48 protein-coding genes and 1 tRNA gene (2 of these 49 running past the window's edge) are annotated in these 56,656 nt (G+C 68.9%); 29 read left to right on the plus strand and 20 right to left on the minus strand.

All coding sequences use genetic code 11. The annotated features are described in order from the left end of the window. Nucleotides 1-886, minus strand: partial view of a DUF1365 family protein gene (locus tag AncyloWKF20_RS16255; protein ID WP_279315033.1) — the 5' portion only. It extends 20 nt beyond the left edge of the window; only the first 886 of its 906 coding nucleotides appear in the window; its start codon is at nt 884-886; the stop codon falls past the left edge of the window. Further along, nucleotides 883-2,187, minus strand: a complete 1,305-nt coding sequence (locus tag AncyloWKF20_RS16260; RefSeq protein ID WP_279318001.1) for an FAD-dependent oxidoreductase — start codon at nt 2,185-2,187, stop codon at nt 883-885. Before AncyloWKF20_RS16260 ends, AncyloWKF20_RS16255 begins: the two co-directional genes overlap by 4 nt. 276 nt (nt 2,188-2,463) lie before the next feature. Here AncyloWKF20_RS16260 and AncyloWKF20_RS16265 point away from each other — a divergent pair, with 276 nt between their 5' ends. From AncyloWKF20_RS16265 to AncyloWKF20_RS16275, 3 genes are read left to right on the plus strand one after another with little or no spacing between them, the layout of a single operon-like run. Continuing rightward, a complete protein-coding gene (locus tag AncyloWKF20_RS16265) occupies nt 2,464-3,015 on the plus strand; it encodes a sigma-70 family RNA polymerase sigma factor (protein WP_279315034.1) in 552 nt (183 codons plus the stop codon). Continuing rightward, nucleotides 3,012-3,668, plus strand: coding sequence for a ChrR family anti-sigma-E factor (locus AncyloWKF20_RS16270; protein ID WP_279315035.1), 657 nt, complete (start codon nt 3,012-3,014; stop codon nt 3,666-3,668). Before AncyloWKF20_RS16265 ends, AncyloWKF20_RS16270 begins: the two co-directional genes overlap by 4 nt. 16 nt (nt 3,669-3,684) lie before the next feature. Continuing rightward, nucleotides 3,685-4,506 carry a DUF1295 domain-containing protein gene (locus AncyloWKF20_RS16275; protein WP_279315036.1) on the plus strand — a complete coding sequence of 274 codons (822 nt, stop codon included), beginning with the start codon at nt 3,685-3,687 and terminating at the stop codon, nt 4,504-4,506. Nucleotides 4,507-4,510: 4 nt separating this feature from the next. On the opposite strand, the gene AncyloWKF20_RS16280 is transcribed toward AncyloWKF20_RS16275, so the two are convergent. The 3 genes from AncyloWKF20_RS16280 to AncyloWKF20_RS16290 all read right to left on the minus strand — a co-directional run bounded on the left by AncyloWKF20_RS16280 (nt 4,511) and on the right by AncyloWKF20_RS16290 (nt 5,687). Next, nucleotides 4,511-4,927, minus strand: coding sequence for a DUF2177 family protein (locus tag AncyloWKF20_RS16280; RefSeq protein WP_267584456.1), 417 nt, complete (start codon nt 4,925-4,927; stop codon nt 4,511-4,513). Nucleotides 4,928-5,063: 136 nt separating this feature from the next. Next, a tRNA-Ala gene (locus AncyloWKF20_RS16285) sits at nt 5,064-5,139 on the minus strand. A 155-nt stretch (nt 5,140-5,294) separates the two neighbouring features. Next, entirely contained in the window at nt 5,295-5,687 is a 393-nt protein-coding gene (locus AncyloWKF20_RS16290) for a TIGR02300 family protein (protein WP_279315037.1), read from the minus strand. 186 nt (nt 5,688-5,873) lie between these two features. Here AncyloWKF20_RS16290 and aroA point away from each other — a divergent pair, with 186 nt between their 5' ends. From aroA to AncyloWKF20_RS16315, 5 genes are all read left to right on the plus strand, one after another. Next, nucleotides 5,874-7,223, plus strand: a complete 1,350-nt coding sequence (aroA, locus tag AncyloWKF20_RS16295; protein ID WP_279315038.1) for a 3-phosphoshikimate 1-carboxyvinyltransferase — start codon at nt 5,874-5,876, stop codon at nt 7,221-7,223. Continuing rightward, nucleotides 7,220-7,846 carry a (d)CMP kinase gene (gene cmk, locus AncyloWKF20_RS16300; protein ID WP_279315039.1) on the plus strand — a complete coding sequence of 209 codons (627 nt, stop codon included), beginning with the start codon at nt 7,220-7,222 and terminating at the stop codon, nt 7,844-7,846. The genes aroA and cmk overlap by 4 nt, the downstream gene beginning before the upstream one ends. 12 nt (nt 7,847-7,858) lie before the next feature. Further along, on the plus strand, nt 7,859-8,383 hold the full coding sequence (locus AncyloWKF20_RS16305; RefSeq protein ID WP_347710380.1) for a carboxymuconolactone decarboxylase family protein: 525 nt from the start codon (nt 7,859-7,861) through the stop codon (nt 8,381-8,383). Nucleotides 8,384-8,386: 3 nt separating this feature from the next. Continuing rightward, nucleotides 8,387-9,184, plus strand: a complete 798-nt coding sequence (cobF, locus tag AncyloWKF20_RS16310; protein WP_279315040.1) for a precorrin-6A synthase (deacetylating) — start codon at nt 8,387-8,389, stop codon at nt 9,182-9,184. Between the two features lie 135 nt (nt 9,185-9,319). Further along, a complete protein-coding gene (locus AncyloWKF20_RS16315) occupies nt 9,320-9,604 on the plus strand; it encodes a hypothetical protein (protein ID WP_279315041.1) in 285 nt (94 codons plus the stop codon). Here AncyloWKF20_RS16315 and AncyloWKF20_RS16320 read toward each other — a convergent pair. After that, the gene (locus AncyloWKF20_RS16320; RefSeq protein WP_279315042.1) at nt 9,584-10,852 is read right to left on the minus strand and encodes a hypothetical protein; all 1,269 of its coding nucleotides are present in this window, start codon (nt 10,850-10,852) and stop codon (nt 9,584-9,586) included. The two genes, AncyloWKF20_RS16315 and AncyloWKF20_RS16320, sit on opposite strands and share 21 nt — an antisense overlap. Nucleotides 10,853-10,994: 142 nt before the next feature. Continuing rightward, a complete protein-coding gene (locus AncyloWKF20_RS16325) occupies nt 10,995-12,584 on the minus strand; it encodes an EAL domain-containing protein (protein ID WP_279315043.1) in 1,590 nt (529 codons plus the stop codon). A gap of 762 nt (nt 12,585-13,346) precedes the next feature. On the opposite strand from AncyloWKF20_RS16325, the gene rpsA reads away from it, so the two are divergent. The 3 genes from rpsA (at nt 13,347) to truA (ending at nt 19,815) form a co-directional block, all read left to right on the plus strand. Then, nucleotides 13,347-15,053 carry a 30S ribosomal protein S1 gene (gene rpsA / locus AncyloWKF20_RS16330; RefSeq protein ID WP_279315044.1) on the plus strand — a complete coding sequence of 569 codons (1,707 nt, stop codon included), beginning with the start codon at nt 13,347-13,349 and terminating at the stop codon, nt 15,051-15,053. Nucleotides 15,054-15,797: 744 nt separating this feature from the next. Then, complete coding sequence (gene polA / locus AncyloWKF20_RS16335; RefSeq protein ID WP_279315045.1) at nt 15,798-18,749, plus strand: DNA polymerase I; 2,952 nt, start codon at nt 15,798-15,800, stop codon at nt 18,747-18,749. Nucleotides 18,750-19,062: 313 nt separating this feature from the next. Further along, nucleotides 19,063-19,815 carry a tRNA pseudouridine(38-40) synthase TruA gene (gene truA / locus AncyloWKF20_RS16340; protein WP_279315046.1) on the plus strand — a complete coding sequence of 251 codons (753 nt, stop codon included), beginning with the start codon at nt 19,063-19,065 and terminating at the stop codon, nt 19,813-19,815. Between the two features lie 9 nt (nt 19,816-19,824). Here truA and AncyloWKF20_RS16345 read toward each other — a convergent pair whose 3' ends face one another. From AncyloWKF20_RS16345 to AncyloWKF20_RS16355, 3 genes are all read right to left on the minus strand, one after another. Then, the gene (locus tag AncyloWKF20_RS16345) at nt 19,825-20,136 is read right to left on the minus strand and encodes a hypothetical protein (protein WP_279315047.1); all 312 of its coding nucleotides are present in this window, start codon (nt 20,134-20,136) and stop codon (nt 19,825-19,827) included. A 72-nt stretch (nt 20,137-20,208) separates the two neighbouring features. Then, nucleotides 20,209-21,582: a dihydroorotase gene (locus AncyloWKF20_RS16350; protein ID WP_279315048.1), complete on the minus strand. Its 1,374-nt coding sequence runs from the start codon at nt 21,580-21,582 to the stop codon at nt 20,209-20,211. 118 nt (nt 21,583-21,700) lie between these two features. Next, nucleotides 21,701-22,756 carry a histidine kinase dimerization/phosphoacceptor domain -containing protein gene (locus AncyloWKF20_RS16355; protein WP_279315049.1) on the minus strand — a complete coding sequence of 352 codons (1,056 nt, stop codon included), beginning with the start codon at nt 22,754-22,756 and terminating at the stop codon, nt 21,701-21,703. Nucleotides 22,757-22,981: 225 nt separating this feature from the next. Between AncyloWKF20_RS16355 and AncyloWKF20_RS16360 the strand changes: the two genes are divergently transcribed. The 3 genes from AncyloWKF20_RS16360 (at nt 22,982) to AncyloWKF20_RS16370 (ending at nt 25,784) form a co-directional block, all read left to right on the plus strand. Further along, a complete protein-coding gene (locus AncyloWKF20_RS16360; RefSeq protein ID WP_279315050.1) occupies nt 22,982-23,800 on the plus strand; it encodes a Crp/Fnr family transcriptional regulator in 819 nt (272 codons plus the stop codon). 95 nt (nt 23,801-23,895) lie between these two features. Next, complete coding sequence (locus AncyloWKF20_RS16365) at nt 23,896-24,774, plus strand: TIGR01459 family HAD-type hydrolase (RefSeq protein WP_279315051.1); 879 nt, start codon at nt 23,896-23,898, stop codon at nt 24,772-24,774. Between the two features lie 59 nt (nt 24,775-24,833). Next, complete coding sequence (locus AncyloWKF20_RS16370; RefSeq protein WP_279315052.1) at nt 24,834-25,784, plus strand: bifunctional riboflavin kinase/FAD synthetase; 951 nt, start codon at nt 24,834-24,836, stop codon at nt 25,782-25,784. Between the two features lie 13 nt (nt 25,785-25,797). Here AncyloWKF20_RS16370 and AncyloWKF20_RS16375 read toward each other — a convergent pair whose 3' ends face one another. Next, nucleotides 25,798-26,691, minus strand: a complete 894-nt coding sequence (locus tag AncyloWKF20_RS16375) for a LysR family transcriptional regulator (RefSeq protein WP_279315053.1) — start codon at nt 26,689-26,691, stop codon at nt 25,798-25,800. A 161-nt stretch (nt 26,692-26,852) separates the two neighbouring features. On the opposite strand from AncyloWKF20_RS16375, the gene AncyloWKF20_RS16380 reads away from it, so the two are divergent. From AncyloWKF20_RS16380 to AncyloWKF20_RS16410, 7 genes are all read left to right on the plus strand, one after another. Then, complete coding sequence (locus AncyloWKF20_RS16380; RefSeq protein ID WP_279318003.1) at nt 26,853-27,866, plus strand: NAD(P)-dependent alcohol dehydrogenase; 1,014 nt, start codon at nt 26,853-26,855, stop codon at nt 27,864-27,866. 131 nt (nt 27,867-27,997) lie between these two features. Continuing rightward, nucleotides 27,998-31,054, plus strand: coding sequence for an isoleucine--tRNA ligase (ileS, locus tag AncyloWKF20_RS16385; RefSeq protein ID WP_279315054.1), 3,057 nt, complete (start codon nt 27,998-28,000; stop codon nt 31,052-31,054). A 22-nt stretch (nt 31,055-31,076) separates the two neighbouring features. Then, entirely contained in the window at nt 31,077-31,565 is a 489-nt protein-coding gene (lspA, locus tag AncyloWKF20_RS16390) for a signal peptidase II (RefSeq protein WP_279315055.1), read from the plus strand. Between the two features lie 93 nt (nt 31,566-31,658). Then, the gene (locus tag AncyloWKF20_RS16395) at nt 31,659-32,324 is read left to right on the plus strand and encodes a hypothetical protein (protein WP_279315056.1); all 666 of its coding nucleotides are present in this window, start codon (nt 31,659-31,661) and stop codon (nt 32,322-32,324) included. A gap of 279 nt (nt 32,325-32,603) precedes the next feature. Then, nucleotides 32,604-33,968 (plus strand): pitrilysin family protein, encoded by a 1,365-nt coding sequence (locus tag AncyloWKF20_RS16400; protein ID WP_279315057.1) that lies wholly within the window; start codon nt 32,604-32,606, stop codon nt 33,966-33,968. Then, complete coding sequence (locus AncyloWKF20_RS16405) at nt 33,965-35,365, plus strand: pitrilysin family protein (RefSeq protein WP_279315058.1); 1,401 nt, start codon at nt 33,965-33,967, stop codon at nt 35,363-35,365. The genes AncyloWKF20_RS16400 and AncyloWKF20_RS16405 overlap by 4 nt, the downstream gene beginning before the upstream one ends. 257 nt (nt 35,366-35,622) lie before the next feature. Beyond that, complete coding sequence (locus AncyloWKF20_RS16410; protein ID WP_279315059.1) at nt 35,623-36,582, plus strand: hypothetical protein; 960 nt, start codon at nt 35,623-35,625, stop codon at nt 36,580-36,582. A gap of 226 nt (nt 36,583-36,808) precedes the next feature. On the opposite strand, the gene AncyloWKF20_RS16415 is transcribed toward AncyloWKF20_RS16410, so the two are convergent. Beyond that, a complete protein-coding gene (locus tag AncyloWKF20_RS16415; protein WP_279318004.1) occupies nt 36,809-38,116 on the minus strand; it encodes a DUF3422 domain-containing protein in 1,308 nt (435 codons plus the stop codon). A 320-nt stretch (nt 38,117-38,436) separates the two neighbouring features. Between AncyloWKF20_RS16415 and AncyloWKF20_RS16420 the strand changes: the two genes are divergently transcribed. Continuing rightward, a complete protein-coding gene (locus AncyloWKF20_RS16420; protein WP_279315060.1) occupies nt 38,437-39,189 on the plus strand; it encodes a hypothetical protein in 753 nt (250 codons plus the stop codon). A 19-nt stretch (nt 39,190-39,208) separates the two neighbouring features. Here AncyloWKF20_RS16420 and AncyloWKF20_RS16425 read toward each other — a convergent pair whose 3' ends face one another. After that, nucleotides 39,209-39,607 carry a hypothetical protein gene (locus AncyloWKF20_RS16425; RefSeq protein WP_279315061.1) on the minus strand — a complete coding sequence of 133 codons (399 nt, stop codon included), beginning with the start codon at nt 39,605-39,607 and terminating at the stop codon, nt 39,209-39,211. Between the two features lie 243 nt (nt 39,608-39,850). On the opposite strand from AncyloWKF20_RS16425, the gene AncyloWKF20_RS16430 reads away from it, so the two are divergent. From AncyloWKF20_RS16430 to AncyloWKF20_RS16455, 6 genes are all read left to right on the plus strand, one after another. After that, nucleotides 39,851-41,347, plus strand: coding sequence for an FAD-linked oxidase C-terminal domain-containing protein (locus AncyloWKF20_RS16430; protein WP_279315062.1), 1,497 nt, complete (start codon nt 39,851-39,853; stop codon nt 41,345-41,347). A gap of 181 nt (nt 41,348-41,528) precedes the next feature. After that, entirely contained in the window at nt 41,529-42,944 is a 1,416-nt protein-coding gene (locus AncyloWKF20_RS16435; RefSeq protein ID WP_279315063.1) for an 8-oxoguanine deaminase, read from the plus strand. Between the two features lie 3 nt (nt 42,945-42,947). Continuing rightward, complete coding sequence (locus tag AncyloWKF20_RS16440; protein ID WP_279315064.1) at nt 42,948-44,207, plus strand: FAD-binding protein; 1,260 nt, start codon at nt 42,948-42,950, stop codon at nt 44,205-44,207. A 3-nt stretch (nt 44,208-44,210) separates the two neighbouring features. Further along, complete coding sequence (gene glcF, locus AncyloWKF20_RS16445; protein WP_279315065.1) at nt 44,211-45,536, plus strand: glycolate oxidase subunit GlcF; 1,326 nt, start codon at nt 44,211-44,213, stop codon at nt 45,534-45,536. Nucleotides 45,537-45,540: 4 nt separating this feature from the next. Beyond that, nucleotides 45,541-45,894: an antibiotic biosynthesis monooxygenase gene (locus tag AncyloWKF20_RS16450; RefSeq protein WP_279315066.1), complete on the plus strand. Its 354-nt coding sequence runs from the start codon at nt 45,541-45,543 to the stop codon at nt 45,892-45,894. A gap of 70 nt (nt 45,895-45,964) precedes the next feature. After that, the gene (locus AncyloWKF20_RS16455) at nt 45,965-46,963 is read left to right on the plus strand and encodes an asparaginase (protein ID WP_279315067.1); all 999 of its coding nucleotides are present in this window, start codon (nt 45,965-45,967) and stop codon (nt 46,961-46,963) included. A 6-nt stretch (nt 46,964-46,969) separates the two neighbouring features. Here the strand turns inward: AncyloWKF20_RS16455 and mbfA are convergent, their stop codons facing one another. Continuing rightward, nucleotides 46,970-47,926 (minus strand): iron exporter MbfA, encoded by a 957-nt coding sequence (mbfA, locus tag AncyloWKF20_RS16460; protein ID WP_279315068.1) that lies wholly within the window; start codon nt 47,924-47,926, stop codon nt 46,970-46,972. Between the two features lie 180 nt (nt 47,927-48,106). On the opposite strand from mbfA, the gene AncyloWKF20_RS16465 reads away from it, so the two are divergent. Beyond that, the gene (locus tag AncyloWKF20_RS16465; RefSeq protein ID WP_279315069.1) at nt 48,107-50,122 is read left to right on the plus strand and encodes a HAMP domain-containing methyl-accepting chemotaxis protein; all 2,016 of its coding nucleotides are present in this window, start codon (nt 48,107-48,109) and stop codon (nt 50,120-50,122) included. 113 nt (nt 50,123-50,235) lie between these two features. Here AncyloWKF20_RS16465 and pnp read toward each other — a convergent pair whose 3' ends face one another. From pnp to infB, 6 genes are all read right to left on the minus strand, one after another. Beyond that, on the minus strand, nt 50,236-52,383 hold the full coding sequence (gene pnp / locus AncyloWKF20_RS16470; RefSeq protein WP_279315070.1) for a polyribonucleotide nucleotidyltransferase: 2,148 nt from the start codon (nt 52,381-52,383) through the stop codon (nt 50,236-50,238). A 241-nt stretch (nt 52,384-52,624) separates the two neighbouring features. Next, entirely contained in the window at nt 52,625-52,894 is a 270-nt protein-coding gene (rpsO, locus tag AncyloWKF20_RS16475; RefSeq protein WP_267584422.1) for a 30S ribosomal protein S15, read from the minus strand. A gap of 234 nt (nt 52,895-53,128) precedes the next feature. Further along, nucleotides 53,129-53,422, minus strand: coding sequence for a TM2 domain-containing protein (locus tag AncyloWKF20_RS16480; RefSeq protein WP_279315071.1), 294 nt, complete (start codon nt 53,420-53,422; stop codon nt 53,129-53,131). Nucleotides 53,423-53,559: 137 nt separating this feature from the next. Beyond that, nucleotides 53,560-54,615, minus strand: a complete 1,056-nt coding sequence (truB, locus tag AncyloWKF20_RS16485) for a tRNA pseudouridine(55) synthase TruB (protein ID WP_279315072.1) — start codon at nt 54,613-54,615, stop codon at nt 53,560-53,562. Further along, complete coding sequence (gene rbfA, locus AncyloWKF20_RS16490; RefSeq protein ID WP_279315073.1) at nt 54,612-55,031, minus strand: 30S ribosome-binding factor RbfA; 420 nt, start codon at nt 55,029-55,031, stop codon at nt 54,612-54,614. Before rbfA ends, truB begins: the two co-directional genes overlap by 4 nt. A 149-nt stretch (nt 55,032-55,180) precedes the next feature. Then, nucleotides 55,181-56,656: the 3' portion of a translation initiation factor IF-2 gene (gene infB / locus AncyloWKF20_RS16495; protein ID WP_279315074.1), read on the minus strand. Its footprint extends 1,293 nt past the window's final position; the window shows 1,476 of its 2,769 coding nt (coding positions 1,294-2,769); its start codon lies beyond the right edge, outside the window; it ends in the stop codon at nt 55,181-55,183.

Here is a 56,656-nt window from a genome sequence, read left to right on the forward strand (position 1 = left end):
TCGGGGTCTGCGGAGTGGACGGAAGGGGGACGGTGGCAAGCGGGCCTGGGAGTGGGACGGCGGGGAGCGAGACCGCGTCCGCCGGTGGCGGCGGGCGGCGCCGCAAGCCTATCCCCTTGGCCCAGATGAATAACGCCTCCCAGTGAATACCGGCCATCACTTTGAGCGTAAGCAGCGGATAGGAAAAGAGTGCCCGTGCCAGCGTGCCATCGGTGAGCGGGCGGCGATGCGCGCGGTGGGCGGCGACGAGGACCGGGCCCTCGTGGTCATGGGCGGTGATGGCAACCGTGAAGGCCTCGCCCGGCGGCTCGACGCGGAAGGCGTAGTCGAGCCCCATATCCATGAAGGGCGAGACATAGAAGCACTTCGCCGCGCTCTGCCGGACCATGCCGCCGGTGCCCTCGCCGGGCGCCACCGGGATGAAATAGCTGTGGCGCTGGCCGAAGGTGTTGTTCACCTCATAGAGCAGGGCGGCGAGCGTGCCGTCCGCCCGGTGGCAGAAATAGATGCTGAGCGGGTTGAAGGCGTAGCCGAACAGGCGCGGCATGGTCAGCAGGCGGATCGCCCCGCCATCGGGGGCGAGGCCGGCCTGGCGCATCACCTCTTCGGCATAGGCCTTGAGCGGCGTGCCGTCGCCGCGCCCGTAATCGGCGTCGTGCAGGCTGAACAGGTTGAAGCGGTTATGCGCGAACAGTCGCAGCCGCTTATCGAGCGCCGGCAGTTCGTCGAGATCGACCAGCAGCGAGAACAGCCGGTAGCGCAGCCGGTGCTTGCGCGGGCGCAGCCGGGCATGGATCACCGCGCCGGCGTAAAGCGCGGAGCCGCGTGACAGACCTTCGGGCGCGGCCAACTCGCGGGCCGCGCCGGCTTGGTCGCCGCAGCTCATGCCGCCACCCCGCCGCCGAACTGGCGGAAGGGCACGGGACCGACATGGATGCGCCCGCTCTCCTGCGCGACATTCCACGGCCGGCGCACGCCGCCCAGCGCCTCGGCGACGGCAAGGCCGGCCTGCAGCCCGTCCTCATGGAAGCCCGCGCCGAAATAGGCGCCGCAGAACCACACCCCGCCCTCGCCCTGCAGCGACCAGAGCCGCTTCTGGGCGGCCATGGCGCGGCCATCGAACAGCGGGTGGCGGTAGCTCTGGGTGTAGTGGACGGTCTCGGGATGCGGGTCCGTCAGCGGGTTGAGGGTGACGAAGAGCGGCGTCGAACCGGGGAGATTCTGCAGCTTGTTCATCCAGTAGGTGACGGAGAGCGCCCCCGGCCGGTCCTGCTGCGCCAGATAGTTCCACGCCGCCCAGGCGCGCCGGCGCACCGGCATGAGGCTCGGGTCGGAATGCAGCACGGTCTCGTTCACCGAATAGCTGAAGGCGCCCAGCACGTCCCGCTCGCGCGCGGTCGGCGCCTCGATGAGGCGCAGCGCCTGGTCGGCGTGGCAGGCGAGCACCACCTCGTCGAAGCGGCGGTGATGGCCGTCCGCGTCGATCACCTCGACCCCGCGGGCGTCGCGCCGCACCGCCACGACGGGGGTGCGGGTGACCGCCTCGCCGCGCATGGCGCCGTGCAGCCGCTTCACATATTCCCGGCTGCCGCCGCGCACCGTGCGCCAGATCGGCCGGCCGGTGAGCTTCAACAGTCCGTGATTCGCGCAGAAGCGGGTGAAGGCGGTGAAGGGATAGCGCCCGACCTCGCCGGCCGGCGTCGACCAGATGGCGGCGGCCATCGGGTAGAGATGGTCCTCGCGGAAGGCGAGGCTGTAGCCATTTGCGTCGAGATAGTCGGCAAGGCTGCCCTCGAAGCTCTCCGCGTCGCGCGGCGCCTCGCGGTAGAAGCGCAGCAGGTCGCGCAGCATGGCCCAGTGGCGCGGGCGGACCAGATTGCGCCGCTGCGCGAACAGGCCCGGCAGGTTGGCGCCGGAATATTCCAGCCGGCCGCCATCGAGCGAGACGGCAAAGGACATGTCGGTCGCCTGCGTGCCGACGCCCAGATGCTCGAACAGCGCGGTGAGGTTGGGATAGGTCGGGGTGTTGTAGACGATGAAGCCGGTATCGACCGCGAGCCCCGCGGCATCGCGGGTATGGGCATGGCCGCCCAGCCGCGGTTCGGCCTCATAGAGCGTCACATTATGGGCCTGCGACAGCAGCCAGGCGGCGGAGAGCCCGGAGACGCCGCTGCCCACCACGGCCACATCCAGTCGACGCGGCGGCGCGGGAGAAAGCGATGCAGGCTCGATACGCAAAGTCACCGGCGATCTCCCAGACGAGGCAAGCGATAGGATCGAAGTTGTTTCCGCTATACGCTACCGTGTTGACGATAGATCACCGAGGTAAAAGGTGATCCGCCACCGAACCGGCGGCGTATGAGGGGCATGAATGCAGAGCCAGCCATCCATCGGTCGAGACGTTCGGGAAGCCGTACTGGGTTGCGGAGTCCCATTGTGACGGATGTTGCCTTGAGCGGCGCCATGCCGAATGGGGAAGAATTCGACCGGCTGATCGCCCAGATCGCGTCTGACCGCGACAAACAGGCGTTCGCCTTGCTCTACAAGCATTTCGCGCCGCGGCTGAAAGCCTTTCTGCTGCGCTCGGGCCTCCCCAATGCCGTGGCGGAGGAACTGGCGCAGGAGGCCATGCTTTCGGTCTGGCGCAAGGCCACCTATTTCGATCCGCAACGCGCCGGGGCAGCGACGTGGATCTTCACCATCGCCCGTAACCTGCGGATCGACTATCTGCGGCGCGACCGGACCACCTCCGCTCCCGATGTGGAGCCGGAAGAGACGGTCGACGACGTCCAGAATGGCGAAACCTTCCTGATACGGACCGAGCGCGAGGAACGCCTGCGCATTGCCATGAAGAGCCTCTCTCCCGAACAGGCGACGATCGTCCGCCTCTCCTTCTTCAACGAAAAACCCCACTCGGAAATCGCCAGCGAACTCGGCCTGCCGCTCGGCACGGTCAAGTCGCGCGTGCGCCTTGCCCTCGGCAAGCTGCGCGCCATGCTGGAGGGTCAGCTTTGAGCATCCAGCATCATCCCAGCGACGAAACCCTGCTGCGCTACGCCGCCGGCCGCCTGCCGACCGCGCCGAGCCTCGTGATCGCCACCCATCTTGCCAGCTGCCCGGCCTGCCAGGCGCGCGTCGGCACCTTCGAGGCCATGGGCGGCGCCCTCTTGGAGCAGGTGACGCCCGAGCCGATGGAGCCGGAGGCGCTCGCCCGCCTTCTCGCGCAGATCGACGCGCCGCAGGCCCCGCGCCGCCCAACTCCGCCGCGCAAGCCGGCGCCGACCCTGCCCGGTGGCATCCCGCTGCCCGCGCCCCTGCGCGGGTGCGAGATGGGCCGATGGCGATGGCTCGGTCCGGGGGTGCGGGCAAGCTCGCTCACCTTGCCTTATGACCGCTCCGCGCGGCTCACCTTGCTGCGCGTCGGGCCCGGCCGGAAGCTGCCCGAGCACGGCCATACCGGGCTGGAATTCACCCAGATCATCACCGGCTCCTTCTCCGACGGCTTCGGCCAATACCGGCCGGGCGACCTCAGCGAGATGGATGCGGAGATCGACCACCAGCCCGTGGTCGATCCTGATGGCGAATGCATCTGCCTTACCGCCATGGAAGGCGAGATGCGCATTGGCGGCATGTTTGGCCGCCTGCTGACCTCCATCGCGCGCATCTGACCGGGAGCCGACCCTGATGGCCGGCACCCTCGCACTCCTTCTGCTCGCGGCCCTCGGCGTCATGGCGCTGGCCATGACGCTCGCCTGGGTGCTTGCGCGGCGCACCGGCAGCCATGGCTGGGTCGATACGGTCTGGTCCTTCGCGGTCGGGCTGACAGCCGTGACGCTGGCGCTTCTGCCGCTCACCCCCGAATCACCCACGCTGCGGCAGATCGTGGTGGCCGCCGCCGCCGGCCTGTGGTCGCTGCGGCTCGGCTCGCATATCCTCGCCCGCACGCTGAAGGGCGGCGACGATCCCCGCTATGCGGAACTGGTGCGCGAATGGGGGCCGTCGGCGCCGAGCCGGCTGTTTCTTTTTCTGCAGATTCAGGCGGTTTGCGGTCTCATCCTCGCCGGCGCGGTGATGGCGGCGGCGCATGCGCCCATGCCCTTCGGCAGCGTGTGGGACATTCTGGGGCTGCTCGTCATCGTCGTCGCGGTGGCCGGCGAGGGGCTGGCCGACCGCCAGCTCGCGGCCTTCCGGGCCAATCCCTCCAATCGCGGCAAGGTCTGCGACGTCGGTCTGTGGGGCGTGAGCCGTCATCCGAACTATTTCTTCGAATGGATGGCGTGGGTCGCCTACCCGCTCTTCGCCATCGACACCGGCGGCGATTATCTCGTCGGCTATGCGGCATTGGCCGGGCCGGCGCTGATGTACTGGTTGCTGGTCCATGCCTCCGGCATTCCGCCGACCGAGGCGCATATGCTGCGCTCGCGCGGCGACGCCTTCCGCGCCTATATGGCCCGCGTCAACAGCTTTTGGCCCGGCCCGCCGAAGAAGCCCGGTCGGGGCCGCTAGAGCCTTAGAGCCCCATCCAGCGCCCGAGGCCGCGCGCCGCGAGAAAGCCGAGCGTGGCGGAGACGCCGGTGGCGAAAGTGCCCCAGCTCATGTCGATGACGGTGAGGGCGGTCGGCCAGTTCTTCAGCGTCGCCTGGTTGGTCAGGTCATAGGTGCCATAGGCCATCAGCCCGAACAGCAGGCCATAGACCAGCGCCGTCGTCCATTTGCCCGACACGATGGCGGGATGGATGGCGAAGATCACGATGCCGACAATGTACATCAGGTAGAAGATGGCGGCCGGGGCGAGACTGAACCCGTCCTGCGCCAGATCGCCCATCAGCGGCCGGTAGATCCGCGTCGCCATGGTGCCGAGCCAGACCGAATCAAGCGCGAGAAACGCGAGCCCGGTGGCGAGATAGGAGAGGACGTAAATCGCCATGGCGTTTCCCCGCGGGTGACAGACCGGAGATACGGCCCGCCCGGCGCGACGGATCAACGCGGGCCCGTGCCAACGGTTGCAAGCGCGTCAGGAACTATGGGGATGTCGGGGTCGATCACGCGGGATCGGGGAGATTTGGTGGAGCCAGGCGGAATCGAACCGCCGACCTCTTGAATGCCATTCAAGCGCTCTCCCAACTGAGCTATGGCCCCACCGGGGGTTGCCGGGCTGCGCGCTGCCGAAACAGGCGCTTGGGTTCTTACCCGGCGGCCGCTCCGGCAAGTGGCCGGGGCGGGATGGTCGTAAACCACATGGAGGATGAGACTGCAAGACCCTTATCGGAGAGTTTTGCACCATCCCCAGGGTTTCAGCTTTCCTCGTCGTCCTCGATGCCGTCGCCGATCAGATCGGTCACGTCATCATCGCCGTCCTCGTCTTCTTCGAGGAAGGTGTCGTCGTCATCGGTCTCGACCTCGTCGTCGATATCGATGTCGTCATCCGTCGCCACCACCTTAGCGGTGCCGGTGGCTTCTTCGTCGGCGTCCTCGAGCGACACGAGTTCGACCTCGGCCGTATCCTCGACCTCGGCTTCCTCGGTGGCGCGCACGGGTTCGGCCCGGCTCCCGCCACGGGTGACGGGGGCCGTGATCGGAACGATCTGCCCGGTATAGGGCGAGATCACCGGATCCTTGTTCAGGTCGTAGAACTTCCGCCCGGTGACCGGACAGATGCGCTTGGTGCCAAGTTCAGCTTTCACCACGGTTCAGAACCTCGGAAGGTGGTGATTGAAGGGGTGCTCCCATTGAACCGCGGAACTTGTGGAGTCAAGCACGCATTTGCCGGCCGTGACGCCGATGACGCCCTCGTGCTAGGAGGGGCGCGCATTCGAGAGGGGGACGCGGCGGTGCCGGCCGCCCGCCCGCCGCGCCGCCAGAAAGGCCCTTCCATGAGCAGCCACGCCTCCGCGCCCGTCCCCGCCCTTGCCCGCCGCTCGCCCGCTCTGTCGGGCCGCGTCCGCGTGCCCGGCGACAAGTCCGTCTCGCACCGGGCGCTGATCTTCGGGACGCTGGCGGTGGGCGAGACCCGCATCTCCGGCCTCTTGGAAGGCGAGGACGTGCTCAACACCGCCCGCGCCTGCGCCGCGCTCGGCGCCACGGTCGAGCGCCTCGGCGAGGGCGAATGGCGGGTCAACGGCGTCGGCGTCGGCGGCCTCACCCAGCCCGCCGGCGTGCTCGATTTCGGCAATGCCGGCACCGGCTCGCGGCTGATGATGGGCGTGGTCGCCGGCAACCCGATCACCGCCACCTTCGATGGCGATGCGAGCCTGCGCCGCCGGCCGATGCGCCGCATCCTCGATCCCCTTGAAAAGATGGGCGTTCAGGTCATCGACGCCGCCGAGGGCGGGCGCCTGCCGCTCACCCTCAAGGGCCCGCGTGAACTGGTGCCGATCACCTATGAGAGCCCGGTGGCGTCGGCGCAGATCAAGTCCGCCGTGCTGCTGGCGGGGCTTGGCGCGCCGGGCGAGACGGTGCTGATCGAGGCCGAGGCGAGCCGCGACCATACCGAGCGCATGCTCACCCATTTCGGCGCGGAGGTGACGGTCGAGTCCTATGGCACGCATGGCCGCAAGGTGACGCTGAAGGGCCGCCCGGAACTGAAGCCGGCGCCGATCCATGTGCCGTCCGACCCGTCCTCCGCCGCCTTCCCGGTGGTCGCGGCGCTGCTCGTGCCGGGCTCGGAGATCGTCGTCGAGGGCGTCATGACCAACCCGCTGCGTACCGGATTGTTCATCACGCTCAAGGAGATGGGCGCCGACATCAGTTACGAGAACGAGCGCGTCGAGGGCGGCGAGAGCGTCGCCGACATCCGGGTGAAGGCCTCGCGCCTCACCGGTGTCAACGTGCCGGCCGAGCGGGCGCCCTCCATGATCGACGAGTACCCGGTGCTCGCCGTCGCCGCCGCCTTTGCCGCCGGCGAGACGCGGATGAACGGGCTGTCGGAACTCCGGGTGAAGGAATCCGACCGGCTCGCCGCCGTGGCGGCGGGGCTGGAGCAGGCGGGCGCGACCTGGCGCATCGAGGGCGACGACCTCATCGTCACCGGCCGCGACAGCGTTCCCGGCGGCGGCACGGTGGAAACCCATATGGATCACCGCATCGCCATGAGCTTCCTGGTGATGGGGCTCGCCACCGCTAACCCCTTGAATGTGGACGATATTGCCTTCATCGCGACGTCCTTCCCGAGCTTCCTGCCGCTGATGCGCGGCATGGGGGCGGTGATCGAGGCGGCGCTGTGATCATCGCGATTGACGGGCCGGCCGCTTCCGGCAAGGGCACCATCGCCCGGCGCCTTGCCGCGCATTACGGCCTGCCGCATCTCGACACCGGCCTGCTCTACCGGGCGGTCGGCGCCGCGGCGCTGGAAAAAGCCGTTGATTTCGAGGATGTTGACGCCCTCGCCGCACTGGCCGGGGCGCTGGATCTCGCGGCGCTCGACCCCGAATCGCTGCGCGCCGGGCCGATCGGCGAGGCCGCCTCGCGCGTCGCGGCGATCCCGGAAGTTCGGGCCAAGCTCTTGACCTTGCAGCAGGAATTCGCCCATCAGCCGGGCGGGGCGGTGCTGGACGGGCGCGACATCGGCACGGTGATCGCCCCCGACGCGGCGGTGAAGATTTTCGTCACCGCCACCCCCGAGGCCCGCGCCGCGCGGCGCTACAAGGAACTGGTCGGGCGCGGGGAAGACGTGACGCCGGACAACGTGCTCGACGATATTCGCAAGCGCGATCAACGCGATAGCTCGCGCTCCAGCGCCCCGCTGATCGCCGCCGCGGATGCCGAGATCATCGACAACACCGCGCTCGATGTCGCGGCGAGCTTTGCGGCGGCGCTCGCCATCACGGAACGGCGCCGGCCGCGCTGAGGGGTTTTGGCGATGGCCGATGAGGGTGAAAAGCGGTTCGATGAGGTGAACAGTCAGGCCAATGAGTCCAATCGGGCCGATGCGTCCACCGCGCCGCGCCCGGCCTCGCTCCCCCTGCCCGAGGCGCTGCCGCAGGACCGCCGGGCGCGCGGCGAAATCCTGCTCGCCGCCATCACCGGGCGTTCGGGCGCGCAGGTGATGGCGAGCCTCGCCGACATCGCGCCCGACTTTGCCGGTTACATTTTCGAGTTCGGCTATGGCGACATCTATGCCCGGCCGGGGCTCGATCTGCGCACCCGGCTCATCGCCACCGTCGCCGGCCTGGTCTGCCTCGGCCATGCCGAGCGCGAGCTTGAGGTGCATATCGGCTCGGCGCTGAATTGCGGCGCGAGCCGGGAGGAGGTGGTGGAGGCGATCATGCAGATGGCGCTCTATGCCGGCTTTCCGGCGGCGCTGAACGCGCTGATGGTCGCCAAGCGCGTCTTCGCCGCTCGCGATGCGGACGCGACGCCCGCCGACACCCCGCCCGCGCCCTGAGCCATGCGCAGCTTGCTCGTCATCGGCATCGGCATGGGCGAGGCGGGCCATCTCACCTTCCGCGCCGCGGACGCCATGGCCCGCGCCGACCTGTTCCTGCTGCTCGACAAGGGCGAGGCGGCGCAGCCTTTAGTGGCCCGCCGGGCGGCGCTGATCGCCCGTTTCGGCAAGCCCGGCCATCGCCTCGTCGAGCTGGCGAGCCCGCGCCGTGTGCGCCCCGTTTTACCGGGCGAGGGGGAGAAAGAGGCGGGCCGCGCCGCCTATCAGGCGAGCGTCGCCGCCTGGCATGGCGAGCGCGCGACGCTGTTCGCGGGGCTGATCCGCGACATGGGGGCGGAGGAGACGGCGGCGCTGCTCGTCTGGGGCGACCCGATGCTCTACGATTCCACCCTGCGCGTGGCCGAGAGTGCGGCGGCGCTGCTCACGGCCGAGGGCCATGAGGGCTTTGCGCTGGAGGTCGAGCCGGGGCTGACGGCGCTGCAACTGCTCTGCGCCGCCCACCGCATCCCGCTCAACGGCATCGGCGCGCCGGTGCTCGTCACCACCGGGCGGCGCGTGGCGGAGGCGACGCCCGATACCGCCGATTTCGCCGTGCTGCTGGATGACGGCACCGGCCTTGCCGCGCTTCATGCCCGCGGCTGGGCGGGCACGGTGTTCTGGGCCGCCAATCTCGGCACGGAAGACGAACGCCTGATTGCCGGCCCGCTGCCGGCGGTGGCGGACGCCATCCGCGCCGCGCGGGCGGAGGTGAAGGCGCGGGCCGGCTGGGTGATGGATGTCTGGCTCGCGCGGGCGGGCTGACGGGGCTCCGGGACGTCTGGCTGCGCCTCAGACCTTCGCGCCGGGCGGGTTCGGGCGCAGAATGACGGCGTGAGGCTGGCGCGCTGCCGTTGACGGGCGCCGCGCCTTCCCCGCGCTGCTCAACGGAGACGTGCCATGGCCCTTCCCGTCGATCCCGCTTCCCCTGACGCGACGCGGCGCGTGACGCGGCTGGCCGCCTCGCCCGCCCATCCCGCGCAGCCGCCGGAGCCGGAAGCCTTCACCCACCCGGAGGAACTGCGCGCCAGCGCCGAGATGCGCCTCGGCCCGCTCGTCCTCACCAGCACCGCCCGCGCCACCCCCGCCGGGCTGGTGGCCGTCGGGGTGATGACGGGGCTCATATTGCTGGGTGTCGCGGCGGTGGTGCGGGCGAGGGGCGGACTAGTTAATGGTCGTTCTTAATGCCGGAAAATAAACAGAAACTGGCGTTTCCATTTCTGTTGTAGATTCAAGAGCTCGACGTGCATGAGTAGCAACATCGGCTCGGTATATTTCGATGTTGGGGACAAACGTATAGATATCAGCATCGTCTATTTCTATCGTTCTCATTTGATTTACGTCGAAAGGTATCTTGTTCGCCTTTCGTATTATTTGAACGATAGGCATTCGAGTCGCATGGCGAATTGCAAGTTCGTAAAATACATTTGGATTATGAAATGACAAATCGGCGACGACGAGCCGTGATCGTAATATATATTCCATTATCTGACGTGTTATCATTCCGGGATCGCCAATCGTATCCGCACGAACAACACGTAGTCCAAGCTGTGTAATAGCTGGTTCAACTATACTTCCAAGGAATAAATCTGAGTGCTTTCTTGTGTCGCTGCCCGCCTCTCCTATGGGCGCGATATAGAAACATACGTCGTCAAAATTGACGGTCTCCGAACTCCGGGCAGGCAATGACGCCGGACCAATCGCTGGGGGAGGGTTATTCACGTCAGCATGTGATTTGTGCACCAACGGCGTCGCGGGCAAACTATCTAGAAGATGGTCGATTGTTAAAATTCGCTCTGCGCCAGACAGTACTTGCAGTAAGCCGACAGTCCGAAGATTTACGATGAATATATCGATCGCTTCGTCACTCAACTCTTCTGGAACGCCGATTTCACAAATGGCATCCGTCAGAGCTGATTTTGCCGGCATTCGATTACCGACAAAGCGGTTATAAATAATTTTGAATGGCTCAATATTTTCAATTCCCAGAGAAATTTTTGCTTTTGCGCGCTCTCGCTCGTTAGCATTATCGCCTACAATGATAAGAGCGGAAGATGTTAATTCAATTTGCTCAGAAGCAAAACTGGATTTAACTAGTCCATACTTAAATGCGTTTGTGATGCTATCTCGGCTGGCGCTGCTTTCTGGTGATTTTCCGATATGATTGTAGTAAGAAAGCTTTCTTACCGGAGCACCGGCACCAAAATCATACACGCTGCGTGCAAACATGATTGCATCGTCAAAAGTCGATGGAGGATAGGTCCGGTTAGATTTTCGACGACGCTTTTTTGGCGATGATGCCTCTGGATCTATTATGGACTCGCCGAAGGCGGATGAAGCGGATGGATCTGCCGCTGTTCCTGCGTCGGAAGTCGCCGCGCCTGCAGAGTTCGACGGAACGGATCCGCTTTCCGACTCTGGTTCGTCCATCATATACCCCCGTGCTCAGTAATGATCGTATCCAAGGGGAATGATTCATTCGATTTTACCATTCGATCAAGGGGCAGTTACGAAGCGCGGTGCCCTCCCCACAGTCTTTGATAGCAGAACCAATGTTGTAGCTCACGCCCCTCCCTCACTCCGCCGCGAAGGGGATCACCTTGCACGGCTCGCCGAACTGGGCGCGGTTGGCGCGGCAGAAGGCGCGGAAGTCGGGGGCGGGCATGGCGCGGGCGAACAGCCAGCCTTGCGCCATCTCGACGCCGCGCTCGCGCAGGAAGGCGGCCTGCTCGGGCCGCTCCACCCCTTCGGCGACCACGGTGAGGTGCAGCTCGCGCGCCATGGCGAGGATGTGCTCGGTGACATGGCAGGTCGGCGCCTGGGTGCCGAGCGAATCGACGAAGCTCTTGTCGATCTTGAGCGCATCGACCGGCAGGCGCTGGAGATATCTCAGGCCCGAATAGCCGGTGCCGAAATCGTCGATGGCGACGAGATGGCCGCGCCGGCGCGCCTCCACCAGCGTCGCATGGGTGCCGTCAATATCGACGAAGCCGCGCTCGGTCGCCTCCAGCCAGATCTGCCGGGGCGCGATGCCGGTGCCCGCCAGCTGGCGCGCCAGCACGCCGAGCACACGGCCGGAGGACAGGTCGTCGGCGCAGATATTGATGGCGACATGCAGGAACGGGTCGGCGCGCAGCACGGGGCCGAGATCGGCGATGATGGCGGCGATCATCTGGTCGGTGATCGGCAGGATCAGCCCGGTCTCCTCGGCGAGCGGGATGAACAGGTCCGGCCGCTCCAGCTCGCCATCCGGCCGGCGCCAGCGCACCAGCGCCTCCGCCCCGAGGCAGCGCCCGGTCGAAAGCTCCATGATCGGCTGATAATGGGCGATGAACTCGCGGTGCCGCACGGCGGCCGCCAGTTCCCCGCGCGGCGAGAGCCGCTGGCGCAGCGCCCAGACCGAGGCGGCGCCGAACAGCAGTGCCAGCACCAAAGCGAGCGGCAGCAGAAGCGCGCGTTGCGCCTCGAGATGCGCGAGGAAGCCGAGCGGCGGGGCGTGGGCGATGACGACCCAGTTCGGCGAGAGAGCGACGGCGTGCAGCCCATCCGTGTCGAGCGGCGCGGGCGGGTCCATCTGCCGGCCGATCGGGCCGATGCCGGACGTGCCATGCGCCGTGACGAGGCGCAGCCCTGAGGCCGTGCTCAGCTCGATCACGTCGTTGCCATTGTCCACCGGCCCGACGAAGCGCCGCTGATCGACCAGCGCGTGATGCCCGCCCAGCCGCATGATCAGCGTCGGCCGCCCGCCGGATTCGCCGAGCACCCAGTTGATGGAAAGGCCAGTGCCGTCCGGCGCCGTGGTGTCGATGGCGGCGAGCGGCTGCCGCTTCATGACGAGGCCGAACGCGTTGCATTCGACGATCTCGCCCGCGCCATAGGCGAGGTTGTCGACCGCCAGCGATGTTCGGGTGATCTCGCGCAGACGCTCGATATGGGCGGGCGAGCAGGGGCTGAAATCGGTGCGGTCGATCGTCCGCAGCGCCGCGGCCGCCTCGGCATAGACCGCCTCGGCATGGGCGAGGGCATGGGCCGCGCGCGTGTCCAGGCCCGCCTGCCGGCTCTCCACCGCGAGGCGCCAGGAGGCCATCAGCGTCGCGGCCAGCGGCACCGCCGTGCCGATGCCGACGACGGCGACCGCGAGCATCAGGCTGCGCCAGCGCTTCACCCGTTTTCTCCACACGGCCTTTCGCCCCCGGGACAGAGCCCGGCGTCGCTGAAGGTCGTTCTCTCGGCCCTCTGCGGAACGCGTCACCTCAGCAATCCAACCCTAACGTACCACATGGCGTGCCCCACGGCGCGGCCGGCCCTGTCCTGGAACCGGCGCGGCGACCTTAAAGGGCGCAAGCTGGCGTCAGGCTGGTGCCACGGCCCGGCTGCCGATCCCATCGCGCGCGCTTAGGTCGTGCGACACGGTGGAAGTGGTAAGGCGTTCCGGTCGGGCGGCCAAGCGGACAAGTACGCATGACGTTGCGCCAGCTCGGGCGCGAACCGCCGCGCCGGGTGACGCGCGCGCCGCCGCGCCGGCGCTGGCCCGATCACCGCGCTGTGCCTTGCGCCGGGCCGGTTCCTGCGCTATTGCAACGCCCGTCCGGGCGCCCCAACTATGGGCGATCGCGGGCGGGCCGGGAGCGCGGGATGCGCGTCTCCCGCAAGCTGGAGGCGAGCCCGCTCCCGACGCGCATCGCGCCCGCCGCCGATCGGACGATGTTCACGTCGCCGCGGCCGGCCAGAGATAACGATGTTTCACGGTCCCGGCGGCCCGCTCATCCCGAGCGATGCCGGGCCGTTGTCACCGCCTGCGTTTCGACCACCACGGCCATTGCGCCGGGCCCCGTGCGGGGTTGCTCCGGGAACTGCCAGGTCCCGAAGCCCGCGGTGGGCGAAACGATCCCAACCCCGTCCGGCGCATTGGCAACATGGAGTCTTGATGTCCGCTACTCAAACCCTCAGCGCCGCGCGCGACGATTTCGCCGCGATGCTCGAAGAGAGCTTCAACCACACCGAGCCGGCCGAAGGCGCGGTGGTCAAGGGCATTGTCGTCGCGATCGAGAAGGATCTCGCGATCATCGACATCGGCCTGAAGACCGAAGGCCGCGTGGCGCTGCGCGAATTCGCCGGCCCGGGCCGTGACCAGCAGATCAAGGTCGGCGACGAGGTCGAGGTCTATCTCGAGCGCGTCGAGAACGCGCTGGGCGAAGCCGTCCTGTCGCGCGACAAGGCCCGCCGCGAAGAGAGCTGGGTCCGCCTCGAAAAGGCGTTCAACGCCCAGGAGAAGGTCACGGGCGTGATCTTCAACCAGGTGAAGGGCGGCTTCACCGTCGATCTCGACGGCGCCGTGGCCTTCCTGCCGCGCTCGCAGGTGGACATCCGTCCGATCCGCGACGTCGGCCCGCTGATGCACAACCCGCAGCCCTTCCAGATCCTCAAGATGGATCGTCGCCGCGGCAACATCGTCGTCTCGCGCCGCACGGTTCTCGAAGAGACCCGCGCCGAGCAGCGTCACGAGCTGGTGCAGAACCTCGAAGAGGGTCAGGTCATCGACGGCGTGGTCAAGAACATCACCGATTACGGTGCGTTCGTGGACCTCGGCGGCATTGACGGCCTGCTGCATGTCACCGACATCGCCTGGCGCCGCGTGAACCACCCGACCGAAGTGCTGAACATCGGCCAGACGGTCAAGGTGAAGATCATCAAGATCAACCACGAGACGCACCGCATCTCGCTGGGCATGAAGCAGCTCCTCGGCGATCCGTGGGAGGGCATCGAGGCCAAGTACCCGGTGCAGGCCCGCTTCAAGGGTCGCGTCACCAACATCACCGACTACGGCGCGTTCGTCGAGCTGGAGCCGGGGATCGAGGGCCTCATCCACGTTTCCGAGATGAGCTGGACCAAGAAGAACGTCCACCCCGGCAAGATCGTCGCCACCTCTCAGGAAGTGGAAGTCGCGATCCTCGAGGTCGATCCGGTCAAGCGCCGCATCTCGCTCGGTCTCAAGCAGACCCTGCAGAACCCGTGGGATGCCTTCGCCGAGAAGTATCCGGCGGGCGCCACCGTCGAGGGCGAGGTCAAGAACAAGACCGAGTTCGGCCTGTTCCTGGGTCTCGACGGCGACGTGGACGGCATGGTCCACCTCTCCGACCTCGACTGGAACCGTCCGGGCGAGCAGGTCATCGACGAGTTCAAGAAGGGCGACGTGATCAAGGCGGTCGTTCTCGACGTGGATGTCGAGAAGGAGCGCATCTCGCTCGGCGTGAAGCAGCTCGCCGGCGACCCCTTCCAGGACGCGGGCGAACTCCGCAAGGGCGCCATCGTCACCTGCGAAGTCATCGATGTGAAGGATGGCGGCGTCGACGTGAAGATCGCCGGCACCGACATGACCACCTTCGTGAAGCGCTCGGAACTGGCCCGCGACCGCGGCGACCAGCGTCCGGACCGTTTCGCCGTGGGCGAGAAGTTCGACGCCCGCGTCATCCTGTTCGACCGCAAGGCGCGCAAGGTGCAGGTCTCCATCAAGGCGCTTGAAATCGCCGAGGAGAAGGAAGCCGTGGCGCAGTTCGGCTCGCAGGACTCGGGCGCTTCGCTCGGCGACATCCTGGGCGCCGCGCTCAAGAAGGCCTCCGAGAAGGCCGACTGATCGAGCCATCACGCTCTGACGACGGAAACGGCCGGTGCCTCGCACCGGCCGTTTTCATTTTGGGCCTGCGAGCGCTTCCAGGAAGAGCGCAGGACGCCTGCGGGAAGACGTGGATGGCCGGGCCAAGCCCAGGGACGACGGCGCGTGGGGAGTGATGCCGTCATCCCGGACGGCCAAAGGCCGATCCGGGATCGGGCTCCAGCTCATGATCGGTCGACGATCCCGGCTCTACGCTCATCATCTGCTGACGATCCCGGCTCTGCGCTGCGCTCCGGCCGGGATGACGGCTGTTACTGGGTGGCAGCCGGGATGACGGCGGAAAGGTTGGGTGTCGTCCGGGCGGGCGGTTCCAACCTTCACAACGTCATCCCCGGACTTGGTCCGGGGATCCACGACGTCGTCCAGGTGCGCCGGTGGCAGGTCGTGGATGGCCGGGTCAAGCCCGGCCATGACGGTGTGATGGGGGGGGGCTGTGCGTGGCTATCCATCCCCGTCATCCCGGACGGCCAAAGGCCGAGCCGGGATCGCGTGCCGCCCTGTCACCGTGTGACGATCCCGGCTCTGCGCTGCGCTCCGGCCGGGATGACGGCTGTTACGGCGCGCGGCCGTGATGAGGGCTGAACGATTGGGCGTCGTCCGGCGGGCGCTTCCAAGCTTCGCGCCGCCATCCCGTCTCCCGCACCGCCGCCCCCTTGCCCCGGCGCGGCGGGGGAGGCATCGTGCGCGCCCGTAACGGAGCCCTCCATGCCCGAGCATGACCCGCTGGAAGCCGGCGACCACGTCGTCCTGATCGACGGTTCCGCCTATATCTTCCGCGCCTATCACGCGCTGCCCCCGCTCACCCGCTCTTCCGACAAGCTGCCGGTCGGGGCGGTGGCGGGCTTCTGCAACATGCTGTGGAAGCTGGTGCGGGCCGGAAATAACGGCTCTGGGTTCTCGCCCAAGCCGACGCATCTCGCCGTCGTGTTCGACAAGTCCGAGCAGACCTTCCGCAAGGACATTTACCCGCTCTACAAGGCGCAGCGCCCGGACCTGCCGGAGGATCTGCGCCCGCAATTCCCGCTGATCCGCGAGGCGACGCGCGCTTTCGACCTCGCCTGCGTCGAGCAGGCCGGCTTCGAGGCGGACGATTTGATGGCGACCTATGCCGAGCAGGCCAAGGCCAAGGGCGCGCTGGTCACCATCATTTCCTCCGACAAGGATCTGATGCAGCTGGTCGACGATCGGGTGCGAATGTACGACCCGATGAAGGACAAGGCGATCGGGCCGGACGAGGTGATGGAGAAGTTCGGCGTTGCCCCGGAGAAGGTGGTCGACGTGCAGTCGCTCGCCGGTGATTCGGTCGACAACGTGCCGGGCGTGCCGGGTATCGGCATCAAGACGGCGGCACAGCTCCTCGCCGAATTCGGCGATCTCGACACGCTGCTCGCCCGCGCCGGTGAGATCAAGCAGACCAAGCGCCGCGAGAATTTGATCGAGTTCGCCGACCAGGCCCGCCTGTCGCGCGAGCTGGTGACGCTGAAGCGCGATGTGGCGCTCGACGTGCCGCTCGACGACATCGCCGTGGTCGAGCCCGAGGGCAAGAAGCTGATCGCCTTCTTGAAGGCGATGGAATTCACCACGCTCACCCGCCGCGTCGGCGAGGCCTATGAGATCGACATCGCCGCCATCGAGCCCGATTCCGGCTTGAAGGCGGGCGGGCATGAGGGCGGGCTCGTGAGCGCCGGGCTCGACCCGGACACCGGCGTCTCCGCCGCGCCGGCGGATGTCGACGCGACGCCCGCGGGCGAGGCCGCGCTCACCCCCGCCGCGCTCTCGGCGCAGCGGCAGGCGCAGGCCACCGCCATCCCGGTCGACCGCTCCAAATATGAGACGGTGCGCACGCTGGAGCGGTTGCAGGACTGGGTCATCCGCGCCTTTGAGGCCGGCGTCGTGGCGGTGGATACCGAGACGACCGGCCTCGACCCGCTGACCGCCGATCTCGTCGGCGTCTCGCTCGCCATTGGCCCGAACGCGGCCTGCTACATCCCGCTGACCCATAAGGGCGGCGATGACGGGCTGTTCAGCGAGGGGCTGCTGCCCGAGCAGATTCCGGTCGGCGCGGCCATCGACGCGCTGAAGCCGCTGCTCGAACATCCCGGCGTCCTCAAGGTCGGCCAGAACCTGAAATATGACTGGCTGGTGCTGAAGCGCTGGGGCATCGAGGTCGGCCCGTATGACGACACGATGCTGATCTCCTATGTGCTCGACGCCGGTGCCTCGCCCCATGGCATGGACCCCCTGTCCATGCGCTGGCTCGGCCACACGCCGATCAAGTTCGAGGAGGTCTGCGGCAAGGGGAAGGGGCAGATCAGCTTCGACCGGGCGCCCATCGACCGGGCGAGCGAATATGCCGCCGAGGACGCGGATGTGACGCTCCGGCTCTGGCGGGTGCTCAAGCCCCGCCTGCCGGCCGAGGGCAAGACCAGCGTCTATGAGACGCTGGAGCGCCCGCTCGTCACCGTGCTCGCCCGCATGGAGACGCGCGGCATCATCATTGACCGGCAGATGCTCTCGCGCCTCTCCGGCGAGTTCGCGCAAGGCATGGCGCGGCTGGAGGCGGAAATCTCCGCCATGGCCGGGGAGAGCTTCAACCCCGGCTCGCCCAAGCAGCTCGGCGATATATTGTTCGGCAAGATGCAGATCCCCGGCGGGCGCAAGACCCCGACGGGGGCCTGGTCCACCGGCGCCGATGTGCTGGAGGAACTGGCCGAGCAGGGCCATGAACTGCCCCGCCGCATTCTCGACTGGCGCCAGCTGCAGAAGCTGAAATCCACCTATGCCGACGCGCTGCCCGGCTATGCCGACGCCAATAATCGCGTCCACACCTCCTTCGCGCTGGCGGCCACCACCACGGGCCGGCTCTCCTCCTCCGAGCCGAACCTGCAGAACATCCCGGTGCGCACCGAGGAAGGCCGCAAGATCCGCAAGGCCTTCATCGCCGCGCCCGGCCACAAGCTGATCTCGGCCGATTATTCGCAGATCGAATTGCGGCTGCTCGCCGAGATCGCCGAGGTGCCGGCGCTGCGCCAGGCCTTCCAGGACGGGCTGGACATCCACGCCATGACGGCGTCGGAAATGTTCGGCGTGCCGATCGAGGGGATGCCGTCCGAGGTGCGCCGGCGCGCCAAGGCGATCAATTTCGGCATCATCTATGGCATCTCGGCCTTCGGCCTCGCCAACCAGCTCTCCATCCCGCGCGAGGAGGCGGGCGCCTATATCAAGCGCTATTTCGAGCGCTTCCCCGGCATCCGCGCCTATATGGACGAGACGCGCCTGTTCGCCCGCGACCATGGCTATGTGGAAACCCTGTTCGGCCGGCGCTGCCATTACCCGGACATCAACGCCAAGAACCCGTCGATCCGCGCCTTCAATGAGCGCGCGGCGATCAATGCACGACTTCAGGGCTCGGCGGCCGACATCATCCGCCGCGCCATGGTGGGCATGGAAGCCGCGCTGGAGGCCGCCAACCTCTCCGCGCGGATGCTGCTGCAGGTGCATGACGAACTGATCTTCGAGGTGCCCGATGCCGAGATCGAGGCCACTATCCCCGTCGTCCGCGCCGTGATGGAACGCGCCCCGCTCCCCGCCGTGGCGCTCCGTGTGCCGCTGAAGGTCGATGCGCGCGCGGCGGAGAACTGGGACGAGGCGCATTGAGGGGGCGGCGCTCGCGCTGCCGACCATCCCTTAACCCGTCATCCCGGCCAAGCGTAGCGCGAGCCGGGATCGTCACCCGGTGACAAGCCGGCACGCGATCCCGGCTCGGCCTTCGGCCGTCCGGGATGACGATCTCCCGCCCACGCACCGTCATGGCCGGGCTTGACCCGGCCATCCACGTCTGTGGCCGGGAGCGTCGGGACCAATGTCGTGGATCCCCGGGCCAAGCCCGGGGATGACGGGTTAAGGGGATTTCGGCCGTCCGGGATGACGGCGCCGCCGTCCGGCGCTACAGAGCGGGCAGGAAAGCATCATGCCGCGCTACAAGCTCACCATCGAATATGACGGCACGCCTTTTGTCGGCTGGCAGATCCAGGCGGCGGGGGAGAGCGTGCAGGGCGCCCTCGCCCGCGCGGTGGAGCGTTTCACCGGCGAGGTGGTGACGGTGCATGGCGCCGGGCGCACCGATGCGGGCGTCCATGCCACCGGGCAGGTGGCGCATGTGGAACTCACCAAGGACTGGAAACCCGACACGGTGCGCGACGCGATCAACGCGCATCTGCGCCCGCACCCGGTCGCGGTGCTTGCGGCCGAGCGGGCGGCGGAGGATTTCCACGCCCGCTTCTCGGCGACCGGGCGGCGCTATGTCTACCGCATCATCGCCCGCCGGCCCTCGCTCGTGCTCCAGCGCGACCGGGCGTGGCGGGTGCTGCGCCCACTCGATGCGCAAGCGATGGCCGAGGGCGCGGCGCGGCTGATCGGCCGGCATGATTTCACGACGTTCCGCGCCATTGGCTGCCAGGCCGCCTCGCCGGTGAAGACGCTGGACCGGCTGGACGTCGAGACCGTGCCGATCGAGGGGCCGGGCATGGAGATCCGCGTGCATGCGCAGGCGCGCTCCTTCCTCCACCATCAGGTGCGCTCCATCGTGGGCACGCTGGTGAAGGTCGGCGAGGGCGCGTGGACGGCCGATGATGTCAGCGCGGCGCTGGAGGCGCGGGACCGCACGCGCTGCGGCCCGATGGCACCCTCCGCCGGACTTTATCTGGCGGAAGTGACCTACTGAACGTCGGCCCTATTCGGCGGCCAGGCGGAAACGCGGCACCGAGGACGGGTGCCCGGCGCGGTAGCGGCACCAGTCGGCATAGGGCGTGGCGAGGTCGATGTGGAAGCGCTCGCGGGCGATGATGTCGGCGGCCTCGGCCGGCGAGACGCGCACGCAGATGGCGCGGTCGCGCACCTCAAGGACTTCAGCCTCGCTCAGCGGCCCGCCCTTGGCGGCTTCCAGCGCTTCGAGCACGTCCACCAGGGCCGGCACCGCGACGATGACGAGCCGCGGGGACGCGGGCGATGACGCTTCCCGGCGGCGAAACAGATCAAGAATCAACAGGCAATCCTCCTCCCCCAGCCCCGGCCAACGGGGCGGAGGGGAAAAGGTTCCCGATTCGGCGCCGGCCGCTCAGCCCAGCCGTTCGAGCAGGCTCGGCGTGCGGCTGGCGGTGGAGGCCCCCAGCGCCTCGACGAAGCGGATCGGCGCGCCGGAGGCAGGGGTGACGAGCTCGCCCTCCCACATCACCCGGTTGCCGCGAATGAAGGTGCCGACCGGCCAGCCGGTGACCTCGACCCCATCATAGGGCGTCCAGCCGGGCTTGGAGGCGATCCAGCCATTGCGGATGGTCTCGCGGCGCTTCAGGTCGACAATGGTGAAGTCCGCGTCATAGCCCACCGCGATGCGGCCCTTGGTGGCGATGCCGAAGATGCGGGCGGGGCCGGCGCTGGAGAGATCGACGAAACGCTCCAGCGACAGGCGGCCGGCATTCACATGATCGAGCATCATCGGCACGAAGGTCTGCACGCCGGTCATGCCCGAGGGGCTGTCCGGGTAGGGCTTGGCCTTTTCTTCCAGCGTGTGCGGGGCGTGGTCGGAGCCCAGCACGTCGACGACTCCCTCGGCCAGACCCCGCCACAGCGCCGCCTTGTGGCGGGCCTCGCGGACGGGCGGGTTCATCTGCACCAGCGAGCCGAGACGGGCGTACCAGTCCGCATCCATGGTGAGGTGGTGCGGGGTGACCTCGACGGTGGCGACATCCTTGTGGCCGCGCAGGAACTCGATCTCCTCGGCCGAGGTGATGTGCAGCACATGGACGCGCTTGCCCTCCTCGCGGGCGAGATTCACCAGGCGCGTTGTGGCGGTCAGCGCGGCGATCTCGTCGCGCCAGACCGGGTGGGACGACGCATCGCCCGGCACGCGCAGATCGCGGCGCTCGGCAAGGCGCGGCTCATCCTCGCAATGGAAGGCGGCGCGGCGGCGGATCACCTTGAGGATCGCCCGCACGCCCGGATCATCCGCCACCAGCAGCGAGCCGGTGGAGGAGCCGATGAACACCTTCACGCCGGCGGCGCCGGGCAGCATTTCCAGCTCCGGCAGATCCTTCACATTGTCATGCGTGCCGCCGACGAAGAAGGCGAAGTCGCAATGCATGCGTCCGGTGGCGCGGCGGATCTTGTCGGCCAACGCGTCGCCCGAGGTGGTGAGCGGGTTGGTGTTGGGCATCTCGAACACGCCGGTGACGCCGCCCATCACCGCCGCGCGCGAGCCGCTCTCCAGGTCTTCCTTGTGCTCCATGCCCGGCTCGCGGAAGTGGACCTGCGTGTCGATCACGCCGGGCAGGAGGGTGAGGCCGGTGCAGTCGATCGTCTCGCCCGCCTGCGAGGGGTCGAACGAACCGATGCCGGCGATGCGGCCGGCGCGCACGCCGACGTCGCGGGCGGCGACGCCGTCCTGATTCACCACCGTGCCGCCCTTGAGCAGAAGATCGAACGTCTCGGTCATGATGTTCCCTCGCCGGTGATGTGAATGGCCCGCGCAAGCCTCGCCCTGCGCCCAGAATACCGCGCTCTTACGCCATTCCGCGCCGGAGGTGAACGCCGCGATGCGGGCGCGCCGCCGGTCAGGGCGTGAGCGCGAACAGCACGCGCACCACCGTGCCGCGCTCCGGCGCCGGGCGGGGGCTGAACTGCGCCTCGCCGCCGAGCTGGGTGGCGAGGCCCTGGATGATTCGCAGGCCGAGACCGCGGTTGCGCACGCTCTCCACCGCCTCCGGCATGCCGCGCCCGTCATCGGCGATGGCGATCTCGTAGCGCCCGGCCTCCTGTGGCGTGACGCGGATGACGATCTCGCCCGGCCGCCCCTTCTCGAAGGCATGCTTGAGCGAATTGGTGACGATCTCCGCCACCAGCATGGAGAGCGTGGTGAGCTGAGTGACGTTGAGCGGCAGGTCGGGCGCGACCACATCGCAGGTGATCGCCTCGGCGCCGGAGGCGGTGACGAGATCGCAGCACAGTTCACGCAGGAACTGGCCGGTCGGCATGTCGAGCCGCTCGGGCGCGTAGAGCTGGCGGTGGATGCGGGCGATGGTGTCGAGCCGGGCGCGCGCCTCGTCGAGGGCGGTCACCGCCTGGCTGGCATCTTCCTTCACCTTGCGCTTCTGCAGCGTCAGCAGCGCGGCGACGAACTGCATGTTGTTGGCGACGCGATGCTGCAGCTCCTGGAACATGGTGCGCTGGTTCTCATAGAGCCGCGCCGTGACCGCCTGTTCCGCCCGCAGCTTGTCCGCCGCGCCGAAGGTGAAGTGGATCAGCGCGATGTCGATGGAGGCGATGACGACGAAGAAGCCGAGCGCCAGCAGCGCCTGGCCGTTCAGTTCCATGTCGGTCATCGGGCCGATGAAGAACACCCAGGCCGCCAGCGTCGACAGCGCCGCGCAGATGATTCCGGGCCGCAGGCCGCAGAAGAAGGTGGTGAGGATCACCGCCGGGAAGAAGGTGAGGAAGGGAAAGCCCGGCGGCAGCACGCTGTCCACCGCGAAGCGCAGCGCGAGCGCGAAGGCGAACATGGCGAGGCCGCAGGCATCCGCCAGCCAGCGCCGTTCGCGCAGCGGCCGGGCGAATCGCACCAGCCGCCAGAACAGGGACTCCGCCGGCACGCCCGGCGACATATCAGCCATTCAGCGCCCGTGACGCGGTCCCGCAACCATGGCGTTGCGCCGGATGGCGGCGGGCGGTCGCCCCGAGGTGGTCACGTCGGCACATCGGCAACATCCCCACTGGTCAGCCGTTCCGGGCGCGTAATCTGCCGGGTTTTACCGCGCCCGTCACCGCTCATCTGCATCCTAGTGAACAAAGCGGCGTGCTCCCGCGTTAATCGCGCATCCGAGGGACGAGGCCCCGCCATGAAGCGCGATACCACCGCCGAAGATACGCAGCACGGCACGTTCAGCGAACCGTCGTCCGGCGGCAACAACCTCTTGGGCGCGTTGCGCCCGGCCGATTTCGCGCTGCTGCGCGGGGCGCTGCGCCGCCTCGACCGGCCGGCGGGGGCGGTGCTCTACGAGCCGGGTGACGATGTGCGTCATGTCTATTTTCCCTGCGGGCCGACGCTGGTGTCCTTCATGGTTCTGCTGGCCGACGGGCGTCCCGTCGAGGTGACCACGATCGGGCGCGAGGGCGCGGTGGGCGGCATTGTCAGCCAGGGGCGCCTGCCGGCCTATGCGCGCGCGGTCGTTCAGCTCGGGGGGCCGCTGCTGCGGCTCGACACGGCCGAGCTGGAACGCGCCAAGGACGCCTCGCCGGCGCTTCAGCACCTGTTCGCGCGCTATGCCGATTGCCTGCTCGCGCAGGTGTTCCAGTCGGTCGCCTGCAACGCCGCCCATTCCATCGAGCAGCGCACCGCCAAATGGCTGATCGCCGCGCTCGACCGCACGGGCGAGGACAGCGTGCGCCTGACGCAGGAACAGCTCGCCGCCATGCTGGCGGTCGGGCGCTCCTATATCAGCCGCGTCATCCAGCAATTGCGCGACAGCGGGGCGGTGGAGCCCAAGCGCGGGCGGCTGAACATCCGCGACGCGCAGCGCCTGCGCTCCATGAGCTGCGGCTGCCATGGCGTGGTGCGCCGGCATTTCGACGATGTGCTCGGCGGCGTCTACCCGACCGGCAACGAGGTTGCCGGCGGCGGGTCGATCATCACCAACGGCCCGTCCTTCCGGCCCTGAACGGAGCGGTGAAGACCCCGGTGGCGACGCGCCGCATGGCTCCTGTGTCGCGCCGGGCCTTGTCTGCCCGGCCCGAGCATGGCACGACGCGGGCCATGGAATCGCACGCCGCCCCGCCGATCGTCACCGCCTTCGCCGATCTCGCCCCGCGCTACGATGTCGTGCTCTGCGACATCTGGGGCGTGCTGCATAACGGCGTCGCCGCCTTCCCTCCGGCGGGCGACGCCCTCGCGCGCGCCCGCGCCGCCGGCACGACGGTGATCCTCGTCTCCAACGCCCCGCGTCCCGCCGATGCGGTGGCGCAGATCCTCGACGGGCTGGGCGTCCCGCGCGACGCCTATGACGCCATCGTCACCTCCGGCATGGTCACCATGTCGCTGCTGGGCGACCGGCCGGGCACGAAGATGTGGCATCTCGGTCCCGAGCGCGACCTCGGCATCTATGACGGGCTGAACCTCACTCAGACTGGGCTCGAGGACGCCGAGCTGATCGTCTGCACCGGCCTGTTCGACGACACCACCGAGACGCCGGCCGACTATGCCGAGACGCTGAAGACTGCGAAGGCGCGCAATCTGCCCTTCATCTGCGCCAATCCCGACATTGTGGTGGAGCGCGGCGGCGACCTCATCTGGTGCGCCGGGGCCATTGCCGAGGCCTATGCGGAGCTCGGCGGCGATGTCGTGTTCTGCGGCAAGCCGCACCGGCCGATCTACGAGACCGCCTTCGCTACCGCCACGCGGCTGCGCGGCGCGGCGCCCGACAAGGCGCGGATGATCGCCATTGGCGACGCGCTGCGCACGGATCTCGCCGGCGCGCTCGGCTTCGGCATTGACTGCCTGTTCGTCGCCGCCGGCATCCATGCCGGCGAGCTCGGGCTTGAGCATGGCGCCGAGGTCGACCCCGCCGCCCTCGCCCGGCTTATGGCCGACGGGCCCGGCCAGCCGGCTGCGGTGACGACGCGGCTTTCGTGGTGATTGACGCCCCGGCCGCGCGGGACCACTAAAGGGGCACCTGTTCTTTCGTGCCGGGCGACATGACCCACGCTCCCGCCTCTGCCCACGCTTTCCCCGTGCTGCGCACCGCTGGCCCGCTGCCGGAGGCGCTCGCCCATCCCGTCATCGCCATCGGCAATTTCGACGGGGTGCATCGCGGCCATCGCGCGGTGATCGGCACCGCCATCGATCAGGCGCGCTCACTCGGCCGGCCGGCGCTGGCCATGAGTTTCGAGCCGCACCCGCGCGCCTTCTTCCGCCCGGACGAGCCGATGTTCCGCCTGACGCCGGAGCCGATGAAGCTGCGGCGCCTCGCCGAGACGGGCCTCGACGGCGCCATCGTGCTGCCCTTCGACGCCGCCATTGCCGGGCTGGAGGCGGAAGCCTTCGTCGCCGACCTGCTGGTCGGCCGGCTCGGCGTCTCCATGGTGGTGGCCGGCTACGACTTCCATTTCGGCAAGGGGCGGGGCGGCTCGCCGGCCTTTCTGCGCGAGGCCGGGCAGCGCCACGGCTTCCCGGTCGAGATCGTGCCGCCGCTGCTCGACGAGGGCGCGCAGATTTCCTCCAGCGTCATCCGCGCCGCGCTGGCGCAGGGGCGCGTCGAGCAGGCCGCGCACATGCTCGGCGCGCCCTGGGCGGTCGAGGCCGAGGTGATCCATGGCGACAAGCGCGGGCGCGAGCTCGGCTACCCGACCGCCAATATGCGGCTCGACCCGGCGACCACCCTCGCCCACGGTATCTATGCGGTGACGGTGACGATCGACGGGGTGACGCATAAGGGCGTGGCGAGTCATGGCCGCCGCCCGACCTTCGACGACGGCGCGCCGCGGCTGGAAACCTTCATCTTCGACTTTGCCGGCGATCTCTATGGCCGCGTGCTCACCGTCGCCTTCCACGCCTATCTGCGCCCCGAGCTGAAATTCGACAGCATCGACGCGCTGATCGCCCAGATGGACATCGACAGCGCCCGGGCCAAGGCGGCGCTGGCCTAAGCTCGGCGCTCGCCTAAAGCTCGGCGGCCAGCGCGTCGAGCGCGACGCGCAGCTTCAGCGGCATATGCGGGCCCGTCGGCCAGAGCGCCTGCGTGGAGAAGATGCGGGCGGGCATCCCCTTGAGCAGCGGCACCAGCGCGCCGGCATTCACCCGGTCGCGGATCAGCCAGCAGGGCAGCCAGGCGAGACCATGCCCGGCGGTCGCGGCATCGGCGATGGATTCGACATCGTCGAAGCGCAGCCGGCTCGGTGGCGTGGCCGTCAGCGGCGGGCCGTCCGCCTGCGGGAACTCCCAGGGCCTCACCCCGCCGTCCACCGCATAGACGATGGCGGCGTGGTGCTTGAGATCGTCGAGGCCCGCCGGCGTGCCATGCGCGGCGAGATAGGCCGGCGCGGCGCAGACCACCATGCGCTGCTGCCCGAGGGTCCGGGTGGTCAGCCCGGTGCCGTGGAACGCGCCCGGCGCGCCGTTGCGGATGGCGAGGTCGTAGCCATCCGCCAGCACATCGACCACCGCATCGGAAAAATGCACGTCGATGGTGAGGCGAGGGTGGTGCGCCACGAGCTCGGCTAGGATCGGCGCGACGCAGCGGCGGCCAAAGAGCAGGGGCGCGGTGACACGCAGCCGCCCGACCGCCGCGTGCCGGCCGGAATCGAGCGCGGTTCGCGCCACCCGCAACTCGTCCAGCGCCCGCAGGCAGTGCTGGTAATAGAGCTGCCCATCTTCGGTGAGGGTCTGGCTGCGCGTGGTGCGGTGGAACAGCCGGAGCTGGAGCCGGGCCTCCAGCCGCGCCACCGTCTTGGCCACCGCCGAGCGCGTAAGGCCGCGCCGCCCGGCTGCCGCCGAGAAGCTGCCGGATTCGACGACCGCGACGAAGACGTCGATGCCCGCCAGCACCTCGCTCATGAAGGCCTCCCATTGGCGCCAGATGTTCGCCAAAGCCGAGAAATTCTATCGCAACTGGATCGCAAATCTCAACGCTAGGCTCGTCGTCAGTTCAAGCTTTGTGGAGACCGACGATGGTGGACGAGATGGAAACGAGCGGCGCAACGGCAGAGGCCGGTCTCATGCGCCGCTGGGAGATGGACGGCTTCGGTCGTGACCGGCTGGAACTTCGGCAGGTGCCGGTGCCGCAGCCCGGCCCCGGCGAGGTTCTGGTGAAGATGGCCGCCGTGTCGCTCAACTACCGCGACCGGCTGATCATCGCCGATGGCGTTGGCGCCCCGCTCGACTTTCCCTTCACGCCGGCCTCGGACCTTGCCGGGACGGTGACCGCGCTGGGCACGGGCGCCCGCCGCTTCGCGCCCGGCGACCCGGTCATCTCCACCTTCTTTCCCGGCTGGATCGACGGCCTGCCAGAAGGGGATTCGGCCCATCCGCACTATCAGTCACTGGGCGGCGCTTATCCCGGCGTGCTGGCGGATTATGTGGCGCTGCCCGAGGACTGGCTGGTGCGCGCACCTGACACGCTGACGCCGGACGAGGCGAGCACGCTGTCCTGCGCCGGCCTGACCGCCTGGTTCGGTCTGGTCGAGCGCGGCGGGCTGAAGGCGGGCGACACCGTGCTGGTGGAGGGCACGGGCGGTGTCGCGCTGGCCGGGCTTGCCATCGCCCGCGCGCATGGCGCCCGCACCATCGTGGTCTCCAGCAGCGCCGCCAAGCTGGAACGCGCGCGGGCGCTCGGCGCCGCTATCGGCATCGACCGCACGCAGGGCGACTGGGTGGAGGCGGTGCGGGCCGCCACGGGCGGACGCGGCGCCGACCATATCCTCGCGCTTGCCGGCGGCGCGACGCTCGGCCGGGCGGTGGAGGTGGCGGCGATTGGCGGGCGCATCGCGCAGATCGGCGTCATCGAGGGCTTCGAGGCCAGCCTGCCGCTCGGCCCGCTGATGCTGAAGCAGATCACCCTCAACGGCATCGGCGTCGGCCATCGCCGGGCGCTGGAGGATCTCGTCCGGGCGGTGGACACATCCGGGATCAAGCCGGTGATCGACGCCCGCTACCCCCTCGCCGCGCTGCCGGCCGCGCTCGACCATCTCGATCGCGGCGCCTTCGGCAAGATCGTGGTGACGCCGGATTAGCGGTGGAGGCCCGCAGGCGGGGACGGACGGGAGAGCCGTCCCGCCTCGCCTGTTGCGCCCGTTCCCTTTGCGCCGCCCTTGCACCGCCTCGGCGCTGCGCTTAAACCGTGCGGCGAGTGAAGGAGCGCGTCATGACGAGCCGCAACAGTGATGGTCGGAACCCTGCGGGCGCGGCGAGCGAGGCCGGCGCGGCGCAGGGCCACGATTATTCGTCCACCCTGTTCCTGCCGCAGACCGAGTTTCCGATGCGCGCGGGCCTGCCGCAGCGCGAGCCGGAATTGCTGGCGCGCTGGGAGCGGATCGACCTCTATGGCCGGCAGCGCAAGGCCGGCGCCGGCAAGCCGCGCTTCGTGCTGCATGACGGCCCGCCCTACGCCAATGGCAACATCCATATCGGCCACGCGCTGAACAAGATCCTCAAGGACGTGGTGGTGCGCTCGCAGGGCGCGCTCGGCCATGACTCCAACTATGTGCCGGGCTGGGACTGCCACGGCCTGCCGATCGAGTGGAAGATCGAGGAGCAGTACCGCGCCAAGGGCAAGAACAAGGACGAGGTGCCGGTCGTCGAATTCCGCCAGGAATGCCGCGCCTTCGCGCAGGGCTGGATCGACATCCAGCGCGCCGAGTTCAAGCGCCTCGGCGTCGAGGGCGACTGGTCGCACCCCTATGTGACGATGAGCTATGACGCGGAAGCGCAGATCGCCCGCGAGATCATCAAATTCGCCGAGAACGGCCTGCTCTATCGCGGTTCCAAGCCCGTCATGTGGTCGGTGGTCGAGCGCACCGCCCTGGCCGAGGCCGAGGTCGAGTATCACGACCACCAGTCGACCACGATCTTCGTGAAATTCCCGGTCACCGGCTATCGCGAGCGCGTGGCGGCGAGCGGCGGGCTGCAGGCGCCGGACCAGGCGGACGACATCCACCTGTTCCCCTCCTATGAGGGCGCCTCCGTCGTCATCTGGACGACGACGCCCTGGACCATCCCCGGCAACCGCGCCATCGCCTTCTCTGAGAACGTGACTTACGCGGTCTATGAGGTGACCGAGGCCGCGCCGGACAATTGGGCGAAGGTCGGCGAGCATTTCATCCTCGCCGACAAACTGGCCGAGGAGGTGTTCAAGGCCGCCCGCGTCACCGGCTATGAGCGCCGCAAGGAGGTGGACCCGACCCACCTCGTCTGCGCCCACCCGCTGCGCGGCGTCGAGGGCACGACGGGCTATTTCGACTTCCCCGTGCCGGTCGTTCCGGGCGATTTCGTCACCGACGATACCGGCACCGGCTTCGTCCATATCGCGCCGGGCCATGGCGCGGATGACTTCAACCTCTACATCGCCGAGCGGCTCGGCGACGTGCCGCACACGGTCGGGCCGGACGGGCGCTATTACGAGCACGTCCCGCTCTTCGCCGGCGCCCGCGTCATGGACGACAAGGGCAAGGACGGCGACGCCAATGACGCCGTGATCAAGGCGCTGGCCGCGGCCGGCAAGCTGATCGCGCGCGGCCGGCTGAAGCACCAGTACCCGCATAGCTGGCGCTCCAAGGCGCCGATCATTTTCCGCAACACGCCGCAATGGTTCATCGCGATGGACAAGGACATCGCGGCGGCGGATGGCTCGTCCACCACGGGCGACACGCTGCGCGCCCGCGCGCTCGGCGGTATCGCCGGCGTGCAGTGGGTGCCGGCGAGCGGGCAGAACCGCATCACCGGCATGATCGAGAACCGGCCGGACTGGGTGGTCTCGCGCCAGCGCGCCTGGGGCGTGCCGATCGCCGTCTTCGTGCGCGATACCGGCGATGGCAATGTCGAGATCCTGCGTGATGAGGCGGTCAATGCCCGCATCGCCGAGGCCTTCGCCAGCGAGGGCGCGGATGCCTGGTACAAGGAAGGCGCCGCCCAGCGCTTCCTCGGCACCGACTACAGCGCCAATGAATGGCACAAGGTCGATGACATCCTCGACGTGTGGTTCGATTCCGGCTCCACCCACGCCTTCACGCTGGAAGTGCGCGAGGATCTCAAGGTCAACCGGGCCTTCTCCGGCGGGCCGGACCGGGTGATGTATCTGGAAGGCTCGGACCAGCATCGCGGCTGGTTCCATTCGTCCCTGCTGGAGAGCTGCGGCACGCGCGCCCGGCCGCCCTATGACGTCGTGCTGACCCATGGCTTCGTGCTCGACGAGCAGGGCCGCAAGATGTCGAAATCGGTCGGCAACGTCGTCGCCCCGCAGGAGGTCATCAAATCCTCCGGCGCCGACATCCTGCGCCTGTGGGTCTGCGCCTCCGACTATTCGGACGATCTGCGCATCGGCCCGGAGATCCTGAAGACCACGGTCGAGACCTACCGCAAGCTGCGCAACACGCTGCGCTGGCTGCTCGGCTCGCTGCATCATTACCGCGAGGCCGAGCGCATCGCGCTCTCCGAGATGCCCGCGCTGGAGCGCATGGTGCTGCACCGTCTCGCCGAGCTCGACAAGACCGTGCGCGAGGCCTACGCGGCCTTCGACTTCAAGCGCGTGCACGCCGCGCTGTCGGCCTTCATGACGACGGAGCTGTCGGCCTTCTATTTCGACGTGCGCAAGGACGCGCTCTATTGCGACCCGATCTCCTCGGTGACGCGCCGGGCGTGCCTGACCGTGCTCGACGAGGTGTTCAACCGCCTCGTCGTGTGGCTGGCGCCGATCCTGCCCTTCACGGCGGAAGAGACCTGGCTGGCGCGCTTCCCCTCCGAGACCGGCTCGGTGCATCTGGTCACCTTCCCGGAAACGCCGGCCAAGTGGCGCGACGAGACGCTGGCCGATGAATGGCGCAAGATCCGCCAGGTGCGGCGCGTCGTGCTCGGCGCGCTGGAAGTGGAACGCGCGGCCAAGCGCATCGGCTCCTCGCTGGAGGCGGCGCCGGTCATCCATGTGTCCGACCCGAACCTGTTCGCGGCGGTGAGCGCGGTGGAACTGGCGGAAGTCTGCATCACCTCCGACGCCCATCTGATGCCCGACGAGGGCCCGGCGGACGCCTTCCGGCTCGACGACGTGCCGGGTGTGGCGGTGGTGCCGGCCCGTGCGCAGGGCCATAAATGCGCCCGCTCCTGGAAGATCTCGCCGCTGGTCGGCACCGACCCGGAATACCCGGATGTGACCCCGCGCGACGCCCTGGCGCTGCGCGAGCTCGCGGCGGCGCGCCGGGCGGCCGAGTGACGGCGGGGTGGCGGGTTCCGCGATGAAGCTGCGCTTTTCCGGCCCGCTCACGCTCTATGGCGGGCTGTTCGCCCTCGCCGCGCTGGTGATCGACCAGGCCTCGAAGCTTGCCGTGGTGCACGGCGTCGATTTCGGGCCGAACGGCATCGTCACCGTCACGCCGTTCTTCGATCTCGTGCGGGCGTGGAACACCGGCATCAGCTACGGCCTGTTCTCGCAGGGGCTGGATGGCTGGTGGGTGCTGGGTGGGCTGAAGGTCGTGGCCGCCGTGCTGTTCTGGTTCTGGCTGGCGCGGGTCGACCGGCGGATCGAGGCGGCGGCGCTCGGCCTGCTGATCGGCGGGGCGCTCGGCAACGCCATCGACCGCGCGGCCTATGGCGCGGTGTTCGACTTCGTGTCGCTGCACGCGTTCGGCTTCTACTGGTACGTGTTCAACCTGTCCGACATGGCCATTGTTGCCGGTGTGGGCCTGCTTCTGTATGACTCCTTCCGCGGCGGCGCCGTAAAATAGCCGTCCTGACGTGAGACCAGAGCCGCCGACGCCGTGCACGCCTGCCCCAGGGGCATGGCATGGGCTGCCTCCGATGCCGCAGGAGACGACCGGATGATGAAGCGACCCCTTCCGATGCGCGCCCGCCTGATGGTCGGCGCTTTTGGCGTGGCCGTTCTGTTCGCCGCCGCGCCGGCTTCGGCGCAGGAAGACAATTTCACCGAGCAGCTGCTGACCAGCTTCGGCCTCGTGGCGCCGACGCCGCCGGACATCAAGTACCGCGAGCGCGCCCCGCTGGTCGTGCCGCCGAGCGGCGACGTGCTGCCGCCCCCGCGCGAGGGCGACGACGTCACCCAGAATCCCGCCTGGCCGAAGGACGAGGACGTCGTCCGCCGCCAGGCCGCCGAAAAGGCCGCCAAGACCCCGACCATCTTCAGCGACAAGCAGGCGACGCGTGCCCTGACGCCGAGGGAAGTCGCCACCGGCACCAACCCGAACGCCGTCTATAATGGCCCTGCCGCGGCTCGCAACAACGCCTCGCGCGAGGACTGGCTGCAGCCCAAGCAGATGGGCTTCCTCGGCTGGGGCAACAAGCAGGCCGAGAAGCCGCTGACCTTCAACGGCGAACCGCCGCGCGAAAAGCTGTATGAGCCGCCGCCGGGTCTGCAGACCCCCGCGCCGAACGCGCCTTATGGCGTGGTGGCCGAGCGGCCCGAGGATAAGGGCTGGAACCTGCCCGACTGGTTCAGCCGCACGCAGAAGAACAACGACCGCAATTGAGCGCCTGCGCCCTCCTTCTTTCCTGAAAACGCCCCGTCGGCCTCCGGCGGGGCGTTTGCGTTTGCCCGCCTCGAACCCGCGTCCGAAGGGTGGCGCACCGGCGCGGCTCACAGGGGATTGAACCGCCGGCTCATTCTCGCCACGCGATCTGTGGCAGAGTTGCAACCCTGAAGCGGCGGCCGGGCCTTCCGGTTTCGCCGGCAACGCTTAAATCGGATACCGTGACCGCACATGCTGTCTGGAACTTCGCCGTCTGGAACCCTGTCGACTGGAAAGCTGATGTCCGCCGTGATGCTGATTGCCGCCTCGCTCGCCTCGACCACAGCCGCCCGCGCGGGCGATGTCGCCGAGTTCACGCTCGACAATGGCATGCAGGTCGTGGTCGTGCCCGATCACCGCGCGCCGGTGGTCACCCACATGGTGTGGTACCGCGTCGGCTCGGCCGATGAGGTGGCCGGAAAGTCCGGCATCGCCCATTTCCTTGAGCACCTGATGTTCAAGGGCACCGCCAAGCACCCGGCGGGCGAGTTCTCGCAGGTGGTGGCGACGCTGGGCGGGCAGGAGAACGCCTTCACCTCGCAGGACTACACCGCCTATTTCCAGCGCGTCGCCAAGGAGCATCTCGGCCGCGTCATGGAGTTCGAGGCCGACCGCATGACCGGCCTCGTGCTTACCGACGAGGTGGTGCTGCCCGAGCGCGACGTGGTGCTGGAAGAGCGCCGCATGCGCACTGATAACGACCCGGCCGCGCAGCTCTCCGAGGCCGCGCAGGCGGCGATGTTCGTCAACCACCCCTATGGCCACCCGATCATCGGCTGGGAAGACGAGATCCGCGAGCTCAACCGCGCCGACGCGCTGGCCTTCTATGAGCGTTTCTACACGCCGAACAACGCGATCCTCGTGGTCGCCGGCGATGTCGAGCCGGCCGAAGTGAAGGCCCTCGCCGAGGCGACCTATGGCAAGGTGGCGCGCCGGGCGGAGACCGCGCTGCGTGATCGCCCGCAGGAGCCGACGCCGCGCGCCGAGCGCCGCCTGGTGCTGGCGGACCCGCGCGTCGGCCAGCCGAGCCTCGGGCGCACCTATCTCGTGCCGTCCTATCGCATGGACAAGAAGGAGAGCGTCGCCCTCGACGTGCTCTCGCAGGTGCTGGGTGGCGGCGCCACCGGGCGCCTCTACCGCGCGCTGGTGGTCGACAAGGCGATCGCCGCCAATGCGGGGGCCTGGTACCAGTCGACCGCGCTCGACGCCACGCGCTTCGGCGTGTCGGTGAGCCCGCGTCCGGAAGTCACCATGGAGGCGCTGGAGACCGCGCTTGACGAGGTGATCGGCACGCTCGCCAAGGACGGGCCGGACGCCGCCGAGCTGGAGCGCGCCAAGACCCGCCTCGTTGCCGAGGCGATCTATGCGCAGGACAATCAGGCGACGCTCGCCCGTATCTACGGCGCCGCGCTCACCACCGGCTCCACCGCCGAGGACGTGAAGGTGTGGCCCGACATGGTGAAGCAGGTCACCGCCGAGGAGGTGCGCGACGTCGCCCGGCGTTACCTCGTCCCGGCCCGCGCCGTGACCAGCGAGCTGCGCCAGGTCGCCCCGCAGCCGACCAACCCGCAGCCCGCCTCCTCCCAGCCGGAGAAGCGTTCATGAACGGGCTCGCGCGCCTGTCCCCCGCCGCGCCCGTTTCCGCCCGTCTCTCCAAGGCCCTCAAGGCCCTCGCCCCGGTTGTTGCCGCCATGACCATTGCCCTCGCCCCCGTCACCCCCGCCCAGTCGGAGACTACCCGCATCCAGCGCGTGGTGAGCCCCGGCGGCATCGAGGCCTGGCTGGTGCATGACACCACCCTGCCGCTGGTCGCCATGGAAGTGGCCTTCATCGGCGGCGCGGCGCAGGATCCGGCGCAGAAGCCCGGCACCGCCAATCTCATGGCCTCGCTGCTCGACGAGGGCGCCGGCGATCTCGACGCCCGCGCCTTCCAGGACCGCATGGCGGAGAAAGCGATCGAGCTGCGCTTCGACGCCTCGCGCGATTCCGTCGGCGGCTCGCTGCGGACGCTGTCGGAGAATATCGGCCCGGCCTTCGAGCTGATGCGCCTTGCGGTCAGCGCCCCGCGCTTCGACGACGAGGCGGTGGAGCGCATCCGCCAGGGCCAGCTCGCGGGCCTGCGCCGGCGGATGAACGACCCCTCGACACTGGCGAGCCTCGGCTGGTCGGCGACGGCCTTCCCCAACCATCCCTATGGCCGCCCGGTCGCCGGCACGCTGGAGAGCGTGCCGACCATCAGCCGCGCCGATCTCGCCGGCTTTGCCACGCGCACGCTGGCGCGCGACAATCTCAAGATCGCCGTGGTCGGCGACATCGACGCGGCGACGCTCGCCCCGGCGCTCGACCAGATGTTCGGTGCGCTCCCGGCCAAGGCCCAGCTCACCCCCGTGCCCGACATCGTGCCGCAGGGGCTCGGCACCACCGTGGTGAAGGAACTCGATGTTCCGCAGACCTCGGTGATCTTCGGCGGCATCGGTTTGATGCGCGACGACCCGGACTTCATCCCGGCCTTCGTGCTCAACCACATGCTCGGCGGCTCGGCCTTCTCCTCGCGCCTGTTCAAGGAAGTGCGCGAGAAGCGCGGCCTTGCCTATTCGGTCTATAGCCACCTCGCCCCGCTCGACCACGCCGCGCTGATCCTCGGCGGCACCGCCACCAAGAACGACCGGACGGCGGAATCCATCGAGCTGATCCGCGCGGAATATCTCAAGCTGCTGACCGACGGGCCGAGCCCGGCGGAGCTGGAGGACGCCAAGAGTTACCTCATCGGCTCCTTCGCGCTGCGCTTCGACAGCTCGGCCAAGGTCGCCTCCCAGCTCCTGCAGATGCAGATCGACAACCTCGGCATCGACTATATCGACCGGCGCAACGCGCTGGTCGCCGCCGTGACGCTGGACGACATCAAGCGCGTCGCCGCCAGGCTGCGCGAGAACCCGGCGCTGCTGTTCTCGCTGGTCGGCAAGCCCACGGGTATTGCGCCCACCCCCGCGCAGGGCGGCTGAGCCCTCTCATCTCCGGCAACGCCGGCCTCACGGCCGGCGTTTTCCTGCCACGCAAACTCCTTCCGGGGCATGTTCCCCCCGCGCGTGATCGCCTGCTATAAGAGCCGCCGGTCGAATGTGTCGAAGGGGCCGGGCTCCGCTGTGCCGGGGTCGTGGCGGTCTTACCAGCCTCGGCGGGGAGTATGTGTATGCGTGGAGCTGAACTGCTGAACCTGAGCCGCCCGCGGGGCGAGGGGCGGGGCCTTCGTGACGCCCTGATGCTCCTCCCCCTTGGCCTGTTGCTGGCCGGCTGTGCCGGTGCCGGCATTGGCGGCGGTGGCGGCAATGAAGGCCCGATGGGAACCGGCAATGCCGGCAATCAGGGCCTGTTCGGCTCGCAGATCCAGACCACCACGGTCGAAGCCACGGCCAACACGACCGGGCCCGCCGGCGACACCTCCGACTTCTCCTGCCCCACCGTCGAGGTGCGCGGCGGCGCGGCGGCCTATCAGGTGACCGAGCCGGGCGATGGCGGCGTGCGCTACCAGGCGACGCTCGGCCAGTTCTCGCGCGAGTGCCGCTACAGCTCGCCGGACATGACCATGCGCGTGGGCATTCAGGGCCGCGTGCTGCTCGGCGCCAAGGGCGGGCCGGGCCGGGTGACCGTGCCGATCCGCGTCGCTGTCGTGCATGAGGGCCCGACGCCGCAGTCGATCTGGACGAAGTTCTATTCCGTGCCGGTGGAGATCGGCCCGAGCGTGCTGCAGGTCGACTTCGCCCTGGTGGCCGACGACATCAGCTTCCCGCGCCCGAGCTCCGACGTGCTCGACAAGTATGTCGTCTATGTCGGCTTCGATCCGCAGGGCGCCAATGAGAAGCCGGCGGCGCGTCCGCGCCCGGCGCAGCAGCAGACCCGTCCGCGTCCGGCGACCCCGGCGCCCGCCACCAGCGCGGCGCCTGCCGCGACCCGCCCGGCGGCAGCGACCACGCCGCCCCGTACCGCGCCCGCCGCGCAGACCACCCCGGTTCAGGCGGCGCCGGCCACCGCCGCGCCGGCCGCGACCGCCCCGGTCCGCACCGTGCCGACGACGCCGGCCGCAACGGCTCCCGCCGGTCCTGCCACTACCGCTCCTGCACCGGCTGCCGCCGCGCCCGCTCCGGCGGCTCCGGCCGCCAGCAGCAGCGATAACCAATGGATCGGCGCGCCCGCGCCCTCCACGGGCACCTTCGCGCAGTAACACGGCCGGGCCGCGCCGCCCGCCTCGTGAACCGTCATGCCGGCCGGCCGATGGCCGAGCCGGGATCGCGTTCTGCCTCGTCCCGCCCGGCGCTCGCCTGCCCTTGGTCATGCCTGGGCGCCGACGGACGAACGGCACTGTGATGGATCCCCGGATCAAGTCCGGGGATGACGCCGTGCGGAGTGCAGCCGGGTGAGAGTCCTGCGGGCGTGCCCCGCTCCCCGGCTCATTCCTCGTCGAAATGACCCTTGCGGATGCGGCGCACGCCGCTCCAGATGGTCAGCGCCACCAGCGGCACGGCGATGGCGGTCACCAGCCCGATATCGACATGCAGTCCCCACGCCTCGAAGCGCGCGTGAAGCCCTTCGAGGGCGTAATGCAGCAGGCTGATGACGTAATAGGAAATGGCCGCGACCGAGAGGCCTTCGACGGTCTGCTGCAGGCGTAGCTGCATGCGCGCGCGCCGGTTCATCGAGCGCAGCAGGTCGCGGTTCTGCTGCTCCAGCTCGACATCGACCCGGGTGCGCAGCAGGTTGGCGGCGCTCGACAGCTTGACCGACAGCCCCGCCTGCCGCTGCTCGATGGCCTGACAGGTGCGCATGGCCGGTTGCAGCCGGCGCGAGAGGAATTCCTGCCAGGTCGGGTGGCCGGAAATCGGCTGCTCGCCGATCGCCTGCAGCCGGTCGCCGACGATCTCCTCATAGGCCCGTGTCGCGCCGAAGCGGAACAGCGAGGCGGCGGCGTCCGCCTCCAGCTCGGAGGCCAGCGTGGTCAGCGCGTCGAGCAGCTTGTTGTTGGCCGCCAGCCCCTCGGTGTCGCGCATCTCGCGGGTGAGGGTGCTCAGCTCGTTCTCGATCCGCGCCACGGTGGGGGCGAGACGCTGCGCTTCCGGCAGGCCGAGCAGAGCCAGGGTGCGGTAGGTCTCGACCTCCAGCACGCGCTGGATCAGCGCGCCGGCGGCGTCATCCGTCATGCCCCGGTCGCGCACCAGGATGCGCACGAAGCCCGACGGGTCCGGCTGAAAATCGGTGGCGATCTCGGCAAGGCCGTCCTCGACATCCGAACGCGCGAGGCTCGCGCGGTCGAACAGCCGGTCGAGCGGCAGCGCGTCGGCGGTGTCGGTCACCAGTTGCAGATCGACCGCGACCAGCAGCGGGCCGGGCTGCGGCACCTGCAGCAGCGTGCGGGCGAGACTCCCGGAAGAGGGGTGGAAGGGCAGGCCGCCCTCGGTCAGATCCTCGGCCGGCAGCTCCCACGTATAGGTGGTGAATTCGGCGTGGCGCTCCCAGCGCAGCACGGCGCCGCCAAAGGCTACGCGATGCTGCTTGGCGTCCCGGTGCGGGCCGGACTGGCCGCGCGCGACACAGAGCGCGGCGAAGGCGGCACGGTCGGCCTTTGCCTGCGCGCGGTCGACGAGAAAGGCGACATGGAGGATGCGCGCCGGCGTGCTCACCGGCACGAAGGGTCGCGCATGCAGCTCGGCGAGAACCGGCGCGCGCAGCGGATGATCGTAGAAAGCGCCGGCATTAGGCAGGCTCGGCCCGGCATCGCTGCGCCCGGCGGCGAGCCCTGAAGTGGCGGAGGGACTGGTCGTCACGGTCTCTGGCTCCCTGTTCGCCCGCTGTCCCGGCTCTCCGCCGCCGCGCGTGGAACTTTGGACGGTACCAGTCGGTTGCATGCGCACGTCGCTCTGGCAAGAGGCTGGGACGTGCGGCATCGGGCGCGGGTTTACCCGTCATCGCCTGTTGCCCGCCCGCATCAGCCGCGTTGCTAAGTCAGAACGGAACAAAATTCGTTTGATTTGCCGCGTTCGCGGGAGTCATGAACAATGTTGGTCAATTCGGGAATCGGGACATGAAGTTCGCGCGGTCTTGGGCTCTTGCCGTCGTCGCTCTCGTCGCGGCGCTGATGACGTTTCTTCCGGCCGCCGCGAACGCCCAGAGCCAGAACCGCAACGCCCCGCAGGTGCGCGTCTATCTGATGCGCGGGCTGGCCAACATCTTCTCCTTCGGCATGGACGACCTGACCGCCAAGCTCAACGCGCGCGGCATCAAGGCGAGCGTGCATTCCTATGTCGACTGGCAGACGCTGGCCAATGTTGCGATCGAGGATGCCCGGGCCGGCAAGCGCCGCCCGACCCCGGTCATCATCATCGGCCATTCGCTGGGCGCCGATGCGGCGGTCGACATGGGCAACAAGGTGAGCGCCGCCGGCATTCCCGTGCCGCTGGTCGTCACCTTCGATCCGGTGTCGATGAAGACCGCCTCGGCCAAGATCGGCAAGGTGGTGAACTATTATCAGTCCGGCGGCGCCGGCAAGGCGGTGTCCGGCCCGCGCGTCGACAATGTCGACCTCACCGGCGCCGGGCAGCTGACCCATTTCAACATCGAGAAGGCGGCCGAGCTGCATCTGCGGGTCATCGCCATGATCGAGAAGCCGGCACGCCCGCGCGCGCCGCGCCCGGCCCCGCAGGTTGCCGCTCCCGCGCCGGCGACCCCGGCGGCCACCGCTCCCTCCGCTGCGGTGACAGCGCCGTCCGCGACCGAGACCGCCGCCGCCCCCGCCACGCCCGTGGCCGAGCCGGCGGTGATCCGCGCACCCAACTGAGGCGCGCGTCCCGCCCTCTTCAGGCGGCGACCACCGAGAACACCACGAAGGTGTGCATGTCGCCGTCCTCCTCGCGCACCGAGACATACTCGCCCGGCACGAAGGCGTGGTCGCCGAAGCGGTAGCCCGCCTCGTCATCCTCGCTCGCCCCCGGCTCATAATCGAACACCCAGGTCGCCCCGTGCGTCCCGCCCGCGCGATGGACGAGATGGCCGTGCTCGGGCGCGTCATGGTCCCAGAAGCGGGTGACGGTGCAGCGCTCCCGAAGCCCCTTCCACGCCGCGAGGTCGATATGGCCGGCGGCGTCGAGCGGGGCGAGGAACTCATAGCCATGGCGCGCGCTGCCGGCGGGGAATTCCGGCGAGCGGGCGAGATGCAGGCGGATGCGCTGCAGCGTGGCGGTGTCGACCTCGGACATGGGATGTTTCCTCCTTATCGGGACCGCGCCCCGTTTGCCGAGGCTGCGTCTGCCTAGAATGATGCACATGGCGCCGCCTTGATCCCGCGCAAGGGCGGGCCGCACCGGATCGTCGGGCGACGAAGGTGTGAAGGGGTGCGTGGTCATTTTTTTTGACCATGGTGTACCGAGCCGCTATTCCCTAGAATGGGTCGAAACCGCAGGCACGTCCGGTCAACGGCGCGTGGTCAGGGGAGAAACGCCATGTCCGGTCTCGTCATGCCCGCGCCGAAGGCCGATGTGCTGGCCCGCCGGGCCGAGATCATCGCCGCCCTGCGCGCCATCGTGCCGGGCGAGGGGGTGATCGATTCCCTGAACGAAATGCGCCCCTATGAGAGCGACGGCGTCACCGCCTATCGCCAGCTGCCGCTCGCCGTGGTGCTGCCCTCGACCACCGAGCAGGTCTCGCAGGTTCTGGCCTATGCCAATGCCAATGGCATTCCGGTCGTGCCGCGCGGGGCGGGCACCTCGCTCTCCGGCGGCGCGCTGCCGCTGGCCGACGGCATTCTGCTCGGCATGGGCAAGTTCAACCGCATTCTCGACATCGACTTCGCCAACCGCACGGTGACGGCGCAGCCGGGCGTGACCAATCTCGGCATCACCACCGCCGTGGCGCATGAGGGCTTCTATTACGCGCCCGACCCCTCCTCGCAGATCGCCTGCACGATCGGTGGCAATGTCGGCGAGAACTCCGGCGGCGTGCATTGCCTGAAATACGGCCTCACCACCAATAATGTGCTGGGCGTCGAGATGGTGCTGATCACCGGCGAGGTGGTGCGCCTCGGCGGGCAGCACCTCGATTCCGGCGGGCTGGACCTGCTCGGCCTCATCGTCGGCTCGGAGGGGCTGCTCGGCGTCGTCACCGAGGTGACGGTGCGCATCCTCAAGAAGCCGGAGACGGCGCGCGCCGTGCTGGTGGGCTTTCCCTCCTCCGAGGCGGCGGGGGCATGCGTCGCCGCCATCATCGCCGCCGGCATCATTCCCGGCGGCATGGAGATGATGGACCGCATGATGGTCCACGCCGCCGAGGCCTTTCTCGGTGCCGGCTACCCGCTCGATGTCGAGGCGCTGCTCATCGTCGAGCTGGATGGGCCGGAAGCGGAGGTGAACCACCTCATCGAGCGCGTCGCGCAGATCGCCGGCACGCTCGGCTGCCAGACATTGCGCGCCTCGACCAGCGAGGAGGAGCGCGTCGCCTTCTGGGCCGGGCGCAAGGCGGCCTTCCCCGCGGTCGGCCGCATCTCGCCGGATTATCTCTGCATGGACGGCACCATTCCGCGCAAGGCGCTGCCCGAGGTGCTCCGCCGCATGGAGGCGATGTCGGAGAAATACGGCCTCAAATGCGGCAATGTCTTCCATGCCGGCGACGGCAATCTCCACCCGCTGATCTGCTACGACGCCAACAAACCCGGCGAGCTCGACAAGGCGGAAGCCTTCGGCGCCGACATATTGCTGCTCTGCGTCGAGGTGGGCGGCGTGCTCACTGGCGAGCATGGCGTGGGCGTCGAGAAGCGTGACCTCATGCCTTCCATGTTCAACGAGATCGACCTCGCCCATCAGCAGCGGCTGAAATGCGCCTTCGATCCCGAGGCGCTGCTCAACCCCGGCAAGGTGTTCCCGGTGCTTCACCGCTGCGCCGAACTCGGCCGCATGCATGTCTCCGGCGGCAAGCTGCCCTTCCCCGACATTCCGAGGTTCTGATGCACGGGCCCGCCTGTCCCAACCCGTCATCCCGGCCGGAGCGCGATCTTCCCAGGTCATCCTGGACGGTGCGCAGCACCGATCCGGGATCGCTTGCCGGCTTGCGCGGCGGTCGGCGATCCCGGCTCTGCGCGCTCACGCGCTGCGGCCGGGATGACAGAGCATGGGGACGGCGCGCCCGATGACCACCCTCCTCGTCCGCAATGCCACCGTTCTCGTCACCATGGACGGCGCCCGGCGCGAGATTGCCGGCGGTGGGATTTTCGCGCGCGATGGCATGATCGTCGAGGTCGGCCCGAGCGAGACACTGCCGGCGACCGCCGACACGGTGATGGACCTTGCCGGCCATGTGGTGCTGCCCGGCCTGGTCAATTGCCACCACCATCTCGACCAGACGCTGACGCGCAATCTGCCGGCGGCGCAGAACGTGAATCTGTTCCGCTGGCTGAAGGCGCATTACCGGCTCTGGGCGGCGCGCACGCCGGAGGCATCGCGCACCGCGACACTGGTCGGCCTCGCCGAACTCGCGCTCAGCGGCTGCACCACCGCCTTCGACCACGCCTATGTGTTCCGCAATGGCTGCAAGGTCGATGACCAGATCGGTGCCGCCCGCGAGATCGGCCTGCGCTTCATGGTCTCGCGCGGCTCGATGTCGCTCGGCCAGTCCAAGGGCGGCCTGCCGCCGGATGACTGCGTGGAGCGGGAAGAGGACATCCTGGCCGATAGCGAGCGCGTCATCGCCCGCTATCACGATGCCGCGCCCGGCGCGCTCCTGCAGATCGCGCTCGCCCCCTGCTCGCCCTTCTCGGTGACGCCCGGCCTGATGCGGGATTCCGCGACCCTCGCCCGCGCCAAGGGCGTGCGCCTGCACACGCATCTGGCCGAGACCATCGATGAGGAACGCTACACGCTGGAGCGCTTCGGCAAGCGCCCCGTGGCCTATATGGAAGAACTGGGCTGGCTCGGCGACGATGTCTGGTTCGCCCATGCGGTGCATGTGAACGATCACGAGATCGGCTGCTTCGCCGGCGCGGGCGTCGGCGTGTGCCATTGCCCGTCTTCCAATATGCGCCTCGCCTCCGGCATCGCCCCGGTGAAGGCCTATCGGCGCGCCGGGGTGAAGGTCGGGCTCGGTGTCGATGGTTCGGCGTCGAACGACGGCAACAACCTGCTCACCGAGGCGCGGCAGGCCATGCTGCTGGCGCGGCTGCAGATCTCCCTGCGCCCGCCGGAGGGGCCGGACACCACGCTGTCGACCTCCGATCCGTCGCGCGATGCGGAATGGATGAGCGCGCGCGAGGCGCTGGAACTCGCCACGCTCGGCGGCGCCTCGGTGCTCGGGCGCAGCGATATCGGCGCGCTGGAGCCTGGCAAATGCGCGGATTTCTTCGCGCTCAGGCTCGACGATGTCGCCTTTGCCGGCGGCCTGTCCGATCCCGTCGCCGCCGCCTTGTTCTGCACGCCCGGTCCCGCCGCCTTCACCGTGGTCCACGGCCGCCCGGTGGTGGCGGAGGGGCGGATCGTCACCATCGACCTGCCGGCGGTGGTCGCCGAGCATAACCGACATGCCGCGCGGCTCGCCGCGCTCGCGGAGTAAGCCATGAGTGCCCTGCTTGAGGAGCCGACCGCCACCGAACGGCTCTGCCCGCGCGACGAGGCCGAGGTGGTGGAGGCCGTCGCCTGGGCGGTGTCGAACGGGCGCACGCTCGATGTCGCCGGGGCCGGTTCCAAGGCCGGGCTCGGGCGCCACATCCAGACCGATGCGACGCTGGAGCTGAAGGCACTCACTGGCGTGACGCTCTATGAGCCGGAAGAACTGGTGCTGAGCGCGCGCGCCGGCACGCCGATCGCCGAGATCGAGGCGCTCGTGGCGGCCTCCAACCAGATGATGGCCTTCGAGCCAATGGATTACGGTCCGCTGCTCGGCCAGCCGGCGGGCGGCGGCACGCTGGGCGGGGTGATGGCCTGCAACCTCGCCGGCCCGCGCCGGCCGAGCGCGGGCGCGGCGCGCGACCATGCGCTGGGCGTGCGCGCCGTCTCCGGTCGCGCCGAGGCCTTCAAGGCCGGCGGGCGGGTGGTGAAGAACGTCACCGGCTATGATCTGCCGCGCGGCCTTTCCGGCTCGCACGGCACGCTCGCCGCCTTCACCGAGCTCACCATCAAGGTGCTGCCGGGCCCGGAGACGGTGGAGACGCTGCTCATCCTCGGGCTGGACGACGCAGCCGCCGCCAGCGCCATGAGCGCGGCGATGGGCTCCTATTACGACGTGTCCGGCGCCGCGCATCTGCCGGCCGACATCGCCGGCCTTGTGCCGGCGGTGGCCGGGGCGGGGCGCGCCGTGACGGCGCTGCGGCTGGAAGGGGTGAAGCCCTCCATCCTGCACCGGCGCGGCAAGCTGGAGGCGCTGCTCGGCGGGCGTGGCGAACTCTCCTTCCTCGACGCCGACGCTTCCCGCGCCTTCTGGCGCACGGTGCGCGATGTGGAGCCCTTCGCGCTCACTTCGGGCGAGACTCTGGACGCTGGCCCCGCCATCTGGCGGGTCTCGGTCGCGCCCATGGCGGGGGCGGCCGTGGTGGCGGCGCTGCGACCTCTCGGCGTGCGGGCGCTTTATGACTGGGCCGGCGGCCTTGTCTGGATCGCCCTGCCGGACGGCACGCCGCGCGCCGCCGAGGTCCGTGCCGCCGTCGCGGCGACGGGCGGCGGGCACGCGACACTGATCCGCGCCAGCGCCAGCGCGCGGGCGAGCGAGCAAGTGTTCCAGCCGCTCGATCCCGTCACCAAGGCGCTGGTGACGCGGATGAAGGATGGCTTCGACCCGGCGCGGGTGCTCAGCCCCGGCCGCATGTATGCGGGAGTCTAGGCCATGCAGACCAGTTTCTCCCTCGCCCAGCTTGCCGATCCGCAGACCGCCCGCTCCGAACAGGTGCTGCGCGCGTGCGTCCATTGCGGCTTCTGCACCGCCACCTGCCCGACCTATGTGCTGCTGGGGGATGAATTGGATTCCCCGCGCGGACGAATCTACCTCATCAAGGACATGCTGGAGAACGACCGGCCGGCGACGGCCGAGGTCGCCAAGCATATTGACCGCTGCCTGTCCTGCCTGTCCTGCATGACCACCTGCCCCTCGGGCGTGCATTACATGCACTTGGTCGATCACGCGCGCGACCATATCGAGAAGACCTATGAGCGGCCCTTTGCCGACCGGATGATCCGCGCGCTGCTCGCCCGCGTGCTGCCGAGCCGCCGGCTGTTCCGGCTGGCCATTGGTGGTGCGATGGTGGCCAAGCCCTTCGCCGGCCTGTTCGATTCCATCCCCGCACTGCGCCCGCTCGCGGCCATGCTGCGCCTTGCGCCGGCGCGCCCCGCCACGCGTTCGGCCAGCGAGGGCGAGCGGCGCTTTCCGGCGAAGGGCCCGCGCCGCGCCCGCGTCGCGCTGCTCGATGGCTGCGCACAGCCGGTGCTGCGCCCGGAGATCGACGAGGCGGCGATCCGGCTGATGACGCGCATGGGCGTCGAGATCGTCCGACCCGTGGGCGGCGGCTGCTGCGGCTCGCTGACCCACCATATGGGCAAGGAGGAGCCGGCGCTCGCCAATGCCCGCGCCAATGTCGATGCCTGGTGGCGCGAAATTCAGGGCGAGGGGCTCGACGCCATCCTTGTGACTACCTCGGGCTGCGGCACGACGATCAAGGATTACGGCCACATGCTGCGCACCGACCCGGCCTATGCCGAGAGGGCGGCGAAGGTCTCGGCGCTGGCAAAGGATGTGAGCGAGTTTCTCGCCGAGCGCGAGCTACCGGTGCCGGTAATCCCGGCCGGGCTGCGCGTCGCCTATCACTCCGCCTGCTCGCTGCAGCACGGGCAGAAGGTGCGCACCGCGCCCAAGGCGCTGCTCGCGAAGACCGGCTTCACCGTGCTGGAACCCGCCGAGGGCCATCTGTGCTGCGGCTCGGCCGGCACCTACAACATTCTCCAGCCGGAAATCGCCGGGAAGCTGCGCGCCCGCAAGGTCGCCAATATCGAGCGTACCCAGCCGCAGATCATCGCCGCCGGAAACATCGGCTGCATGACGCAGATCGGCGGCGGCACCTCGATCCCTGTCGTGCATACGGTGGAATTGCTGGACTGGGCGACCGGCGGGCCCTCGCCCTTCCCCGTCCCCCTCCTTCCGGCTGTGGCGGCGGAGTGAACCGATGATCGCGGTGATTTTCGAGGTCTGGCCGGCCGAGGGTGAGCGGGCGCATTATCTGGAACTGGCCGCCGCGCTGCGCGCGGACCTCATGGGCCGCGACGGCTTCATCTCGGTGGAGCGCTTCGAGAGCCTGACCGAGCCCGGCAAGTTGCTCTCGCTCTCCTTCTGGCGCGACGAGGAGGCGGTGCGCGCCTGGCGCTGCCTGCCGTCGCACCGCAGCGCGCAGGCCGAGGGGCGCGGCGGCGTCTTCGCCAATTACCGGCTGCGCGTTTCCAGTGTGCTGCGCGATTACGGCATGGAGGCGCGGGACGAGGCGCCGCAGGACAGCCGTGCGGTGAATCTGCCGGCGCCCTAACGGCGCGACAACAGGGCAGCGCCCGGCTATAGGGAGCAGAGTTTCGCCCGCAGCTCGCCGGACTCCGCCCATGGCCACCTCGCCGCTTCCCCGCCTTCTCGTCCTGTCGCTGGGCGGTACGATCACCATGACCGGCTCGGGCGCCGGCGGCATCGCGCCGACGCTGGGTGCCGCCGAGCTGGTGGCCGCCGTGCCGGGCCTTGCGGAGGTCGCGGACATCGAGGCGCGCTCGCCCTTCAAGGTCGGCAGTTCCTCGCTGACGGTGGAGAACATCCTTTCCGTCGCCGCCGCGATCGAGGCCGGCTTCAATGGCGACATTGACGGCGCCGTGGTCATCCAGGGCACGGACACGATCGAGGAGACGGCTTTCCTCCTCGATATCCTGCTGCGCGGGCCCAAGCCCGTGGTGGTGGTCGGCGCCATGCGCGGACCCCAGCAGCCGGGTGCGGATGGCCCGGCCAATCTGCTGGCGGCCGCCTTGGTGGCGGCGAGCCCGGCGGCGCGCGGGCTCGGCACGCTGGTGGTGCTGAATGACGAGATCCACGCCGCGCGTTTCGTGCGCAAGGCCCATACCAGCCTCACCTCGGCCTTCGCCTCGGACAATGGCGGTCCGCTCGGGCTGGTGGCGGAAGGGCGCGTGCGGATTCTCACCCGCGTCGCCCCGCTCGACCTGCCGCCCTTGGCCATCGCCGGGGGCGAGGTGCCGGCGGTGGCGCTCATCAAGATCGGCATGGGCGATGACGGCCGGCTGATCGCCGCGACGCCGGGCCTCGGCTTTGCCGGCCTCGTCATCGAGGGCGCGGGCGCCGGCCATGTGCCCGGCCCGGTGGCGGAGATCGTCGGCGAGGTCGCCGCGCACCTTCCCGTGCTGCTGGCGAGCCGGACCCTGTCCGGCCCCGCCTTCGAGCGCACCTATGGCTATCCCGGCTCGGAGATCGACCTCATCGGGCGCGGCGCGCTCGCCGCTGGCTTCCTGCCCGGCCCGAAGGCGCGGCTCGTCCTCATGCTCGCCCTGCGCGCCGGGTGGAACCGGCCGACGCTGGAGAGGGCGCTCGCCGCCTTTGCCTGAGCGGGGTCAGGACGAGCCGATGAAGATGCCGGCGAGCAGCACGAGGATGCCGCCCAGCACCACCTGCACGATGGCCGAGGTGAACGGCGTCTCCATGTAGCGCATGCGCACATAGGCGATGGCGGCGAGTTCGATGGCGACGACGACGCCGGCGACGGCGGTCGCGGTCCAGAAATCCGGGATCAGATAGGGCAGGGTATGGCCGAGCCCGCCCAGCATGGTCATCACACCGCAGGCAATGCCGCGCGGCCAGGGGCTGCCGCGCCCGGTGATGGCGCCATCATCCGATAGGCCCTCGGTGAGGCCCATGGAGATACCCGCGCCGATGGAGGCGGCGAGGCCGACGAGGAAGGCGGCCCAGCTATCCTGGGTGGCGAAGGCGGCGGCGAAGATCGGCGCCAGCGTCGAGATCGAGCCGTCGATCAGCCCGGCGAGGCCCGGCTGGACGATCTGCAGCACGAAGATGCGGTGTGCCGCCTCGTCCTCGGTCTCCTTGGCGCCGCTGGTCTCGATCTGCCCGCCGAGCTCCTGCGCCAGCGTCTCGTGCTTGCCCTCGGCCTCGGCGAGGTCGGCCAGAAGCTGGCGGGTATCGGCGTCACGGGTGCGGCCGGCGGCCTTGATGTAGAATTGCTGCGCCTCGTACTCCATCACCTCGGCCTGCCGGCGCACCGTGTCGATGCGCAGCGTCTCGAGGAGCCAGATCGGGTCGCGCTTCAGAAAGCCCTTCACGTCCTGCCGGGTGATGTAGGGCAGTTCGCCGCCGAACCGGTGAGTGAACATCTCATGCAGCGCGTGGCGGTGGCCGTGTTCTTCATGCGCCATGCGCTCGAACAGGGCGGCGGTGGCCGGATAATCGGCCTTCAACCGGTTGGCGAACTGGAGATAGATGCGCGCATCCTCCTCCTCGCTGGAGATGGCGAGCGCCAGGATCTCGGCTTCGGACAGGTCGTGAAAACGCTTCATGTGCCCCTCATATTAGAATTATTCTAATATGTAGGCGCCCTTCCTGTCCAATCCCTGTCGGCGGACGTCAGCCCCGCGGACGGACGTGGCAATGGGATACCCGACGATCCGCAAGTCTCAAGCAAGCCAGTTGGCGTCTTCTCCGGGCAACACCATTTTAGGAGTCCCCCGATGTTGGGAATGCGCCTTGGGATCGCGTGGAAGCTGGGCATCATGTCCGGCCTGCTGATCCTTCTCTCCGCCAGCGTGATCCTCAGCCGCCATATCGCCATCAGCGGGATCGAGGCGGCGGACGCGGTCGCTCTCCGCCAGAGCCAGATTCTCAAGGAGGCCGAGCAGGTCTCCATTGCGCTGGCCAATATTCGCCAGAACGAGACCCGCCTGCAGCTCTCCTTCGCCAATCCGCGCAATGACGAGTTCCTGCGCAAGGTGAAGGTCGACATTGCCGGCGCGCAGTCCCGGCTTGACCGGCTCATGGAACTCGAAACCCATGACGACGACCGCGAGGTCTTCCGCAAGCTGAAGGAGAGGCTGCGCGACGTCGGCGCCGTGTCGGCGGAGATCCGCAAGTCGCAGGCGGTCCAGCTCAACGCGGTGGACAGCCGCGGCGCCCTCGCCATGCGCGTGCGCACTGGCTTCTCTACCCTCTATGGTCAGCTGCTCGAAGCCGAGCAGCCGGACATGGCGAGCAATGTGCAGCCGCTCGACCAGCTCGTCGACGCCATCAACCTCGCCGCCGCGCTGTTCATTCTGGAAGGCGACACCACCAAGTTGCCGCTCATCGTCTCCATGCAGGCCCGCGCCGAGCAGGTGCTGAAGGATGTCGGCGACCAGTTCGGCAGCAATGCGATGATCGCCAACACGATGGAGACGATCCGCAAGGATTTCGCGGACTATGTCGCGACGATCAACGAAGGCATCAGTGAAATCCAGAGCCGGGCCAAGCTCGTCGCCGAGCGCAGCGACCCGGCGTTGGAGGAAGCGACGCGCCTGCTGACCGATGTGACCAAGGAGAGCACCGACCAGGCTATCGAGGCGCAGATCGCCTCGGACGAGGCGCTGGCCACCGGCATGGCGCAGATCCTCATCTTCTCGGTCATCGCCATTCTCGCCGCCATTGCCGCCGCCATTTATTCCTTCCTCGGCATCGCCCGCCCGGTGCGTGACGTCAGCGAGGCGATGGAGCATGTGTCGGGTGGCGATCTCACCGCCGAGATCCCCCATGCCGCGCGCCGCGACGAGATCGGCGACCAGGCCCGCTGCCTCACTCTGTTCCGCGACAGCCTGGCCCAGGCCGAGCGCGAGCGGGAGGAGAAGCTGCTGGCCGAGCAGGTGGCGGCGACGCGCCGGCGCGAGGAGATGCACCAGCTCGCCAACCAGTTCGAGGCGGCGGTCGGCGCCGTCGTCGATACCGTCGCCACGGCGGCGAGCGAGCTGCAGACCGCCTCGGAAAGCCTCAACGCCACCGCCGACGAGACCACCGCCCAGGCGGCCTCGGTCGCCACCGCGGCCCAGCTCGCCACCTCCAACGTGCAGGCGGTCGCCGCCGCCATCGAGGAGCTGTCGGCCTCGGCGCATGAGATCGGCGAGCGGCTGCACCAGTCCACCACCATGACCGAGCGTGCCGTTACCGAGGTCGATTCGACGAGTGGCCAGATGACGCATCTGCGCTCGGCGGCGGAACAGATCGGCACCATCATCAGCCTGATCGATACCATTGCCGGCCAGACCAACATGCTCGCGCTCAACGCCACCATCGAGTCGGCCCGCGCCGGCGAGGCGGGTCGCGGCTTCGCCGTGGTGGCGCAGGAGGTGAAGACGCTGGCCGGCCAGACGGCCACCGCCACCGCCGGCATCTCCGAGCGCGTCTCCGGCATCCAGGCCTCGACCGGGGATGTGCTGGGCTCGATCACCGGCTTCAGCCGGACCATCGCGGAGCTGCGCGCCTCGGCCTCGGCCATCGCCGCGGCCATGGCCGAGCAGCAGGCCACCACCTCGGAGGTTGCCCGCTCGATCCAGCAGGCGGCGAACGGGACCAAGGAAGTGACGAGCAGCATGGGTGCGGTGGAGAAGGCCGCGCAGGCCTCCTCGGTCGCCGCCCATCAGGTGCTGTCCTTCGCCCGCGACCTGTCGCAGCAGGCGGTCGCGCTGCGCAAGGAAGTGCACAGCTTCGTCGAGACGGTGCGCGCCGCCTGAGGCGCGCAGCCGGCGACATTCGGCGGATAGCAAAAAGGGCGGCCTCGCGGCCGCCCTTTTCGATTCCGTCAGGAGGAAGAAGCCGGGCCGAGGCCCGGCGCTCCCCGTGGGCCTCAGTCGGCGGCCGGCTCGTCGGCCTTGGCCTTCGCCTCGAGATCCTCGCCGGTCTCCTGGTCGACGACCTTCATGGACAGGCGGGTCTTGCCGCGCTCGTCGAAGCCGAGCAGCTTGACCTTGACCTTCTCGCCTTCCTTGACGACGTCGGAGGGCTTCGCCACGCGCTCCTTGGCGAGCTGCGAGACGTGCACGAGGCCGTCCTTGGCGCCGAAGAAGTTCACGAAGGCGCCGAAATCGACCACCTTCACCACCGTGCCCTCGTAGATCTGGCCGATCTCGGGCTCGGAGGCGATGGACTTGATCCAGTTCAGCGCGGCCTTGATCGACTCGCCCGAGGCGGAGGCAACCTTCACGGTGCCGTCGTCCTCGATGTTGATCTTGGCGCCGGTCTTCTCGACGATCTCGCGGATCACCTTGCCGCCCGAGCCGATCACTTCACGGATCTTGTCGACCGGGATCTGGATCACCTCGATGCGCGGGGCATGCTCGCCGAGTTCGGCGCGGGCGCCGGTCAGCGCCTTGCTCATCTCGCCGAGGATGTGCGCGCGGCCATCCTTCGCCTGGCCGAGGGCGACCTTCATGATCTCCTCGGTGATGCCGGCGATCTTGATGTCCATCTGAAGGGCGGTGACGCCCTTCTCGGTGCCGGCCACCTTGAAGTCCATGTCGCCGAGATGATCCTCGTCGCCGAGGATGTCGGTCAGCACCGCGAAGCGCTCACCCTCGAGGATGAGGCCCATGGCGATGCCGGCCACCGGACGGCGCAGCGGCACGCCGGCATCCATCAGCGCCAGCGAGGTGCCGCAGACGGTCGCCATTGAGGAGGAGCCGTTCGACTCCAGGATCTCGGACACCGCGCGCAGCGTGTAGGGGAACTCATGCGCGGGCGGCAGGATCGGGCGGATGGCGCGCCAGGCGAGCTTGCCATGACCGATCTCGCGACGGCCGGGCGAACCCATGCGGCCGGTCTCGCCGACCGAGAAGGGGGGGAAGTTGTAGTGCAGCAGGAAGCGCTCCTTGTAGGTGCCTTCCAGGCTGTCGATGTACTGCTCGTCTTCGCCGGTGCCGAGCGTGGCGACGACCAGGGCCTGCGTCTCGCCGCGGGTGAACAGCGAGGAGCCATGGGCGCGCGGCAGCACGCCGACTTCGGAGACGATCGGGCGCACGGTCTTGGTGTCGCGGCCGTCGATGCGGATCCCCTCGTCGAGGATGGTCCAGCGGACGATCTTGGCCTCGAGCTCCTTGAGCACTTCGCCAAGGGTCTGGGCGTCCGGCACGTCCTTGCCCTCGGCGGCGAGCGCGGCGTAATGCGCCTTCGCCTTGGACTTGGCGGCGCCGACGGCTTCGTAGCGGTCCTGCTTGCGGGCGATCTTGTAGGCGTCGCGCAGGTCCGCCTCGATCAGGCCGCGCAGCTCGGTCTCGAGCGCGGAATGGTCGGGAGCGCTGAACTCGCGCGGCTCCTTGGCGGCCTTCTCGGCGAGACGGATGATCGCGTCGATCACCGGCTGGAAGTGGCGGTGGCCGAACATGACCGCGCCGAGCATGACTTCCTCGGACAGCTCCTTGGCTTCCGATTCGACCATCAGCACGGCGTCGGCGGTGCCGGCGACCACGAGGTCGAGCGCCGATTCCTTGACCTCGTCGACGGTCGGGTTCAGCACATACTCATTGTCGATGAAGCCGACACGGGCGCCGCCGATCGGGCCCATGAAGGGCACGCCCGACAGAGTGAGCGCGGCGGACGCGGCGACCATGGCGACCACGTCCGGGTCGTTTTCGAGATCGTGCGAGAGCACGGTCACGACGACCTGGGTGTCGTTCTTGTAGCCTTCGGCGAAGAGCGGGCGGATCGGGCGGTCGATGAGGCGGGAGACCAGCGTCTCCTTCTCGCTCGGACGGCCTTCACGCTTGAAATAGCCGCCGGGAATGCGGCCGGCCGCGTAGGCCTTTTCCTGGTAGTTCACGGTCAGCGGGAAGAAGTCCTGGCCGGGCTTCGGCGCCTTGGCCGAGACGGCGGTGGCGAGCACGGTGGTGTCGCCATAGGTCGCGAGCACGGCGCCATCGGCCTGGCGCGCCATGCGGCCGGTCTCGAGGACGAGCGTGCGCCCACCCCAGTCGAGTTCCTCGCGGTGAATATCGAACATGTCTGTCTCTGGCTTTCCGAAACGGGGCCAGGGCAAGACGGCGAGAGGCTCGGTGCAGGACCCGGTTGGCGGACCTGCCTGCGAGCCCCCGGCGATCCTGCCATGGCGCGCCGCTTCTCGTCGGACGCGGCGAGCCCCATGCCCGCCGCCTTTACGGTCGTCGGCGTGGCGGACCATCCGCGCGCGCCGTCTTCAAAGGCACGAGGCCCGCGCCGTTACAGCGCGAGCCTCGCGTCGTGCATCAGCGGCGAATGCCCAGCCGCTCGATCAGGGCCTTGTAGCGGCCTTCCTCGGTCTTCTTGAGATAGTCGAGGAGGCCACGGCGCTGGGACACCAGCTTCAGCAGGCCACGCCGGGAATGGTTGTCCTTGGCGTGGGTCTTGAAGTGGCCGGTGAGGTTGGCGATGCGCTCGGTGAGGATCGCGACCTGCACTTCGGCGGAGCCGGTGTCGCCCGGCTTGGTGGCGTATTCGGTGATGAGCGCCTGCTTGCGCTCGGCAGTGATCGACATCGGGTGGTCCTTTCAGTGTCTAGAAGAAAGAGCGGGCGCGGCACGGGCCTCAAGGCCCTGTCCGGGGTCGCCTGCCGGGTCCGTCGTTCGGCCGGGCCGGGATGTCGTCCAGCGCGGTCAAAGCAAACGGGTCGCGCGGACGCCTGTCCGCAACGCGCCGGCACCATACACGAAATCGCGCCGTTGGCTAGCGGATGCCGGCGGGAGGCACGGGCCGGAAAGCGGCGCTGCCGCTCACAGATAGGGCTGTTCGACCAGCGCCGAGGTGGCATAGCGCTGGCGCAGCTCGGCCTGCTTGCCGCGGATCATGCCGGGGATGAGAAAGCCGTCGACGATCCACCAGATGAAGCCGACCACCAGGAAGTAGCTGAGGATCTGCAGCACCGCCGTGCCCGGCCGCCCGAGATAGAAGCGGTGCGCCGAGACGAAGCCGAGGAAGAACCACAGGAGATAGGCCGCGGTCGCCGACGGGCTCTCATTGGCGATGCGCGTTTCGATCAGAATCTTGTCCTGCGTCGTCAGTCCCATGGTCGCCTCATGTGTCATGGACGGTAGAGTGATCCGCCACGGGCGGGGCGTCAACGCGGGCCGTCCGTCGGGCCGCTCCAGATGCAGATCGGCCCGGCGCAGGGCCGGGCCGTGACGGGGCGTTGGTGCGCGCTGGCCTATTTGCCGGCGTGGAAGATGCGCTTGGGGTAGATCTCGCCCGCCTCGGCCTCGCCGAGCGCGATGAGGCGCCCGCCGGCGGTGATCGCCACCGGCCCTTCGAGGATCGGCGCGTCGCGTCCGCGCAGGATGATCGGCTGGCCATGGGCGAGCCGCGCCGCATCGGCGGGGGAGACCCGCAGGCTGGGAAGTGTGTCGAGCCCGACCGAGACCGGGCGCAGCACATGCAGCGGTGCGGCGTCGTCGCGCTCCTCGGACCAGGCGCGCAGCGTGGCGAGCGGCACCAGTTCTTCCTCGGCGAAGGTGCCGACGCGGGCGCGGCGCAGCGCCGAGATGTGGCCATGCGTGCCGAGGCGCCGGCCCATGTCGCGGGCGAGCGAGCGCACATAGGTGCCCTTGCCGCATTCGGTCTCGAACACCGCATGGTCGGCGTCGGGCATGTCGACCAGTTCCAGCGAATGCACCACAACGGTGCGGGCGGCGAGCTCGACCTGGATGCCGTCGCGGGCGAGATCATAGGCGCGCTCGCCATTGATCTTCAGCGCCGAGAAGGCGGGCGGCACCTGCTCGATCTGGCCGCGGAACTCGTCGAGGATACCGAGAATGGCGTCGCGGTCCGGGCGGATGGCGGAGTCGGCGACCGCCTTGCCCTCGCTGTCATCCGTGTCGGTCTCGACACCCCAGCGCACGGTGAAGCGGTAGACCTTGCGCCCGTCCATGACGAAGGGAACGGTCTTGGTCGCCTCGCCCAGCGCGATCGGCAGGCAGCCGGAGGCGAGCGGGTCGAGCGTGCCGGCATGGCCGGCCTTCTTGGCCTGGAACAGCCATTTGACCGCGCCGACCGCCTGGGTCGAGGTCATGCCGACCGGCTTGTCGAGCAGCACCCAGCCATCGACATCGCGCTTGGGCCGGCGCTTGCGCGGCGGCAGCTCGGCAGGGGCTTCGGTGGGGGGGGCAGCGACGGTCGCCGGAGCGGCGATCAGGGCCGCGTCCAGAACGGCTTCCTCGCCGAGAGCGTCGTCGCGGAGGGCCTTGGGGGCAAGCGGGGCGTTCATTCGTCGGTCTCGCTGTCGGTCGTGTCGGTTTCGAGGTCGCGCTGCACCACGGGCGAGCGCAGCAGGGCGTCGATCCGCGAGCCCTCCTCGAAGGAGGTGTCGATGCGGAAACGCAGTTCCGGCACGAATTTGAGTTCGACGCGGCGGCCGATGGCCCCGCGCAGCGGCTTGGCGTTGGTCGCCAGCGCGTCGATCGCCGCCTTGGTGTCCTTGCCGCCGAGCGGCATGACGAAGCAGGTGGCGATCTTCAGGTCCGGGCTCATCCGCACCTCGGGCACGGTGATCAGCACCTTGGTGAGCGCGGGATCGGGCAGGTCGCCGCGCGCGAGAATGTCCGAGAGGGCGTGGCGGACCAGTTCGCCCACGCGCAACTGGCGCTGGCTCGGGCCGGAGCCCGAGCTCGCTCTGTTCTTCATGATGCACAAACCTTCAGGGCTCCCGCCCGGCGCACCGGGCCGGCGGAGCCGGCTTCGACCGGAAGGCGCGGGTTTGGACCGCACCTTCCCGTGGAGTGTCGCGTCCCCTCAGGAGACGCGCCGACGCCCCGCGAACGGGGCGCCATGGATCACAGCGTGCGCTGCACGACCTCGACGCGGTAGCACTCGATGACGTCGCCGGCGCGCATGTCCTGGTAGTTCTCGAAGGACATGCCGCATTCCTGGCCGGACTGCACCGTGTTGACCGCATCCTTGAAGCGGTTCAGCGTCGCAAGCTTGCCCTCGTGGATCACGACGTTGTCGCGGATCAGGCGGACATGCTGGCCGCGCTCGACGATGCCGTCGGTGACGAGGCAGCCCGCCACCTTGCCGACCTTGGAGACGCCGAAGATCTCCTTGATCAGGGCGTTGCCGAGCATGGTCTCGCGGTTCACCGGGGCCAGCAGGCCACCCATCGCCGCCTTCACGTCATCCACCAGGTCGTAGATGATGTTGTACTGGCGGATCTCGATGCCGGCACGGTCCGCGGCGTCGCGGGCTTCCTTGTTGGCGCGCACGTTGAACGCGATGATCGCCGCGCCGGCCGTCTCGGCCAGCGTCACGTCGCTCTCGTTCACGCCGCCCGCGCCGGAGTGGATGATGCGGGCCTGCACCTCGTCGGTGCCGAGCTTCTCCAGCGAGGAGATGATCGCTTCCACCGAACCGGACACGTCGCCCTTGATGATGAGCGGGAATTCCTTCCGGCCGGTCGTCTTGGCCTGGCTCATCATCTGCTCCAGCGAGCCGCGGACGGTGGCGGAACGGGCCGCCGCCTTCTCGCGCTTCTGGCGCTGGCGATAGTCGGTGATCTCACGGGCGCGGGCTTCGCTCTCCACCACCGCGAGACGGTCGCCCGCCTCCGGCGTGCCGTTGAAGCCGAGCACCTCGACCGGGAAGGACGGGCCGGCACCGGCGACATTGGCGCCCTTGTCGTCGATCAGCGCGCGGACGCGGCCGAACTCGGCCCCGGCCACGACGATGTCGCCGACGCGCAGCGTGCCGCGCTGGACCAGCACGGTGGCAACCGGGCCGCGACCACGGTCGAGCTTGGCCTCGATGACGGTGCCTTCCGCGACGCGGTTCGGGTTCGCCTTGAGGTCGAGCACTTCCGCCTGCAGGCTGATCGCCTCCAGCAGCTTGTCGAGATTGGTCTGGGCCTTGGCCGAGACCTCGACTTCCAGCGTGTCGCCGCCGAGGCTTTCCACCTGAACCTCGTACTGCAGCAGTTCGCTGCGCACGCGCTCGGGCTTGGCGTCCGGCTTGTCGATCTTGTTGATCGCCACGATCAGCGGCACCTTGGCGGCGCGCGCGTGATTGATGGCCTCGACCGTCTGCGGCATGACGCCGTCATCGGCCGCGACCACCAGCACCACGATGTCCGTCACCTTCGCGCCACGGGCACGCATCGCCGTGAAGGCGGCGTGGCCGGGGGTGTCGATGAAGGTCACCTTGCCGCCGAGCGGGGAGGTCACCTGATAGGCGCCGATATGCTGGGTGATGCCGCCGGCTTCGCCGGAGACGACATTGGCCTTGCGGATGGCGTCGAGCAGCGAGGTCTTGCCGTG

Source organism: Ancylobacter sp. WKF20, assembly GCF_029760895.1.
In the GTDB taxonomy this organism is placed as follows: Bacteria; Pseudomonadota; Alphaproteobacteria; order Rhizobiales; family Xanthobacteraceae; genus Ancylobacter.

Bases quoted from the DNA above. Each gene is read 5' to 3' on its own strand.
- AncyloWKF20_RS16265 (WP_279315034.1), top strand. From the start codon at position 2,464: ATGCCGAATGGGGAAGAATTCGACCGGCTGATCGCCCAGATCGCGTCT.
- AncyloWKF20_RS16275 (WP_279315036.1), top strand. From the start codon at position 3,685: ATGGCCGGCACCCTCGCACTCCTTCTGCTCGCGGCCCTCGGCGTCATG.
- AncyloWKF20_RS16280 (WP_267584456.1), bottom strand. From the start codon at position 4,927: ATGGCGATTTACGTCCTCTCCTATCTCGCCACCGGGCTCGCGTTTCTC.
- aroA (WP_279315038.1), top strand. From the start codon at position 5,874: ATGAGCAGCCACGCCTCCGCGCCCGTCCCCGCCCTTGCCCGCCGCTCG.
- AncyloWKF20_RS16305 (WP_347710380.1), top strand. From the start codon at position 7,859: ATGGCCGATGAGGGTGAAAAGCGGTTCGATGAGGTGAACAGTCAGGCC.
- cobF (WP_279315040.1), top strand. From the start codon at position 8,387: ATGCGCAGCTTGCTCGTCATCGGCATCGGCATGGGCGAGGCGGGCCAT.
- AncyloWKF20_RS16315 (WP_279315041.1), top strand. From the start codon at position 9,320: ATGGCCCTTCCCGTCGATCCCGCTTCCCCTGACGCGACGCGGCGCGTG.
- AncyloWKF20_RS16320 (WP_279315042.1), bottom strand. From the start codon at position 10,852: ATGATGGACGAACCAGAGTCGGAAAGCGGATCCGTTCCGTCGAACTCT.
- rpsA (WP_279315044.1), top strand. From the start codon at position 13,347: ATGTCCGCTACTCAAACCCTCAGCGCCGCGCGCGACGATTTCGCCGCG.
- polA (WP_279315045.1), top strand. From the start codon at position 15,798: ATGCCCGAGCATGACCCGCTGGAAGCCGGCGACCACGTCGTCCTGATC.
- truA (WP_279315046.1), top strand. From the start codon at position 19,063: ATGCCGCGCTACAAGCTCACCATCGAATATGACGGCACGCCTTTTGTC.
- AncyloWKF20_RS16350 (WP_279315048.1), bottom strand. From the start codon at position 21,582: ATGACCGAGACGTTCGATCTTCTGCTCAAGGGCGGCACGGTGGTGAAT.
- AncyloWKF20_RS16355 (WP_279315049.1), bottom strand. From the start codon at position 22,756: ATGGCTGATATGTCGCCGGGCGTGCCGGCGGAGTCCCTGTTCTGGCGG.
- AncyloWKF20_RS16360 (WP_279315050.1), top strand. From the start codon at position 22,982: ATGAAGCGCGATACCACCGCCGAAGATACGCAGCACGGCACGTTCAGC.
- AncyloWKF20_RS16365 (WP_279315051.1), top strand. From the start codon at position 23,896: ATGGAATCGCACGCCGCCCCGCCGATCGTCACCGCCTTCGCCGATCTC.
- AncyloWKF20_RS16370 (WP_279315052.1), top strand. From the start codon at position 24,834: ATGACCCACGCTCCCGCCTCTGCCCACGCTTTCCCCGTGCTGCGCACC.
- AncyloWKF20_RS16375 (WP_279315053.1), bottom strand. From the start codon at position 26,691: ATGAGCGAGGTGCTGGCGGGCATCGACGTCTTCGTCGCGGTCGTCGAA.
- AncyloWKF20_RS16380 (WP_279318003.1), top strand. From the start codon at position 26,853: ATGCGCCGCTGGGAGATGGACGGCTTCGGTCGTGACCGGCTGGAACTT.
- ileS (WP_279315054.1), top strand. From the start codon at position 27,998: ATGACGAGCCGCAACAGTGATGGTCGGAACCCTGCGGGCGCGGCGAGC.
- lspA (WP_279315055.1), top strand. From the start codon at position 31,077: ATGAAGCTGCGCTTTTCCGGCCCGCTCACGCTCTATGGCGGGCTGTTC.
- AncyloWKF20_RS16395 (WP_279315056.1), top strand. From the start codon at position 31,659: ATGATGAAGCGACCCCTTCCGATGCGCGCCCGCCTGATGGTCGGCGCT.
- AncyloWKF20_RS16400 (WP_279315057.1), top strand. From the start codon at position 32,604: ATGTCCGCCGTGATGCTGATTGCCGCCTCGCTCGCCTCGACCACAGCC.
- AncyloWKF20_RS16405 (WP_279315058.1), top strand. From the start codon at position 33,965: ATGAACGGGCTCGCGCGCCTGTCCCCCGCCGCGCCCGTTTCCGCCCGT.
- AncyloWKF20_RS16410 (WP_279315059.1), top strand. From the start codon at position 35,623: ATGCTCCTCCCCCTTGGCCTGTTGCTGGCCGGCTGTGCCGGTGCCGGC.
- AncyloWKF20_RS16420 (WP_279315060.1), top strand. From the start codon at position 38,437: ATGAAGTTCGCGCGGTCTTGGGCTCTTGCCGTCGTCGCTCTCGTCGCG.
- AncyloWKF20_RS16425 (WP_279315061.1), bottom strand. From the start codon at position 39,607: ATGTCCGAGGTCGACACCGCCACGCTGCAGCGCATCCGCCTGCATCTC.
- AncyloWKF20_RS16430 (WP_279315062.1), top strand. From the start codon at position 39,851: ATGTCCGGTCTCGTCATGCCCGCGCCGAAGGCCGATGTGCTGGCCCGC.
- AncyloWKF20_RS16435 (WP_279315063.1), top strand. From the start codon at position 41,529: ATGACCACCCTCCTCGTCCGCAATGCCACCGTTCTCGTCACCATGGAC.
- AncyloWKF20_RS16440 (WP_279315064.1), top strand. From the start codon at position 42,948: ATGAGTGCCCTGCTTGAGGAGCCGACCGCCACCGAACGGCTCTGCCCG.
- glcF (WP_279315065.1), top strand. From the start codon at position 44,211: ATGCAGACCAGTTTCTCCCTCGCCCAGCTTGCCGATCCGCAGACCGCC.
- AncyloWKF20_RS16450 (WP_279315066.1), top strand. From the start codon at position 45,541: ATGATCGCGGTGATTTTCGAGGTCTGGCCGGCCGAGGGTGAGCGGGCG.
- AncyloWKF20_RS16455 (WP_279315067.1), top strand. From the start codon at position 45,965: ATGGCCACCTCGCCGCTTCCCCGCCTTCTCGTCCTGTCGCTGGGCGGT.
- mbfA (WP_279315068.1), bottom strand. From the start codon at position 47,926: ATGAAGCGTTTTCACGACCTGTCCGAAGCCGAGATCCTGGCGCTCGCC.
- AncyloWKF20_RS16465 (WP_279315069.1), top strand. From the start codon at position 48,107: ATGCGCCTTGGGATCGCGTGGAAGCTGGGCATCATGTCCGGCCTGCTG.
- pnp (WP_279315070.1), bottom strand. From the start codon at position 52,383: ATGTTCGATATTCACCGCGAGGAACTCGACTGGGGTGGGCGCACGCTC.
- rpsO (WP_267584422.1), bottom strand. From the start codon at position 52,894: ATGTCGATCACTGCCGAGCGCAAGCAGGCGCTCATCACCGAATACGCC.
- AncyloWKF20_RS16480 (WP_279315071.1), bottom strand. From the start codon at position 53,422: ATGGGACTGACGACGCAGGACAAGATTCTGATCGAAACGCGCATCGCC.
- truB (WP_279315072.1), bottom strand. From the start codon at position 54,615: ATGAACGCCCCGCTTGCCCCCAAGGCCCTCCGCGACGACGCTCTCGGC.
- rbfA (WP_279315073.1), bottom strand. From the start codon at position 55,031: ATGAAGAACAGAGCGAGCTCGGGCTCCGGCCCGAGCCAGCGCCAGTTG.